This is a genomic window from Syntrophales bacterium (genome assembly GCA_023228425.1).
GTDB lineage: Bacteria > Desulfobacterota > Syntrophia > Syntrophales > UBA2210 > MLS-D.
In genome coordinates this window covers 1-57,552 of record JALOBE010000016.1, presented here as the reverse complement: position 1 = coordinate 57,552, position 57,552 = coordinate 1, and the positions used below count along the sequence as shown (strand labels likewise).

The window sequence follows — 57,552 nt, the reverse complement described above, 5'->3', positions numbered from 1 at the left end:
GGTACGGAGGTAATTTTCGGCGACAACGGGTATGTTGAATACGCCGGTCCCGTTGGGTCCCTGAAGCTGTCGGTGATCAGATCGACGGAGCCTTCCGCGGGCGGCGACGACGTGATCGTCACGGGTGCCGGCGAGAAGCACATTGTGGGCGGGTTCGGGTCCGACATCATAACGGCCGGTGCGGGGAACCACGTGGTTTTCGGCGACCACGGCCGCGTTCGGTATGACACGGACGGTGCTCCGAAGGTTCTCGAGACGACGGACACGGCGGAGCATCCCGAGTACGGCGGCGACGATGAGATAACCCTGGGCAGCGGTGACGGGGTGATTTTCGGCGGCATGGGCGATGACGTGATCACCACGGGCGACGGCACGGAGGTGATTTTCGGCGACAACGGGTATGTGGAGTTTGCCGGTCCCGTTGGGTCCCTGAAGCTGTCGGTGATCAGGTCGACGGAGCCTTCCGCGGGCGGCGACGACGTGATCGTCACGGGCAACGGCGAGAAGTACATCATCGGCGGTCCCGGAGCCGATCTGATCGGTTCCGGAAACGGCAACGACGTTCTCTTCGGTGACCACGGTGTCGTCGTCTACGATGCCGCCGGCAGACCGTCCCTCGTGTACACCATAGAACCCGCCACCGGTGGTGACGACGAGGTACGAACGACCGGCGGGACCAATATCCTGATCGGCGGCGCCGGTTCCGACAGCCTCTATGGCGGTTCAGGCCGGGATGCCATATTCGGGGACTGTGGACAGGTAACCCTCGTAAACGGTCAGTGGGAAATGCTTACGACCACTCATATTTTCATCGGCGATGACGATTTCCTGTCAGGTGGGCCCGGCAACGACATCATGATGGGGGGCGCCGGGAATGACATTTTTGTGGGAAATCTTTCCGAGGATATCATGATAGGTTCCTACGGACGGGTGACCTTTGTACCTTCGCTCTACCAGGTGATCACCATCGAAAGGCTGGACAGCATCGATCTGGTTTCCAATGTCATGACGGAGCTGTATTCCCGAGAGTATGTGGAAGAGGTTTTTGATGGCGCGGTCTACAGAGACGAAGATTCAGCGGAAGAAGGATGGTACCTCGGAACCGGAGCCGGCGGCTGGGAAGTCGGTGCCGCGGGAGTGAACCTGGCTGACCACGACGGCAGTTATGACCTGACCGGTATGTCTCATGAGCCCCGTCCACCGCATCACCATGGTTCCATCTCCGAGGGGCAGACACCCGCGGGTGTAGAGGAGGATACCGTCGAGGCCGGCGCCGAGGACGGTTCGGAGGATCAGACCGCTGTCGAGGATGTCGGAGGTCATGAGAACGGCACGGGCAGTGGGGAAGAACCGGGGGACGCCGATGCGGCGCCGCTGGAGGGAGCCGACTACGAAGAGAGTGCCGGAGAAGATTCCGGCCGGGACGAGTACGATGAAGATGACGGGACAGATGGGGTTCAGTCCGGTATCGGCGCGACAATTGCCGGAATCATGGGCTGGAAGGTACTCTCAGGCACAACACCTGCCAGGACCGCTATCATCGATCGTGAGTCGTTCAGGGAACTGGCGGCCCGCCAGGAAAAGAGGCGCTTCAAACGCTGGAGGAGCGTGGGATTGTAATGAAGGATAAATCCGGGTGGAGTGGTCATGGAGACGGATGTGAAGGAACTGTTCCGCCGGGGGCATGGCACTCATGACACCATCGGTCCCCAGACGGGTCCGCGTCCTGGATACCCGGATTATAGAAACACGGGAAGAAATTTCCCTTGTTTTTGGATCTGCTCACAGTGATTCTGCCGCGGGCCGGGAGATTCTCATCGATTCGGCGACCCAGGTGATCCTGACCCCCGCGGCGGCAAAGCGGCTGTCTCAAGTGATACATGATGTGCTGTCGCGGCACGAATCGCGTTACGGTGTCATCAGCCTGCCTTCAAGGAGGGGGTCACGGAACGTTCCGTCCCTGGGCAATGTGCCGCGCCTCGGCCCTGCGGAAGCGATATCCGGTACGGGCCGTCTTATAAGCCTTGTGGACGCCCTCGGCATTCATTACGGGATCGAGCATTCCTTCAAAATTTCTCCCGGAACCATTCGGGGAGACCGGCTTCTCCTGGGACTGAACAGGAACGATATTCGCGGCGATGCGGCGGAGGAAATGATGCGGTTGTGCCGCGATCTCGACATGCCTCACCGGTTCCGGAAGATATACCGCGAACATTTTGATCAATCAAACGTTGTGCTCTTCGGATACGAGGGTGATGAAAAGCGGGAAACATACAAGGCCTACCTCGAGTTCGGCGGTATGTTCGAGAAATCGGCCCGGGACTTTCCCGAGGTTCCGGAATCCTTTCTTCTCCACCTGGGGTTCAAGTGGGACGCGGCAGACAATCGAAAGGCGACCCTGGCCCGCTACACCTGCTATCCCTCCCTGTCGGGGGAGGGTATTTTGAATCGTGTGCGCCGGCGATTCTATCCCGGTCAGGAAGGGGGAGCCTTCGACATCCTGCGGGCCATCGTGGACAAGGCCGCAGGGGCCATGAATCCTCAAGAGTTCCTTTATCTTGAGGTCTCGGAGGAGAATAATCCCCGATCGTCCTATGACATCAACATGTACCTGGCGAACCTCACCCTCGAGGAACTCTATCCGTTGCTTCGCGACGCCTGCCGTTCCTGGAAAATCCCCCCGGAATCATTTCACCGTCTCTACGATCCCATGAAACAGAGAATTTTCGGCCACGTCTCGGGCGGTCTGGATCGGGAAGGAAGGGAATTTCTGACCTTCTATTACGGCGTGGCCGGAAGTTCGCGGTAACCGGGAATGTCCATGCCGGCCCGTCGAGTCGATCTGCGAACCTACCTGGTGATTTCCCTGTGGTTCGGTTGCAACAACGATTGCGTACTCTGCATGCTGAAGGGATTCAAAGACACCCTTCCACCGATAGGGTTCGAGCGTTTCCGGGAGGTGGTTCTCGGTGTGCGGGAACGCCGGCTGTATGAAAACCTGATCCTGTCGGGCGCCGAGGTGACCACCTTCGATGAACTGTTTCGTTATGTCGAATTCGCCGCCTCCCTGGGCTGGTTCAAGACAATCCAGATACAGACGAACGGCAGGCGGCTCGCCGACCCCCGGTACCTGCGGCGGCTCGTGGACTGCGGTGTCAACGAGTTTTTTGTCAGCATTCACGGGACAGAGGATGTCCATGACAGTATTACGCGCCGGAGGGGATCCTATCGCGAAACCATGAAGGGCCTGCGGAACCTGGCCGCCCACGACGTGAACGTGATCAGCAATTCCGTGTTGACATCGGCGAACGAGGGTGCCATGGAAACTCTCATGGCGGTTCTTTCGGCGGAGACGATAAGCGAGTTTCACCTGTGGAATTATTTTCCCATGCGGCAGGACGACCGGAGCGGCCTGGTGATGGATTGCGGGAGTGTCACATCCCTGGTACCCCGATTGAGGGACATGCTGGGTCCCGAGGCGCGCCCGCTGGTGCTGAAGGCCTTCCCGCACTGCCTGCCCGCGCCGGCGGGAGTCGTCTTCGACAGCCGGTTTCCTGTGACGGTGCTGCCCGGGGCATTCTGGGAGGAGTTTGAAAAAAGCGCTTTCGGTTCCTGTCCGTACCGCGGACAGTGCGCCGACCGTTCCTGTTGGGGGCTTTCCAAAGCCTACATGGCGGCTTTCGGCGATGAACGGGAGCGGCTCCGGCCGGTTCCGATACCTTCAGAAAGGTAAACGGGCCATGCATTCCTTCGATCTTGAATACGCCCGGGAGGATGATGTTCTCTACAATTATTGTCTCTGGGAATACCGCCCCGCCCTTTCACCGGCGGGCAGACTTCGTTCCGTCAATCTGCTGCGACATTCCTTCCACTACCTGGGTGCGGATCCCGCCATGTACGACCTGGTGGACGCCCTGCGCTGGGAGATCGGCATGGGAAACACCGTGTGGGGAGTGAAGAAAACCGGAGACCGCATGGGATGGGAATATTATTTTTATGACTACCGGCGCCGTGACCGGGAGCGGTCCCTGTCGCGGGTGCTCCATGTCATGAGCCCCTGGGTGCGGTCGTCCGTCGTGCCCGATGAGAATCTGCACTATTTCATGTTTTCCCTCGACGTGGACGACGAACTGCTACGGGGCGAACGGGACCTTGACTGCGCCCATATCTATATCGGCAATCCCGGCAGTGCCGTCTCGTCGGGAATCTGTTACGCCCGGACCGCGGACGGCATGAGACTGGAGAATTTTTATTTTTTCTTTCATCCCGCCGGCCGGATGGAGGAAATCGTCGGGAAGGTCTCCTGTTCAGCCCAGATAGACGGGACCCGCATTCCCCTGGACGACATTATCCGTCCCGAACTTCGCGATTGTCACACCATCTGCTGTGCCAACAAGCAGCGAAGCGACTGCATCTATTTTTCCGGCATAACCATCGACCAGTTTCTTTTTTTCCTTCAGTGGATGGAGTATCCCCGGCCGCTGGTCTCCTTCGTCCGGGACTCCTATTCCCTGCTCGATCATCTTCGCTTTGACGTGGGATTTGATTACCGCATGGAGGAGGGCGAACTGGTCATACTCAAGAGCGGTTATTATGGAACGTTCTGAAGGTTTTGTCCCGCCCGGTGTCCGCCTGAAACACAATCGCGAACGAGGCCGGTCAGCCCTTTCAGTGCCGGTCGGAACCAAGCAGCCGTGTTATTTCTTTCGCGGCCCGGTCGGCCTGGGTGCGGGGATCATCGCGACCGTCTATGATGATGTCCGCGCCGGGGCGAACCCTTTCATGCAGGATTTCCATGATGGGCCGGATCATGGCAGGGTACGTGTCCAGGTATCGCTTGAGCCACTCAAGGCCGTGCCGGCCGTGTCCCCCGGTCAGGAAACCTTCCGTGTATTCCCGCATTTTGCGGGCCAGGGCAACATCGGGGGGAATGTCAATCCATACCAGCAGGTCGATCAGGGGGGATGTGTGCCGATGTTCCCTGCCCAGGGGCATTTCGAAAATAATATAGTCTTCCGCCCTGGTTGTTTCTCCGGAGAGGGGGTCGGTTATGGATATGCCGCGTTTGAGCGCGGACAGGTCGCTCACCAGGTCAGGAAGGACAAAGGCATTGAAGTCGGCCCCTTCGGATATCCACCGGATAACATCATTCGGAGCTTGTCGTGATGCCCGTTCGTAGCTGTCATAGTGAAGAATGGAAGCGTTTCCCAGGACCGCCGCGATTCCCCCGGCGAGCGTCGTTTTTCCGCTTCCGATGGGGCCCGAAACGGCAATTATGTGCCCCATGCAACCTCCTTCCACAGGAACGGACGATGTTGATGGCGCAGTATACCGGTTGCCGGGGAAAAACTCAATCGGGAATGACACGGCCGGTGCAGCAGACTTGCACTTGCACCATTTTCATGCTTGACGAATTCGTAGAAGTCCGAAAAACGTCTGATAGAGGACGGCTTTGTAAAAAGCTCCTTGAGGCACAGCGCGCACATCCTTGAGGAATGATGCGAGACCTTAAAAAAACTATCGATTGTGTCACTTCGAACGTTCCCCTGTCATTTCGAAGGCATGTGAGAAGTCTCAAAGATCCCTCGCTTTGCTCGGGACATGGATTTCTCGTCGCTTGCGCTCCTCGAAATGACGGACCTTAAGGCGCTCCTCGGACACAATCGAGACGCTCCTCGAAACGACAAGGAGAGGTTTGAATACCAGCCATTTTTGTCATTTCGACCGTAGGGAGAAATCTTTCACTAACGGCCATCATCAGGATTTCTCGTCGCTCCGCTCCTCGAAATGACGGATATTAAGGCGCTCCGCGAAATGACGGATCTTAAGGCGCTCCTCGAAATGACACAATGAAAGGTCTCGATGCGTACTATGCGGTACGCCGCAGTGACGAAGGCCGGAGCGCAACCAGGCATCCGGACTTCTACGTAACATAGGCGTACGTATATGAAATCATTAAGTACACAATTCCGGAGATGGGGGCGTTGCCTTCACCGATGTCAGTTCGGTCTCCTTCTCCGGGTTCGCCGGCGCGTCCATGCTCGACGATGCCCGCTTACGGGCACGTCAGTTGTATGATACAGGACCGCCGGAGGCGGACTGGGGCGTTTTTTACGAGGACGTCATACTTTAGCGGTTACAGCATGTGTGGGGGATCGTACAATGGAGAAAACAGCAGATACAGCCGGCAGCGTTGACAGGGAGTTCGATTTTCTCTGTGTGGACGATTTCATGAGGCACATGTTCGATGCCGGGGCACTGGCGACGGCCTTCGAGACGGGACTGGTGGATATGCTCTGCCGGGAGGGTGAAACGACGGCGCAAACCCTGCTGGAACAGCTGGGTCTGGACGGCAGGGGAGGGGATTTTCTGCTTGACCTGCTTGCCTCCTCCGGGGTGATCCGGGAGGAACGGGGCACCCTTTCCCTCACCGACCGCTTTGTCGACGCGCTGCGGTTTCGAGACCTGATGGAACTGAGACTGACCCTGTCCAATTTCGCCGCCCATGATTTTCTGGACTTTTTTTCCGATCTGGTGACCTCCCCGGAGCGGTTCATGTCGAAGGCGCGCTTTCATCGACTCTTTGCCTATGACCGGGGTTCCGGTTTCACAGAGGAAGACCTCGCCATGACGAAACGATGGATGCACATTACCACGGTTCTGACCAGGTACGAGGCCCGGGCCTGCCTGAAGTATTATGATTTCAGCCGGCACAAAAACGTTCTGGACGTGGGAGGAAACAGCGGCGAGCTTGCCCTGCGGCTCTGTCGCGCGCACCCCGATCTTCGAGCCACCGTCCTGGATCTCTCCCTGGTCTGTCGCGTAGGGAGGGAACACATCGCCGGGCAACCCGAGGAGGCAAGAATCGTATTCCGGAATGGGAATGCCCTGACGGACGACTTCCCCGGTGGACACGACCTGGTGATTTTTAAGTCCATGCTTCATGACTGGCCCGACCACGTTGCCCGGGACCTCATGAGAAAGGCAGCCGGTTCCCTGGAGCCGGGGGGCGCCATGGTACTCTTCGAACGTGCCGCACCGGTTCCGAATACCGGTGTTCCCGCCCATTCCGTGCTTCCCTTCCTCATTTTTTTTCACAGCTACCGGGCACCCGAATTCTATGGCAGTGTCCTGAGAGACCTTGGATTTTCAGACATTCAAAGTACAATAATTACCCTGGAAATGCCTTTTCTTCTCGTGACGGGTCGTCGGGGCGACGGAAAATGAACCCTGTATGCCGGATCAGGCAAAACTGATCGTCCGTGCTGTTAAAAGCACCGTTTTATGAAGGGTTTCATTGACACAAACCCCGTGATGATATACATAACGGCAACAGCAAAGAAGGATTTTCTCGACTATTTTTTATTCCGGGAGGACAGAATACATGACGGCACAAAAAAAAGACAACGATCTGGCGAAAGAAGTAACCGGGACCGGCGCTGATGACATGAAGACCACCATAAAGTGGGACGTGGCGAAGATGAATACCAGCTATGCCAACGTGTGTAATGTGTCAAGCACCCGCGAGGAATTTACCATCCTCTTCGGCATCAACAAGACCTGGAACCCTGAACAGCGGGAGCTGACGGTTGACATGAGCGATCGGGTCATCCTCAATCCTTTTGCCGCAAAGCGCATGGCACTGCTTCTTTCAAATGTTATTCGCCAGTATGAGGATCGCTATGGAGAGATAAGCATTGAAACAGGTGAGACGCATCCCGCGGGCGGGAGGAATGCCTGATTTTCATGCCGGTTTTCCCGGTGTTTTCCGGCTGGTGACGATCAGGCGGTTTTGTAGACTTCCAGGACCGGAACGCGCCGGGAGCGGGTAGTACCCATGGAATCCTATGCCGACGGGCAGGAACACGAATCGGGCACAACAGGAATGCACTGGGCGGGACTGGAGGGTTCGGAAGACCGGGAAACCTTTCTTTCGTCGTGGCTTGCCATTCAATGCTCATCCGTTCATGGTTGTGTCAGCGGAGTTCTCGTTCTGGCCGATTCCGGTAGGCAGGGATACCTGCCGGTTGCTTCCTGGCCCGAGAGCGGTGGAGGAGACGGTGAGCGCCTGGCCGATGTGCTGGAACAGTCGCTTGCCGAAAAAGAGGCGATGTTCGTCGAGTTGGCCCCTTCAGGCGAGTCATCCCGCTACGGCCTTGCCTATCCCGTCATTGCCGACGGAGAATGCCTCGGAGCCGTTGCCGTTGAAGTGGCGGTCGCAAAGGAAGACCTGCTCCGCCAGGCCATGGAGAGCCTCAAGTGGGGCGCGATCTGGATCGAAAACTACCACCGTCAACGTCGAAACCGGGATGACGGTGATGCCCTCGGTCGCCTGAAAGCGGCCATTGATATTCTGGCCGGAGTTCTGGCGGAGGATCACTTCGACGGGGCGGCCATGGCGTTCGTCACGGCCCTTTCAACGAGGCTGTCCTGCGATCGTGTCAGCCTCGGCCTTATAAAGAAGAAATACGCCCGCGTCGAAGCGCTATCCCATTCAGCGGTCGTGGGGAGCAAAATGAACCTGCTCCGGGCGATCGGTGCCGCCATGGATGAAGCGGTCAGCCAGCGGGCGGAAATTACCTGTCCACCTCTTCCCGGCTCTTCAACCTTCGTCATTCGTGACCACGAACAGCTGGCACAGAAACACGGCAGCCGGGCCGTCATGACCGTCCCGCTGTTCGCCAAAGGACGCTACTACGGGGCACTGACCCTGGAACGGCAGAAAGATAATCCCTTCAGTGAGGACGAACGTGCCTATGTGAAGAGTGTAGTCGCCCTCTCCGGTCCCGCCCTTGAAAACAAGCATCATCAGGATCGCCCCGTCATTTACAGTGTGATTGGTTCCCTGAAACGACAGGCCGCCAGGTTCTTCGGTGCCGGATATACGGGTCGCAAGGCGGCGTTGATTGCCGTCGTACTCCTGGCGGCGGTTCTGTCCTTCGCCGGAGGAGACTATCGAATCACCGCGGATACCGTGCTTGAAGGAGCCGTTCAACGATCCATCGTGGCTCCTTTCGATGGATTTATCCGCGAGGCACCGGCCCGGGCCGGCGACGTGGTCGGTCTCGATGAGCTTCTGTGCTCTCTTGATGACAGGGATCTTCGACTGGAACGGCTTCAATGGCTGGGCAGGCAGAACCAGTACCAGCGTCAGCTCCAGGAAGCAATCGCCCAGCGTAACCGTGCTGAAGCGAATGTGATCAGGGCACAGCTCGACCAGGCCCTGGCCCAGCTGGAGCTGGCGGAAAGCAAGCTTGATCGAGTCGCCATCCGGGCACCCTTCGACGGCATCGTTTTAAGCGGCGATCTCAGCCAGCGCCTGGGGGGGGCCGTCCGCCAGGGGGAGGAACTGTTCCAGATCGCCCCGCTCGATGCCTACCGGGTTATATTGAAGGTTGATGAATCCGACATAGCCGATGTAGAGGAAGGTCAGGGGGGCGTCCTGGTCCTGTCAGCGCTTCCGGCGGAAAAATATGCCTTTACGGTGGAAAAAATCACGCCGCTTACCACTGCGGGGGAAGGGAAGAATTATTTTCGCGTAGAAGCCACCCTTGATCGGATATCGCCCGCTCTCAGGCCGGGTATGGAAGGGGTTGGAAAAATACAGGTCGATCAGCGGCTGTATGTCGTCATCTGGATGCGGCCTGTCATTGAGTGGTTCCGGCTGAAGCTCTGGTCCTGGTGGCCCTGAAAAACGGTAATCGTCGATGTCTGAAAAGAATCTCTACAGCAGCTCCTGGTACCGCGTGGCGGGACTCAGGCCCGTTCTCAGAAGTCACGCGGAGATCCATCGCCACATTTTCAGGAGCCATGTCTGGTATGTCCTCCAGGATCATTCCTCGGGCCGCTTTCACCGTTTTACCCGGGAGACATATTATCTCATCGGTCTCATGGACGGTACCAGGACGCTCCAGGAGATATGGGAGGCGGCCTGTCGTCACCTGGGTGATGACATGCCCACACAGGAAGAAGTCATCACGCTCCTTTCGAAACTGAATCAGGCCGATGTGCTTCAGTCGGATATAACGCCTGACATCGACAACATCCAGCATCGAAGTCGCCAGGATAAAAAGAAAAAATTCTGGAGCCGGGTTCGTTCCCCCGTGGCGATCCGAATTCCCATTTTTGATCCGGACCGGTTTCTGGAGCGGACCAGGAATCTCGCGGCCCCCTTTTTCAGTCTTCCCGCGGCCCTCGTCTGGCTGGCCGTGGTGATCACGGCGGCGGTGCTTGCCTTCATGCACTGGGACGGGCTGACCACGAATCTGGCCGATCGTGTTCTGGCACTGGAAAACCTTCTTTTCCTGTGGCTCATCTATCCGGCCGTGAAGACGGTCCACGAGTTTTCCCATGCCTGGGCGGTGAAGCACTGGGGCGGTGAAGTTCATGAAATGGGTATCATGTTTCTCGTTTTTGTTCCCGTGCCCTACCTTGACGCGTCGACGGCATCGGCTTTTAAAGACAGGAAACGAAGAATGGTCGTCGGCTTCATCGGCATTGCCGCGGAGATGTTCATAGCCGCGCTGGCCATGATCCTCTGGGTCAATCTCGATCCAGGCGCCCTGCGGGCGCTGGCATTCAATGTCATCATCATCGCCGGTGTCTCCACCATTTTCTTTAACGGAAATCCCCTGCTTCGTTTCGATGCCTACTACGTACTGGCCGATTACCTGGAAATTCCAAACCTGGGATCCCGTTCGAATCGCTACATCGGATACCTGGCCCAGCGGTACCTGGTCAGAAACGACGAGGCACGGTTCACCCCGGCCGATCGACGGGAGGCCGTGTGGCTTGTCGTTTACGGCATCGCCTCCTTTGCCTACCGGATTTTCATCAGTATCAGGATAGCCCTTTTCGTGTCGGGTAAATTCTTTTTCATTGGTGTTCTCATTGCCCTCTGGGCCATGATCGGCCTGATACTGATGCCTTTTTTCAGGATGATCAAAGCGATTGTATCCGATTCGGAACTCTATAAGCGGCGCTCACGAATCCTGGCCTGGGCTCTGGGATGTGCCGGACTGGTCCTGTTCCTGGTTTTTATTCTTCGCGTTCCCTCCACGACCATGGCCCAGGGAGTTCTGTGGCCCGGAGAGCAGTCACAGGTGCGAGTTGAGACGGAGGGAACCGTCCGTGAAATCCTGACACTGCCCGGCAGCAAGGTGACAAGGGGGCAGGCCCTTCTGGTTCTGGAAAATCCCGATGTGGACATCGGCGTGAAGCTTCTCGAGGCGAGGCTGAGGGAATATCAGTCCCGCCACCTCATCGCTCTTGTTACCAGCCGGACTGAAGAACGGATCCTTCAGGAGGAAATAGCCCTCGTCGAAAGTGAACTGGAACTCGCGCGGGAACGGTGTGACGCCCTGGTGGTGAGCAGTCCCTCTGACGGTTACTTCATTCTTCCCCAGGCGGACGATCTGCCCGGCCGTTTCGTCCGACGGGGAGACGCCCTGGGATACGTGGTTGACTATGGGGCGGTCTTCGTTCTTGTTCCCGTCACGCAGGCCCAGGTGGGCACCATTCGGCATACCGTCCGTTCCGTCCTCGCCCGGCCGTCCGATCAGGTGTGTCGACGAATCTCGGCACGACTGATCAGGGAAGTGCCTGCGGCTTCTACCGTCCTGCCGACCCTTGCCTTTGCGCTGGAGGGCGGCGGTTCATTCGCCCTCGATCCCCGTGAAAGCGATACCAGCCGCTCCTTTGAGCCATTGTTTTATTTTGAGATCGCCCTGGAGGAGCGGATCGAAGACCGTCTCGGCTCACGGGTGTACCTGAGATTCGAGCATGAGGCGGAAACCCTTGCTTCCCAGTGGTATCGGACGTTGCGGCGCGTGTTTATGAAGACTTTCAGCATATGACGAACTTGGGCGGAGCAGCCGAAACCATAGGCATATAACGGCTCCGCGATGAGTCAGCTTGTCCCCCGGAAGAGAGTATCCCGGAGGAATCAGACCGGAAGGATCGGCATGTTCGCAAAGGTTTCCAGCTGGCCCAGGGCGGATCATTTCGCCCGTCCGGAACGGAAGGAAGGACGCAGGACTTTCCTTGACCGTCTGGCCTGGGAAATTGCGGGCTATGGAGTGCGGCCCTGGAGTTCCCGGCCGGGAAGACTGAAAAAAATCGTCGATCACGTGGAACGGGCCGCCGTCGACCTGGACAGGCTATCCGATGATGATCTGCGTCGCAGGAGTGAGTCCCTGCGGCACCGGCTCCGGGTGGAGGGCTTCTCGCTTTCCCTGGCGGGCGCATCCTTTGCCCTGGTCAGGGAGGCCGCATGGAGAGTTCTCGGGATGAGACATTTTGACTGCCAGCTCATGGGAGGCTACGCGATGCTGCGGGGTTTGCTGGCGGAAATGGAGACGGGTGAAGGAAAAACACTGGTGGCGACCCTTCCGGCGGTCACGGTCGCCCTGGCGGGCATCCCCGTGCATATCATTACCGTCAACGATTATCTGACGGACCGGGACGCCCGGCTCATGGGAGACGTCTACCGCTTTTTCGATCTTTCCGTGGGTTGCGTCATACATGAGAAGACGCCGGTCCAGCGTCGGGAAGCCTATGGCTGTGACATCACCTACTGCACGAACAAGGAGGTGGTTTTCGACTATCTCAGGGATCGAATAGTCCTGGGCGATACCTTCGGTGAACTGAAGCTCCACGCGGAACGCCTGTCCCGCCGGAACGGCAGAAGCGATCAGCTGATGCTTCGAGGTTTGCATTATGCTATCGTGGACGAGGCGGACAGCGTTCTGGTCGACGAAGCCCGGACGCCGCTTATCATTTCCCGAAGCGAGTCTTCGAAGGATGAAGAACGATCCATGAAACAGGCCCTCGAACTGACGAAAGACCTGGTCGAGAACGTTCACTACACCCTCCGTTACGAGGCCGATCAGGGACTGAGGGCGGTCATGGTAACCGACCGGGGCCGTGAAGAGGTCCAGCGGATCACAGCGGACATGGGAACGGTCTGGCAGAGTCCCGTCAGGCGTGAAGAACTGGTTCGCAAGGCCTTGACGGCTCTCTTCCTGTACCGCCGGGACGAGCATTACCTGGTGAGCGATGGGACTGTTCAGATCATCGATGAGTTCACCGGACGGGTGATGCCCGACCGTTCCTGGGAGGGGGGACTTCACCAGCTTATCGAGATAAAGGAAGGATGCGAGGTAACGGGGCAGAGGGAAACGGTGGCCCGTATAAGCTATCAGCGCTTTTTCAGGCGTTACCTGAAGCTCTCGGGAATGACGGGAACGGCCCGGGAGGTCCGCCGGGAGCTCTGGTCCATTTACGGCCTGCCGGTGGTGGCCATACCGACCAACCGGCCGCTGAGGAGAAAGATCCTCCGCGATGAAATCTTCCGGGGCCTCGATGAGAAGTATGAACATGTGACACGCCGCGTGGAAGAACTTCACCGCCGCAACCTTCCGGTACTGATAGGAACCCGGACCGTTGCCGCTTCGGAACACCTGAGCCTTATGCTTGATGACCGGGGGATTCCTCACCAGGTTCTCAACGCGAAACAGGACAGGGAGGAGGCGCTCATCGTGGCCGGTGCCGGTAAGCCGGGTCGGGTGACCATAGCCACGAACATGGCGGGCCGGGGCACGGATATCAAGCTCGCTTCCGGAGTGGCGGAACGGGGGGGGTTACAGGTCCTCATGACGGAACGCCACGAGGCGGGCCGTATTGATCGCCAGCTCGCGGGACGGTGCGGCCGGCAGGGAGATCCCGGAATGTGCGAAGTTTTTGTTTCACTTGAAGACCCTCTCCTCAGAGATGGATATCGCGGAATCACGGGCAGGATGGTCGCGGGGCTCAGCCGGGGAGGATCGGACCTGTGGAAGCCTCTGGGCAGGCATGCGCTGAAAAAGGCCCAGCGACGGGTGGAACGGGTTCACGCGGGAGTTCGCAAACGCCTGCTCCGGTACGATGAAGAGCGGAGCGATACCTTGTCGTTTTCCGGAAGGAGCGAGTAGAGGCATGAGAAAAGCAGTGGTCATCGGTTGGTGTATTGCGGCCTTGCTGTCAGCGGCAGGCGGCCCCGCCTGGTCCGGTGAAGGGGACGATCTCTTCCACCGGGGAATCATAGAACCCAGCGAGGTGATCGAGGTCAGCAGCCAGGTTCCGGGCATCATCGAAAGCGTTGCCGTTGAGCGGGGGGAGCGGATTCGGGGAGGCCAGACGCTGGCCGTTCTCAAGTCGGGAGTGGAGACGGCCCAGGTCGAACTGGCCCGTGCCCGTCTCGATTTCGGCAAGAGGCGGGTTCTGCGGAACGAGGAATTGTATCAGAAACAGATGATCTCTATTCATGAAAAGGACGAGATGGAAACGGAGGTGCGCATCATGGAGCTTCAGCTTCAGGAGGCGCTCGAACGGCTCAAACTGCGCACCATCGTGAGTCCCGTGACAGGAACCGTTGTAGAACGGCATCTTGGGCCCGGCGAGTATATCGGCGAAGGGTCAATCATGCGCATCGCCCGGATCAACCCGCTCAATGTTGAAGTGGTGGTACCCGTCGATCTCTACGGTACCATAGCAAAAGGCATGAAGGCGGAGGTACGCCCCGAGCTCCCCCTGAGGGGGGTCTTCCAGGGCACGGTAGTGATCGTAGACGAGGTCATCGACGCCGCGAGCGGAACCTTCGGCGTCCGCGTGGAACTTTCCAACCCCGATCATCGTTTGCCCGCGGGCCTTAACTGCACGGTAAGGTTTCAATGAGAGCCCTCTGAAAAACTATCGGTTGTGTCATTTCGACCACTTCAGAATGGCCATGGTGTCGAGACGGCGCACTGCATGCATCATTCCCGTCATTTCTTTCGGTTGATTGTGCTGCGTCGTCCCTACCAGGCCGACCTCTTTGCCGACCCCGGAGTACGCTACGAAGCCATTGCCACGAACCGCGGATTTTGGGAGTTGACAGCGTGTAAAAACTTAGCTATTAAATAAATAAACATATGAATTTTGTTATGCGGCATAGTCAACTTTATGATGTTTGAAGTAGCTTCTAGATGAGCGTTTTCATGAATGAACGGGTTTTCTTTTCCAAATCTTCCCGGTTGCGGACTGGCTCCCCTGAGTGAATTTTGTTCTTGAGATTTCCGTTCAAGTGTTCATCCGAATTGAGCTCCGACGAATAGGATGGAAGATGAAAAACTTCAATCTGTTCGTGATGATCTTCCAACCATTGTCTGCCTTCTAGGTTATGATGAACACGAAGATTATCCAGAATCAAAAAGGCCTTGCGACCGGTATCTTTCGTCAGACGGGTCATGAACTTCATCAAAAGCCTGGAGTTCATGGGGTCCCGATGCATCATGAACCGAACCTTTCCGTCCTTGGTGATGGCCGAGATCATGCTGACATGGTTCTTCTCGGCAACCAATCGGACCCCCGGTGTCTGCCCTTTCGGAGCAAATCCCCTGACCCGGTTGGCCTCTATTTTACAATAAAAACAATGAATTGCAGGTGAAGCCGGAATCATCTGCGGAAGAGTTCCACCACTCACATTTTTAATTCAAGGAGGAGTTATTATGAAAAAACGATTTGTCCAACCTGTCTGGAGGCTGTGGATTGGTGTTGTAGCCTGCGTCCTGATACTTTCCATTGCGCAGGTCGCCTGGGCGGTCAAGGGTAACCCCAACGCCAAGCTGGGCGAGCCATCGAAACCGCAGTACGAGGTTATTGTTGATTATGACGTGGAAATCGCCTTGCGTGACGGCACCATCGTCAAGGCCGACGTGCACCGACCCAAAGCCGACGGCATGTTTCCGGCTCTGATGGAAGGCACGCCGTACGGCAAAAAATCATCTTCGGAAATGGCCAAGGGGACCCATGACTTTTTCGTGCCCCGAGGCTATGTTGCAGTGACTTGGGAATCCCGGGGACGACTCAATTCCGGTGGTGTTTTCATCCCCCATGCCCAAGAGCAGGATGACTGTTATGACGTGGTGGAATGGATGGCCAAACAACCTTGGAGCAACGGCAAGGTCGCACCCATCGGTATTTCATACATGGGTCAGGTTCAATTCAACGCCTCTATCGCCCAGCCCCCGCATCTGGTTTGCGCAGTGCCGGGTTTGACCGCCGCCGATCTCTGGCGTGAATGGTATTATCGCGGAGGAGCCATGGAATATGTCTTTATCGCTTCTTGGTCTTCCACCACCCTAGGGCCGGATTTGGCCAAGCGCAACCTATCTGCCGAGGCCGCCAAGGAATGGATGGACAGCATGGCCTTGGTTCAAGCCGACAAGGTGTCCGCCTATTCCGTGATTCCGGCGGTCAATTTTGAACTCAGTCAAATCGGAAACGTGAATCTGCTCAAAGAATGGGCCGAGAACCCGACCGATGGGGTTTATTGGTGGAAAATCAACCCGAGATCCTATTACCGGGAAATCAAGGTGCCGATGATGCACATGGGTGGTTGGTATGATATCTTCCAGCCCGGTTCCTATGTATCTTTCAAAGAAATCCAGGATAAGGGGGCGAACGAACTGGCTCGAGATAATCAGCGCCTGATCATGGGTCCGTGGCACCATCTGGCGCCGGTCAGCACAAAACAGGGCATTCTCGATTTCGCGCCCGGCTTGAGCGTCGACGATTATCACACCACCCGACTGGAATTCCTGGATTACTGGATGAAAGATATCCAACATGAAACCTTCTCGACGGATGCTCCGGTCAAGATCTTTGTCACCGGCGAAAATGTTTGGCGCACGGAAAAGGAGTGGCCCCTGGCTCGAACCCAGTATACCAAGTTCTATCTTGGCGATGGCACCAGCGGGACGATCAAATCTCTCAACGACGGCACTCTTTCCACTCAGGCCCCCACCAAGGATGCCAAGTCGCAATCCTATGTTTATGATCCTGAAAATCCCACGCCTACCCGAGGGGGCAACACCCTGTATCTGTTCCCTTACGGCCCGGATGGCTCGGCCAACGCCGCGGCGGAAGACCAACGTCCCGTGGATATGAAGAGCCTGACTTTCACTACGAGTCCCCTGAAAAAGGACATGGAAGTCACAGGACCGGTCAAGGCACTCATCTACGCCGCTTCTTCGGCGGTTGACACCGACTGGGTGGTGCGTGTTTCCGACGTAGCCCCGGACGGCATGGCCATCAACATAGTGGACGGTATTCAGCGAGCCCGTTTTCGTGAATCCGGCCTTCGCCCCACGCTGATCGAACCGGGGAAGATCTATGCCTATGAAATAGATCTGTGGGCCACCAGCCATGTCTTTAAGGCGGGACATTGCATCCGGGTCACCATCAACAGCAGCAGTTTCCCCCGTTGGAGTCGCAACATGAACGTGGCTGAATTGCCGGAACAGGCCACGGAATGGGTCAAGGCCACCAATACCATCTACCTTGATCCGGCGCATCCGTCTCATGTAACGTTACCGGTCATTCCCCGCTAATCGGGATTTCCAGCCGGTTTGTGACATGAACGATTGAGAAAATTACTTTATTTGAGGTTATGACTATGAAGAAGATCTTTGTCTACCTGATAATCGGCCTGCTGGCCTTGGGCGCAGCCGGTGCGTCCAAGGCCGAGGATAGTACCTCCGCATTTCCCAAACTTAAGCCGCCGGTGCTGCTTACTTCCCTAGGCCAGGCCGCCGATGTGCATACCATGAGCGTTTTGGCCAAGAGGGCCAAGGCGGCCGTGGACTACAAGACCCTGGCCACTCCGGAAGACGCGGCCGAGGCCAAGACTATCATCGTCAATGTGGGTGTCAGCCTGAAGGGTTTTGGCTCGGCCGGCGTGAACCTGGATACCGAAACGGTCCGGGCCAAGGCGATCTTCAAGACGGCCAAGGAACACGGGATCCCAGTCATTTTGACTCACATCGGCGGGGAAGAACGTCGAGACGATATGAGCAACCTGCTGCTGAAGGTCGCCATGCCCCTGGCGGACGCTTATATTGTCTATGACGGCGGCAATAAGGATGGCTATTTCACCAAGGCTGCCGGCGACAAGCCCATCATATTGCTCGACAAAACCATGGAGATGATCGAAGTGCTCTCGAAGCTGAGCCCAGACAGCTAAAAAATCGGCCAAACCGGCGTCTGACTTCCGCCGGTTTGGCCGAGACCAAAACTTGTCATGTGCCCGCCCAAACTCCCTGACGCCTAGTCATACAGGGGCATCATTGTAAGCACGCTAAAAATATCAAAAGGACTTTCCTCATGTTCACTGTCTCCAGTCACTCTCACGCCGCCGGCATGTATACCACCGCGGGAATCGCCTTGGCGACCATGGCAATAAGCTATCTCGTGATCACCCTGCTGGGGAAGAGGTTCAAGCAAAATATTCCCATCGCCATTAATCTTTTTGTTTCGGTGGCCATAAGCGCCGTTGTTACCGGTTTCGGTTTCCCTTTCCGTCACCTGTTTGAAGGACCTGTCTGGTACATTTATATTAACCTGGTAATATTTTGTGGCATGATCTTTCTGACCGTGATGAAGCGGTCTGGAAATCTGGATTGTATCACGTGGGATATCTTAACCACATTCCGGAACAGGCCGGTGATCCTGTTTATTTTGCTGACCGTGATGGTCTTTTTCCCCGGCATGTTCACCGGGGTGGGTACAGCTGCCGTTCTGAGCACTGGCGTGTTCGCCGCCGCAATCCTCCGCATTGTGGGCGTGCCCCGCGCACAGAACGGGGCGATCATTGCCATGCTCAGTACACTGGGAGCCGCCGCGCCGCCGGTGAACATCCCTGCGCTCATTATCGCCAGCGGCATCAACATGCCGTATGAAGGTTTCGGCACCATACTTTGGGTGTTGACTATTCCCCTAGGATTGTTCAGTATTTTCTTCATCGGCTACCGTTATTTCAAAGCGCCTTCTATCGAGACTATCGAAGCAGAGCTGCCCCGACCTGAACGCAAGAATTTCATCATGCCCTATATCCCGATACTGGTAGTGGCGGTAATTTTTATAGCAATCCGAGTTTTCCCCGGCAAGTTTCCGGACATCGTCACTCCCATGGTCTTCATGGTAGGCAGTATCGTGGGCCTGTTTACCGGGAAAAAGGTAGCTTATGTGGACGCGAGCAAAGAAGCGGTGGGGGGCGGAGTGTTCCACACCGTCGCCCTGCTCTTTGTCGTGGGAACGGTGGTGCAAATCACCACGTTGACAGGCGCCAAGGGGCTGACCGTGTTGGGTGCTCTGACTCTCGGCGCCGTCGCTCCGGCCCTGATGTATATCGCCATGGGCATCAGCCTGCCGTTGCTGGGCGGAGTACTCACTCACCTGGGGGCTGCCGTGATTCTGGGTATTCCCTTCACCTTGGCGCTCCTCACACAGAATGTCATCGTGGTGGTAGCCGCAGCTTCCATCCTTTGCGTGCTGGCGCAAATTGTTCCTCCTTCAGCAGTGGGCGGGTATTTTGCGCAGGATGTGGTGCAGGAGCCGAGATATGGCGCAATTTTGAAATACTGTCTCGTGCCCACGCTGGTAAGCATCGGCTTCGCGATTGTCGCTCTGGTTTTTGCCAACCAGTTTGCCAGGCTCTTTGTTCCGTATTAACTCGAAAGGAGTGACCATTATGTCAACGTATCTGTGGATTATGGGTGCCTACACCGTACTCACAGCCTATATTTTATATCTGGTGATTTCCAACATGTTCCAATCCAAGAACATCTGGGATCAGATCCTCGCGCTCTTAGTCATTGTGCCCTTTGCCTTGCGGCTTATCCTTATAAAGTGATGAGAGTGGGCAATTATGAGAATCAATACTAAAAAATCCGCTTGGATTATACTCGGCATCACCGTTATCATCTGCGTAGCGTTGTCCATGAATTATGTGTCCATGTGGCATGATGACCTGATCATACCCGGCCGTGGGGTCACGCAAACAAAGTGGCTGAGTGACTATGTGCCTGCCCTGAAAGGTACCAAAGGGGATACACGGGTTTTCATCCTTGAGGGGGAAACCCCTGGTGCGACCATTATGCTGCTCACCGGGATTCACGCGGACGAGCCTGCGGGCTGGATGACCGGTATCGTTCTGATTGAAAATGCTGTAGTCGAAACGGGGAAACTGGTGGTGATTCCTCAGGCCAACAACAGTGGATTTACACACAACTACCCGCAGGAAGCGCATCCCCAGCATCTTACCTTTGCCCTGCCTGACGGCAGCAAGCGCGTGTTTCGCCATGGCTCGCGGACAAGCAATTCCATCAACCACTGGCCGGATCCGGAGGTGTTCATCCAATACCCGTCCAAACAAAAACTTTCGGGGGACGAAATACGCAATCTGAACCGGGCCTATCCGGGCCGTCTGAACGGCACCTTTACCGAACGAATCGCGTACGCCATCCGCCATGTACTGGAGACGGAAGAGGTGCACCTAGTCATTGATTTACACGAAGCCCAGCCGGAATACCCCTTCATCAATGCCATCGGTGCGCATCCGCGGGCGCAGGACCTTGCCTCCATGGCCTCCCTGGGCATGCAGGCGCAGGGCCTTGATCTGAGTATCGAAGCCTCCCCTGAGAAATTTCGCGGATTGAGCTACAGGGAACTGGGCGATCATACCAAGGCCAAGGCCGTTCTCATGGAAACCTGCAATCCGTCTCAGGGGAAGATTCGCGGCATCACGGATGAAGCACTGATTATCGAAGGTATTGACGCATTTTATGTGGCGGCGTCTAAATTGGGACGAACCTTCGTGCCGTTTGATGAAAAGGGTTGGCCCCTGAAGCGTCGCATGGGGCGGAACCTGGCCGCCTTCATGGAATTGGCTTTGGCTCTTACCGATGAAGAAGGAACCAGTTTCGTCATCCACAATGTTCCCACCAACGAGGAAATCAATGCCAAGGGCGTCGAGGTGTACCTGAACAAGGATGCGGAAAATAAGGCCGCAGCTATGTAACGTCACAATAGTTCGACGGGACCGTCAAATATCAATATCGCCGCGAAAAATTCAGCGCTTTTTGTGGCAATCAGGCCGGGTAGTATGGGATGGCTCAACTCCTGAACTCCCCGGTTTTCAGGAAGTGAACCATGCTGTTCCTCGCCTGCATTTTGCTTGTGCTGATCCCTTTGATCTTGGAAAAACTCCTGATTTCCCGATGGCAGCGGTGCGTACCCTTGCGCATTCATGTGCATGGCACGCGCGGCAAAAGTACGGTCACCCGCATTCTGGCATCCCTGCTGCGCGAAGCGGGGCATGTGGTTTTGTCCAAAACTACCGGCGATAGGCCGGAATACGAGTTTCCGGACGCCAGCACACGACCTGTGCGGAGGGTGGGGCCGGCTCGTATTCAAGAGCACGTCAAAATCCTGCGCCTGGCGGCCCGCTTGAAGGCCACAGCCGTTGTTGTGGAGGGAATGGCACTGCAGGATGAGACCCTTGCCGTATCAGAAAAAATGTTGCAGGCAACCCACGCAGTGATCACCAATGTACGGCCCGATCATTCGGAGACCATGGGACAAGGCAGGGCAAACGTGGCCCGGGCACTAAGCTTTATGCTTCCCCCGGGTCGGCCGGTCTTCACCGCGCGAGAGGATGGGGTCGAAGAAGTTTGCCGACATGCCCGCAATTTGAATTGCGACTGCCATGTGGTGGAATCTGAAATGGTAGGCTCGGGAACACCACGGCAAGAAAACGGAAATGCCCCGATGTTAGAACAGCCCTTGCAATTAGCACTGGCCGTGGCCGAGCACTTGCACGGGCAAGTGCCTGTGATCGAAAATCAACGCTCATCGGCACGATGCGGTCTGTGCCATGATACTGCACCGTCGCCCGTATCCCTCCTCGACATTGCGGGAGTCCGCGTGATCTGGCTGGACCTTTTCTCCGTCAATGACGTGGATTCCTCGCGCCTGCTTCTTGATGCGCTATGGAACAATCTTCCCACGCCGGCTTGGTTCGTAGCCATCCTGGCAACCAGGCAGGATAGACCCATGCGGACGGCAGTTTTCATGGACTGGCTTCAACATGAACCGCGCTTCGATTTGCTGGCCCCCACCGGTTCACACGCATGGGCAGCTTGGTGCCGGTCACCGGCCCGGAGCCTATTCCTTCCCAATCCCCTTTGCGAGCCCTATGCGCTTCTTCACAAACTTGCTCAAGAGCGTCAAAAAGGCGGCCGTCAGGCGGCTCATCCGATGGTTTTGGTGGGCTTGGGCAACAGCCATGGTTACGGGGAACGTTGGCGAGCCATGATATCGCAGGCGAGGGAAACTTCTCATGTTAGTTAATGCCATCGCTATCGGCCTTGTGCTGAGCTTTTTTCTCTTCGAACTGACTGGGCTCGTGGGCGGAGGATTGGTGGCACCGGGATACTTCGCCCTATACTGGGATCAGCCCTTCATGATCGGGTATAATCTGGTGCTTGCTTTGGTTACCATGATACTATTGCGCGTGGTGGCCTGTTTTACCCTTCTGTATGGACGGAGGCGTTTCATCCTTAGCATATTACTGGGCTTCTTCCTGCAATGGACCGCTGGTGCTTTGTTCATGGGGCTGGAACTTGCCCAGGGGCGTATCGATGCCTTGGGTTATATTATTCCCGGCCTGGTGGCGCACGAGATGGACAGACAGGGCATCGGCCTCACATTGTTAGCGTTGCTGCTGCTTTCAACCATGGTCCGCCTTTTACTCCATGCCTTTGGCCTGGTGCGGCCCTTTTAGGGTGATGAAATGTGCCCTCGCGCGGGGAAAATAAGCGCTTTATGGTCAAGTCTGCCATATGCGCCGCGATTGACAAAACCCATGAGGAGAACACTGCTCGTGCTCGCGGCGCTTCTGCTGGTGGTGGTACAGTCTCTCGAATATGGCCGGACACCTCGCCTGGAAGCGGAGCAAGAAAATCAAATTCGCGCCGCAGAGCGCATGCTGAAAGGCATGATGAGTATCCGGGATTCCCGGTTGGCCTTGGGGATAGGGGTGGATTTAGCGATCGATCCCAACGGAACCGGACTTATCGGCGAGGAATACACAGATCTAACCACCTCCCAGGGGTCGTTGCGGGCCAAGCGGACATCCCTCAATCCCCAATTCGCGGGGCTGGCGCTGTCCCTGATGCGTCGGGCGGGCGTGCAGAAGGGTGATAAAGTGGCCCTTTGTCTTTCCGGTTCTTTTCCTGCTCTCAATATCGCCGTTTTGGCGGCGTGTGAAGAATTGGATGTGAATCCGTTTATCATCAGTTCGGTCGGGGCTTCTTCCTTTGGAGCCAACATACCGGGGCTGACGTGGCTGGATATGGAACGCCTTCTTTTTGAGCAGGGGCATATCAGCCACCGTTCTTCCTTTGTCTCGCTAGGAGGCATCGTGGAAACGGAAGGCGGCATCGATGGTACGGGTATCGAACAGGGCATGCAGGCTGTTCGCAAACATGGGGCTATCTATCTGGATGAAGGTCATCGAGGCAAGCTTTTAGCTGATATCGAGCGGCGTGAAGCGTTGTATCTTGCTGGAGGACGCCCGGCGGTTTTTGTAAACGTCGGGGGCGCCATCACATCCTTGGGCTGGGTCGCGCAGGCAGCACGCCTGGAAAATGGACTATTACGGAAAGTGCCTGCTTGTCAAAGCCCCCAACGAGGGATCATATTCAGAATGATGGAACAGGGTGTGCCAGTCATTCATTTCCTGAATATCGAAAGTCTGGCGACTCGCAACCTCTTGCCGTTGGCTCCCGTGCCGTTGCCCCCCATCGAAAACATGGATCGAAAGGCGGAATTGGAGCGGAGAACTTGGTTGCAAGTCGTCACACTGGGACTATGGCTGTTGATAGCTGCGTGGCTTTCATCTATAAATCCGGGCGCAAATGAACTATAGTTCCAATCTCTCCCTCCATCAGACCGATCCGGACGGGTAATCTTAAGAGTTCTTCTCAGTTCTTGCAGCCCGTCGCCCTTTGACGAGGCCGCTCCAGTGGATCACACACATTCTTTTTTCCATCTTCGGAACGGTAAAGGATTAGGGAGGCATCTATGTCTCAAATAAGCAGGCCTAGTCATCTCTCTATTTTGATTGCGGCAATGATCGGATTGGGCATCTTTTTTTTAGGAGAAAGCCTCAATGCCGCTGAGCAACGAAGTCGGGAACCCATCTCTCTTGGTGCATCCTTGGACTCGCTTCATCTGACGGGCATGAGCAGAGCGGCTTGCTGCCTGACAAGATGCTTCGATTTCCGGCTGTAGCTCTGACGCAACGCAATGCCCCGTTTCTGAGCCGCCCTCACCAGACGCTCCCGGGCACGATCGTACAACCGCGCGTCGGTAGGAAAGCGAATGTCCTTCTCCTGAACGGTGGTATCCACATTGATGGGGGCAAGCTGGGATGGCTTCACTGCCTTCAGTTTCAACCCCGCATCGATGGTCTCTTTCAGCAACTCCTCAGCGCCCGCTTCTCCAATACGACCGCGCCACCGGGTCATGCTCGAGGGATCTATGGGAAAGACGTGCTGAAAAAACTTCATGCCGCTCAGGTACTGCCGGCAGGGGTTCTCAACCCGCCCCGCCGCGTCAGGGGCGTCGTCACGTATCGCTAACACTTTCTTTTTGGCGGCCTGCGCTTGTCCTGCCAGCGCACCCTGAGCCAGTTCTTTAGATATGGACTTGGCAAATCTTCCTGGATAAAACGCTCAATCACGCCGCGCTTGTAATTCATGATGCGGTAGATGCCGAAGTCCAGATCAGCGGCGTCGAATTGAAAAAGTTCTTTAAGAAGTCCCTGAAATTTCTGAATGTTGTCCATTTTTACCTCGTGCGAAATTGGTCCAAAAACGGGGAGAGGTTGAGAATCTTGTACGGTCTCTGCCCCGCTTTTTCGAGAAGGTTCTTTTGGCTCTCTCAAATGTGGTGCCAAGAACTATTTGGGGACACCTATGTCCACGAAATAGAAGAACTATTTTTGCAGGTGTTAAACTCCACGTAAAGTCTATGGCAAAAATAGAAAGGGATTGCAAGGTGTTTTTAAGAATCCTGGAGGGACCTCCCAGCGTCGACACTTTTGTAATGCGAAACAGCATGCAACCATAGAACTGGCTCATCTTCTCGGTGAATGCGGGGGGCATACGGTCCTGATTGGTGGCTGGGTGCCGGAATTGCTGCTCTCAGGGAGTACGAGCCTCCCTGTGGGCAGTATGGATATTGATCTCGCACTCGATCACCGGCGGATTGAGGCGGCCGGGTACAAAATGATCAGGGAACTTCTTCTGGACAGAGGGTAGCATGGCACCATGCCGGGTGACCGGACAGGAGTCAACAGAGGCCATAGGAGGCGCGGGGAAACAAACCCGGCGAAACGGAAAAAACCGGGAAAGACGTACCCCGCCGAAGGGCCGAACACAGAGAAGGGAAGGACCTCCATGAGCTCCCATGACACGATGAATCCGTATGGAGGAGTGGACATGGGGCGCGTCCTGGAACCGTTCGACCCGAATGATCCACTGCCCGGCTACGGTTCGGTAATCTCTGTGAACCGCCCGGTGCGGACCCGCATGCCGGGTGGTGTGGGGGCTGGGAGGGCTCATCCCCCCGGCTACCCGATCAGGTCTCATTCAGGTGTTTGAGTGCACAGCTTCTGCATGGAGTTTCAAGCCAAGAGCGGCAACAACCTTGAGTATTGTATCAAACCCAGGTGTGCGTTCTCCTGAAAGGGCTTTGTAAAGGCTTTCACGAGACAAACCTGCATCCCGCGCCACTTGTGTCATTCCCTTGGCACGTGCAATATCTCCCAAGGCTTTAGCAATAAATGCGGCGTCGCCATTCGCCTCCTCTAAACAGGCTTCAAGGTATGCCGCCATTTCCTCTGGAGTGCGGAGGTGTTCCGCCACATCATATTTGTTGGTTTTTGTCTTAGCCATAGTTTTCTCCTGTAAATTGCGAGACAGACGCAAGGCGGTTCTGATGTCCTTCGACTGACTCTTTTTTTCGCCGTCGGCCAAATCGATCCATTTGCCAAAACCTTCTGTTTTATGAATTTCAATCACGGTATCATTGTAGCTGGTAGGCTACATTTGTCGAGTGATTTGTTAAATTCTGTTGACATTTCCCTTGCCTTGGTTTGAAAAAGGTCTACCATCGTATGTCATTCCATGAAAGTAATCATGTTTAACCAAGAAAAGGAGAAATCACGCCAATGGCCACAAATCTGCTGGAATTGACCACAGACATTGTTGTCGCCCATGTTTCAACGACGGAGCTTTCATCAGAGGAGCTGCTCAATGAAATCATGATGGTCTATGCGACCCTCCGGGCCCTGGAAAGAGACGATGTCATGGAGGAACCCGTGGCATCACTCAAAAAGAAGGGAAGAAAATCAAAGGAGGACACCGAGCAGGTTGCAGCGCCTGTCGTGGAAGAGCCCGTTCAAGAGGAACCTGTCGTTGAACCTGAGGCGCCGGTTCTTTCCTATGAAGAGGCCTTCCAGGAGGACACGATCGGCTGCATGATTTGTGGGAAAACGGGGATGAAGACCCTCAAGAAGCACCTGGCGGTCGCCCATCAGATGAAACCGGTTGAGTACAAGCGGAAATTCAAGATTCCTAGGGGTATCGACCTGGTTGCCCCCAGTTACGCCGCCGCTCGTCGCCAGATGGCCATTGACAGGGGATTGTCGGAGAAACTGGCTGCTGCGCGGGTGGCGAAAAAGGCGGAATAGACGGTACCGTTCAGGTGGGTTCGGTTCTCAGGCACTTCCGCCGGTTACTACTGATGTTATGAAGTTCTGTTTGGCAGAATCCATCCTCTTGGCTTCCTCCGGGGGGATGGCGTTCCTCTTCTGATCAAGACGGTTTGCGATCTTTTTTCCTTTCCCTATTCCTCCTCGATTCCCATGTCGCCAGTCAACCTTGAAGCGTTTGGCTTCCCCGGCCGGCTTCGACTGATATTCTCGTTTGATTTCGTCCTCCAACTGGTGTGCGAGAATATCCTGCACATCGATCGAAGTGCCGCAGTTGGGGCATTTGATTCTCGTGGTGGCGTTCATTGGGATGACCTCCTTCTGGTCTCAACCGGTCAGTGATTCTCGGTGAATATTCTTTTGATCACGCCCTGGCGTGATGTTCACTCATGATCCTCTTCCCCCGACGACATGCTTCTCGCCAAGGTCCGCCCGATCTCCGTGTTCATGAATGCTTCGTCGGGCACAATACCCACACGACCCAGGTCAAGCCGGTCGGCATCCCAGCATGCCGCTATGTGAATGTTTCCCGTGTGCTTCACATGCACGTGATCGCTTATGCCTCGACAAGGTATTGAAAGAGCTCGTCTGAAAGATTCCCGAAATCAGCTTCGACGTCCCCGTAACAAGTAAAAATAGCGTAACATCTTAAAATAATTTATAAATCACGTATTTTCCCCTTGACATCTTTTCTGTAAAGAGTATGAGTCATGGTACATCTTAATAAGATAGGTGCTGATGCCATGATTTATGCCCGCGATCACAAAACGTCCTGCTCGATCGACCCGTGGGACTACCCGGGACCCAAACGGCGCAGACTTTCGGACAGCTCCCGGGCCGGTCTCTTCCGGGAGCATATCCTTTCCGAGCTGTCCGTTCACAAGATCGCCTCCTGCTACACGGAGGGATTCGGGAGACTGGCCAAAGAGATCTATGCCGCCCCTGGTGCGTTGATCCTCCAACAGATGCACGATTTGACGGATGATGAGACCGTTCCGGTTTTCCTTCAATCTCCAACGGTACTATGCCCCGGACATTCCCGACGAGTCGGACGAGGCGAAGTATCTGTGCGCCAAGACCCTGTGGACCCTTCGTCATCTTGTTGCCCAAAAACGCCGCATGACTTGTTACGAGGACGTTAGTCTTTCAATACGTTAAAAAAGGGGGGGCTGTTCCCCCGGAGAGGTTTTTCATGAAACAGTTCTTTCAGCCTGATTCAGTAGCCCTTATAGGGGCCAGTGGTCGTGACGGTTCCCTGGGCTCACACCTGATGGGGAATCTCCTTTCCGGTTACAGGGGGGCACTCTATCCCGTCAACCAGAACTATTCCGATATTCAGGGAGTTCCCTGCTATCCCTCGGTTGAATCGATTCCCGGCCCTGTTGACCTGGCCATTATCATCATTCCCGCCCCGGCGGTTCCCGCCGCGCTTGAGGCCTGCGTGAGAAAGGGGATAGGCCGGGTCATCATACAGAGCGCCGGTTTTTCCGAAGTTGGGCCGGCGGGCGAGGCCCTTCAGGAGACGTGCCTCTCCATTGCCCGTGACTTTCAGCAGATGATCGAGCTCACTCGGGCCCTTGCCATGATTCCCCACACTCCTGCCCACTGCCGTACGGCAGTGATTACCTTCAGCGGCGGGGCCGGTATTCTGTCCTGTGACCTGCTGGAGGAGCAGGGATTAAAAATCGCGGAATTTTCACCTGAAACGATGGAGCGCCTTGAACGGGTTTTCCCGCACTGGATGCCGGTGTCAAACCCGGTGGACCTGTTTCCGGCCTTCGGCACGCGGGGTCCGCTTCAGGCCTACCGCGAGACCTTCGACGCCATCGTCGGGGATCCTGCCGTGGATGCCATATTTATGCACTTCATCGTGGGATTCTACGGGCAGTTCGGCTCTATGGCCGAACTGAAAGAGGCCGCGGAACAGGAAGGGAAATCGCTGGTTCTGTGGGTTATAGGCCGCCGGGAAGGAGCCCGTCTGCTGCGTCGGGAATCGGAGAAAAATGGTATCCCCGCCCACGGAGAGGTGTCGCGGGCCGTAGAATGCCTTGCCGCGGCCTCACGGTATGAACCGCGCGGCACACGGCTGAAGGCTGGTCCCGGATAAGCCTGTCCCGCGGGAAGCCGTTCCGGAACCGCCCCGAGGCTGGATGATCGGCGAAAGCTGTGGTATCGTTGACCCATTACGGAAGGATTCCCGAGATCGGACCAAGAGAGGTAATCACATGACGACCAGATGGAATGGAGCGCCGACGGACGGGATGTCCCGTTTCTACGACAGCGATCCCGATTTCAGAAGGCCGGTTCTCGACATTCCTGCGGAAAAAGGAGAACGCATTTTCAAGCGACTGCGCTTTCTGTACGGCACCAGGAGGGCACGTCGGGCGATGCCGGAACTCCTGAGGATCCTCAAGGTTCACCATGCCCACAAGCATGAAGAGTGGGCCGAAGCGGAGAAAGCCTTTGATCCTGCTGAACGTTTCAGCGAGCGGGACATGATTCTCATTACCTATGGCGACATGGTTCGCACGGAGAAGCGTTCTCCTCTTGCGGCACTGGGCAATTTTCTGATGACCCTTCGCCGGAGAGCTCCTGTTTTCAACACCATACACATCCTCCCCTTTTTCCCCTATTCTTCGGACCGCGGTTTTTCCGTTATCGATTATCGGATTGTCGATCCCGCCCTGGGTTCCTGGATGGATATCGAACGCATCGGGACCTGCTTTCGACTGATGTTTGATGGTGTCTTCAACCACGCTTCATCAAAAAGCGTCCCCTTCAAGGAGATGTTCAGTGGAAACCCCGATTTCCAGGATTTTGCCGTAACCTTTACATCCAAGGAGGAACTCACGCCGGAGCAGCGGAAGCTCTTAAGGCGTCCCCGAACCAGCGATATCCTTACGCAGTTTCATTCCATTGACGGGCCGCTCTGGGCATGGACGACGTTTTCTCCGGACCAGATTGATCTTAATTACCGGAATCCCAAGGTACTCCTGAGAGTTATCGAGACATTACTGCTCTATGTCCGCCAGGGGGCGGACCTGATCCGGCTCGACGCCGTGACATACCTGTGGTGGGAATCGGGAAGCTCCGGGGCGAACCTCAAGCAGACCCATCAAATAATCAAGCTCTTTCGCGATGTCCTGGATCTTGTGGCTCCTCGCGTGGCTCTGGTGACGGAAACGAACGTTCCCTATGAAGAGAACATTTCTTATTTCGGTGACGGCGACGATGAATCACAGATGGTCTACAATTTTTCACTGCCCCCCCTGGTCCTCCACGCGTTTTATCGGAGGGATGCGAGCACGCTCACCCGGTGGGCCGAAACCATACGTTATCCTTCGAGTACAACCACCTATCTCAATATCCTCGATACTCATGACGGGGTCGGATTGCCCGGAATACAGGGTATTCTGTCCGATGAAGAAGTAGAATTCCTTATATCGCGGGCGCGGCAGCACGGCGCATTTATTTCCTACCGGGGTTCCGGTGAGGCCGACAGGGAGCCCTATGAGATCAACTCGACCTGGTACAGTGCCCTCAACATGGACAACGTTAACGAAGAACGTCTCTTCCAGGTGAGGCGCTTTGTGGCTTCCCGCAGCATAGCCCTGGCGCTGAAGGGTGTTCCCGGGATATATCTGCACGGACTCATCGGAAGCAGGAGCGATATCCAGCTCGCCCTTCGAACCAGGTCAAAGAGGGATGTCAACCGCGCCATGATAGATGAAGCCCTCCTGGAACGGAGTCTTGTCGATCCCGGTTCGAAAATGTACCAGATAAACGATCATCTCGGCCGGCTCCTGGAGATACGGGTTCGTCATCGGGCCTTCCATCCAAACGGCGATCAGAGGATTCTGTCGCTGTCCCCGGATGTGTTCGCCCTGGTACGGACATCTCCCGGGGGCGGGCAGCACATATTGGCCATCACCAGTGTGACCGACCGGAAGAGCAGGCTGGAGATTCCCTGTGACCAGCTTGGTTTCGCCGATCCCCAGTGGTATGACCTGGTGGCCGGCCGGGGTCTGCTGGTACGGGACGACACGCTCGTGGTCGATCTGCAGCCCTATGATGTGCTGTGGCTGACCCCCTTCAGCGAAATCGAGCAGAGAATCGAATCTGCCGGGATGGTGCCGGATCATTCAGCGTAAGCACCGGGGCAGGAGCGCGGTATTCCGTTGTCGCTGCAGGCGGGTTCCCGGCGACGGGTCGTGAAGGAGCCCGGAACGGAGCCGGCCGTTGTACCGGGCACAGTGAAAAGCCGGATCATTGATTGTGTCATCAAGGGGTCAGTGCAGGGGCATCACTTCGCCTATAGCGGGGACTCTGACGGATCCCGGCAGGCCTTCAGCGGCCCACACCGCCTGTGCCTCCTCGGTCCACCGGTCATCACTCCATCCCCACCCGGGGTTTCCCGCTCCATCTTCGTGGCCGCTCATGTGAACCGGGAAAGTCTGCCGGGGCCTCATGGCCGCTGCGTATTTCCTGACAGTCCGAAAGGACAGGTGTCCCGTGCCGTGTCCTTGAACCTTCTCGGTATCCCAGTCAAAACAATCAATGAAAAGGTAGTCGGCATCAGAGACGAGGGCCGCCGCTCGTTCCTGTTCCGCTGATTCGGGCGAGACAATCCAGTCGTTGAAGCCGTCGGCGTCCCAGAGTACGACCGCCTTTTTCGCATGTGTTTCAATGACGAAGGAAGCGGAGCAGAAAAGCTTTTTTTTGAAGTCCGCCGGATTGATATCAGCCGTCCTGTGAGAGACGGTCACGGGCGTTATCCGCAGATCGGGTACTTCAATGGGAAGGGCGTCGAGGACAGAACCCGGAGGTGACGCCTCGGCAGTGTGCTGTGGAAACAGGTGCCGGTACCACTCATAGGAGTGGTTCTTCTGTATCCATTGGGCAGTTCCATTGCGGCACCAGGTGGGTATTTTCTTGAATTTAACTCCCTGTCGAAAGGCCGTCCGCCGGGCCGATTCACCGAGCCTGTTCAAATCCAGGGTGTGGTCGGGATGCCAGTGAGTCAAGAGAAGCCAGTCAAGCCTGGCGTCAACGGGGTCGAAATTGTTGCACAGGCTCGTGTTGACTCCCATTCCCACATCGATGAGGGCGTGCCAGGCTACGCGCCGCGTTTTTCTGTCTCTACCGACAATGGAAAGGGACGTGTTCGCGTCGGGCCCGCTCCGGCGACAGCGCTCGCAGGGGCAGCCGAATTCTCGGAGAAAGGCATGCCCCACTCCATTCACGACGAGAGAATACTCCAGCGCCATTGATAGAAGCCCCCCTCTCTTCGAAGATGAATAAAATGTTCAGCATAGATTCATGGTCGTTGCAAGGTAAAAGTCCGGTCCCGCGGGGCGGCATTCCCGGGCGCTCACGGCCGCGGCCATTTGTGCTTTGACAGGCGCGCCTCTTCGATGTATGCCCTGTATCGGCGCAAACATCGGCTGGATGACTGCTACTACAATCGCGGAGGTATGTCCTATGGAACGTGTCACATGGATCCTTAACGAAAACACCGCCATCCTGACCATGAACAGCGGTGAAAACCGCCTGAACCTGCCCTTTTTCGACGATATGTTCAAGGCCCTTGACGATATAGAGAACACGACAGATGCCACAGCGCTGGTGATCGCGTCGTCGGATTCAAAAATCTGGTGCAACGGCATGGATCTCGAATGGCTGATTCCCGCCATAGCGGCACAGGACCCTGACGTGAATCTGTTCATGAAAACTCAGGACCAGCTCTTTCGCCGCATTACGTTTTATCCCATGATCACCGTGGCCGCTGTGACGGGCCACGCCTTCGCCGCCGGGGCAATCCTCGCCTGTGCCTGTGATTTCCGCTATATGCGATCAGATCGGGGATTCCTCTGCTTCCCCGAAGTGGACCTGCATATACCCTTCCTTCCCTACATGGATGCTCTGATCCGGCGGGCCCTTCCCATGCATGTTGTCCTCGAGGCGGAACTGACGGGTTACCGTTTCCCGGCAACGGAACTTGAGCGTCATGGGATCATACGGAAGGCGTGCGCGTCAGCGGAAGAAACGGTGCAGGAGGCTGTAAGCTGGGCACAATCCCTGAACAAGAAAAGGGGTATCGTGACGGCCATGAAGAATGTGATGAACGTCGAAATCAAACGGCTCTTTGATACCACTTCCCCCATCACGATAGAAGACCTCTCCATTATATGACCCGGTTCACGGAACAATCCCCGGGTACTTACGGAGACCTTTCATTTTGTCATTTCGAGGAGTGTCTTAAGGTCCGTCATTTCGAGGAGCGAAGCGACGAGAAATCCCTGTCCCGGGCACAGCGAGGGATCTTGCAGACTTCTCACATGCGTTCGAAGTGACAGGGGAACGTTCGAAGTGGCGGGGGAGCGTTCGAAGTGACGGGGGAGAGGTCGAAATGACACAAGCGATAGTTTTTCAGGTCTCTTGCGGGATCCCGGGGATTGGGGTGTCGTCTTCGGTTTTCTTTTCTATCGGGGGGGAGGCATCTTCCCGGCAAGGACCTTCCGCGGTTTCGATCCTTCCGAGGGTCCCACGATTCCTTCGGCCTCCATTCTTTCAATAATCCGGGCCGCACGGTTGTAGCCGATTTTCAGGTATCGCTGGACAAGCGATATTGAAGCCTGCCCCAGGTCGGTAACCAGTTCGACGGCCTCGTCGTAGCGCTCATCGAAATCATCACTTCCTCCGGAGGCCTCATCCCGCGTGTCAGGGGTATACTGCACTATCGATTGGTTATAGTCCGGCACCCCCTGTTTCTTGAGGAAGGTTACGATATTTTTTATTTCCTTGTCGGATACGAAGGCCCCATGGATTCGCCTCATGGCGGACGTTCCGGGTGGGACGAAGAGCATGTCACCGGCGCCCAGCAGTTTTTCCGCGCCCAGTTGATCGAGAATGGTCCGTGAATCCACTTTCGATGATACCTGGAAGGATATGCGGGTGGGGAAATTTGCCTTGATGATCCCCGTAATGACATCCACGGAGGGGCGCTGGGTTGCCAGTATGAGGTGTATTCCGGCGGCCCGCGCCATCTGGGCGAGCCGTGCCAGCGATGACTCCACGTTCCTCTGGGCTGCCATCATCAGGTCCGCCAGCTCGTCGATAACAATGACGATGTAGGGCAGTTTTTCCAGGGTGTCCGTTCCCGCTTCGGCAGCGGCCGGTGATTCCTGTGCGGAGGTTTCTTTTCTGATCGATTCCGCCTCGATGGCTCGCTTTTCCACGACGCGGTTGTACTTTTCAATGCTCTTGGCCCCGTCACGGCTTATAAGTTCATAGCGGCGCTCCATCTCTTCTATGGACCACTTGAGGACCTGGGCGGCCTTTTTCGGGTTTACCACCACGGGGTGAAGCAGGTGCGGGACGCCTTCGTAGGCGGACAGCTCCAGGCGCTTGGGGTCGATCAGGAGAAATTTTACATCTTCCGGCCGTGCCTTGAACAGAATGCTGCAGATCATCGCGTTGAGCGACACGCTCTTCCCGGAGCCCGTGGTGCCCGCTATGAGAAGATGGGGCATTCTGGCAAGATCCGCTACCACGGGATTCCCCACGATATCCTGGCCGAGGGCGACGGGTAGCTTGAATTTCGATCCCAGGAACGTATCGGTGTCGAGGACTTCTCTCAGGAACACACTCTTCCGTTCCTGGTTGGGTATTTCTATGCCCACCGCCGCTTTTCCCGGAATGGGCGCGATGATCCTCACGCTCCGTGCTTTCATCGCCAGGGCAAGGTCGTCCGCCAGGTTGGTGATCCGATTGATTTTTACCCCCGGGGCCGGTTCCAGTTCATACATGGTGATCACCGGTCCCGGGCGTATTTCGACAACCTTTCCGTCCACACCGAAGTCGGCGAGCTTCTTTTCCAGAAGCCGGCCGTTCATGACGAGGCTTTCTTTCTGTATTGTCCTGTCTTCCTTTTCCACCCTGTCGAGAAGCGTGATCGGTGGAAGCTCAGCCTGTCCCGGTTCATCGAGGAAAGGGAAGACAGACTGTTCGACGGTTTTTTTGGCCGGGGTCTCCGTCCCGGGCCCTTCCGCCACAATGGCCGGCGCGCTCTTTGCCGGAGCCTTTTTTTTCGGTCGGTCCTCTTTCTTTTTTCTTTTTGCCCGCTTTATTCTTACCAGGATGAACGATCCCGTGGTCGATGCGATCTGAACAAGCAGACGCCGCACCCTGACCCCCAGGGCAACCAGTGAAATATCAAAGGTTATTATAATGGACACAAGCAAAACAACGATCAAAAACAGGAGAGTTCCCGTTGAATTGAGATAAAGCTGGAGCACCTCCGAAGAGAACCGTCCCAGCAATCCCCCCGCTTCGGCCTGAAAGAACCTGAAGGAAGGGTGGCGGGCGCTGATGAAAGAGCCGGATGAGAAAAGGATACCAAGGAAGCCGATTATTCTGAAAGGATCAACACGCCGCAGGGTTCCCAGCAGGAAATGTATCGCGAGAACGACCAGCCCCAGGGGTACGAGGTGGGCCGTCACGCCCAGCACGCGAGCCAGGCTGTCAGCCACGTAGGACCCGACAACTCCTCCGAGGTTCTGAATTTTCATGTCCCCGGAGGCGTACCTGGTAAAAGAGGGGTCTCCGGGGTTGTATGAAAAAAGCGACACAACGAGGAACAGGGCCACCGCCAGGAGCAGTATGGCCGTTACTTCCCGCCACCGTTTATGGTTTCCTGCCTTCTTTTTCATGACAACCGGTTCACATAATCACCGCTGCAAATAAAGAAAACGCAACGGCCCAGCAATAGTAAGCGAAGTATCGCAAGGTACGCCGGGACACCATGAACATGAGAAGTCTGATGGTAAGGAATCCTGTCAGCGCCGCTGTCACCGTCCCGACACAATACACAAGCATCGTGTGCAAGGGTACCATCGTCGCGTGTCTCATTTCCAGAACGGTGGCTCCTATGACGGCCGGTATGGCCATCAGAAAGGAGAACCGTGCCGCCGTTTCACCCCTCAACCCCAGGAATATTCCCGCTGTAATAGTGGAACCCGACCTCGATATTCCCGGAACGAGGGCACAGGCCTGCACCAGGCCTATAATCAGGGCGTCTGATACCTTCAGTTCCCCCGTGCCGCGATATCCCTGACGCACACGGTCGGAAAGATACAGAAGTGTTCCCGTCACCACCAGCATGAAGGCCACAGTTCGCACCGATTCAAAGAGAGTGTAGATATAGTCTCTGAAAGCCAGGCCTATGGAGCCGGTCACGAAGGTCGCCACAATGATGTAGAGGGCGAGCCTTCGCCCCGCCTCGGGAGAAAGATCGGTTTCCCCGGGCGTTCCCGTCACGGGGCGCCAACGCACAGGAAGACAGGCCCGCAGTATCCCCAGCAGGTCATGCCGGAAATATATCAGGACTGCCACAATGGTTCCGAAATGAAGCATGGCATCGAAAAGGACGCCGGGTTGTTCAAAATTTTTGATGAAGCTCTGGGCTATGACCAGGTGACCGGAGCTGCTTACAGGGAGAAACTCGGTTAAGCCCTGAATAATACCCAATCCTATGCTTTCCTGGATACTCAAAAAAGCCGCTCTCCATGATCTCCCGGGTCACCGGCCGCCTGAGAACCCTTCAGGCGAGCCTTGACGATTTGTAATTGATAATACGAATGAAGTCAACTCATATATCCCCCGGGAAACACAGTGGCCGCATGCATTCCCAACCCCTTGAAGCACAGAGCCGCCCCCGCGGGACAATTGATTTGCCAAGCCACGGAAAGATTGTTATAGTCCCACTGCTCGAAATCCATATCAAAGGAGGTTCTATGGTCAACAAGGTAATTCTGGTAGGTCGGCTGGGGGCGGATCCGGAAATCCGCTACACGCAAGATGGAACCATGGTGACGACTCTGAATGTCGCTACCAATGAACAGTGGAAGGACAAGGATGGTGAGAAGCAACAGAAAACCGAGTGGCACCGGGTTGTAACGTTCAGGAAACTGGCGGAAATATGCGGTAATTACTTGTCAAAGGGGAGCCTTGTCTACATCGAGGGCCGCATACAGACCCGATCATGGGACGACAAGGACGGCAACAAGCGCTACACCACCGAAGTGGTTGCTTCCACCATGCAGATGCTGGACAGGAAGGGCCAGGGAGCCGACCGGGTCGATGACGGCGTGAAGGCCGGCGTTGAATTGGGCGGGCGTGATACCCGTGAAGACGACGTTCCCTTTTAATGGTTACGTATCCTTGTCCTCGATTTTCTCCTTCTTTTCTGCTTCCGGTATGTCGCGCTGGTCCTGAACGGATGTCTTAAAATTCCGAATTCCCTTTCCGATCGCGCCTCCGATTTCGGGGAGTTTTCCCGCTCCGAATATGATCAGAATTATCACGAGGATAATTAATAATTCCGGCATCCCTATTCCAAACATGTCCTGTCACCTCGTACCGTAATGTAACGTACTTCTCCTGGAATCGCTCTGCGTGCCCGCAGCCCCCCTGTTCATCAACTGAAGCCCTGTAAAAACGATGGAAGGGGCGGGAGATGACGTCCCTCCCATCGTTTTTCGACTTTTACGAAGCCGTCAAGATAAACTGATAGAACAATATCATGCCTGAGTCAATCAGGTTTTAACGGTTGAGGTTTATCCCCGGGGAGTTTTATGGATACCACTTCTCCAGAGCGTCCCAATCTGCCGAGTGAGGAGCCCTGGAAAAAAATCTCGGCCCCCCCGGCATTGCCGACGATAATATCGAAACGGCTCTCCGCCCTTCTCGTAATCATGCTTCCTGCCTTAAGGTACAGCTGTTCAGAAGGTTCGTTGTCTTTCTTGATCCGGAGCCAGGTCAATTCGGTGGCCCGAATTTCAAGGACCAGTTCGTCCGATATCGTTTCGACGCCCGCGGTCGGGATGTCCGGTGCTGCCTTCCCGGCGTCCGGCAACGCGAGGGAGGAAGGAACTTCTTCTTTCCGGTCATCCTCCATCGGTTCCGCCTGCGTCAGGCGTTCCGGAGGTTCATCGGTGCCCGTCTCCGCCGGAAGGGACGGGTCCCCGGGCCTGTCGGCCAAACGTTCCTTGTTGACGTTCGGGACTTCATCAGCCGGGGTCGGTAGTTCTTTCGTTTCAGACATCGGCGCCCGCTTCACGGGGTACCAGGCCGACTGGCTTCCGCAGTAATAATATGCCGCCAGGGAGACGACGGCGACCACGATGACGGTAAGGGCCACGCGGGGCAAGGCAGATCGCCGGTGCCGTCTTTTTTTCAGGTGATCGTACTTTTTTTCCGGCGGTTGAATTCCGCGACAATAATCTTCATAGCGTTCAATGAGTGTGGTGCTGTCAATATTGAGCGCCCGGGCGTAGGACCTGAGAAAGGCCTTGGTGTATACCGGTTCGGGAAGCTTTGAAAAATCGCAGCCCTCCAGTGCCTGAATCATCTGGGGGCTTACCCGTGTCGCCTCGACTACCTGTCTGAAACTGATGCCCCTTGATTCACGGATTTCCTTGAGCCCGAAAATCGACTGCCTTTGTTGCTGAACTGACTGGCTATCGGTCATGATGATCTTGCAAAAAGTCGAAAAACGTCCGACAGAGAACGGATTTGCACAAAGCTCTTTGAGGCACGGCACGCACATCCTGTGGAATGAGGCGTACTTTGAGGTATGCCGCAATGAGGAAAGCCGGAGCGCAATCGAGCATCCCGCTATAGCGCAGGAGGTTATATCTCCGGTACCGTTTTACGAAGCCGTCGGTCATGTCTGGTTCTTTATGCGCGATCCGTCAGTACCGTATGAATTTACCACAGGAAAATAACACTAAAAACAGTTGGAATCAATAGAAAACATCTCGTGTTTTTTCACCGGTGATGATACATAGAGAGATTACAGGAAGAACGGGGCGCGATGCCCATTCAGTAGGCGTGGTGAGTGTGATGAAGAACCTGAGAGAATTTGCAACAGTAGCGGCCAGGGAAGCGGGAGCCCTGCTCAAGAATCGTTTCGGCCTGAGCCATTCCATCACCTTCAAGGGTGACATCGATATTGTGACCGAGGCGGACAGGCTTTCTGAAAATCTGTTGGTCGCAGGAATCAGAGAAACATATCCCGATCACGGCATCCTTTCGGAAGAGTCGCCGGCTATAGAGGGTGGATCAGACGTTCGGTGGATCATCGACCCTCTCGATGGAACGACCAATTATGCCCATGGGTTCCCCTTTTTCTGTGTATCTATCGCCCTTGAGCGGAAGGGGGAGACAGTGCTGGGTGTTATTTACGATCCTCTCCTTGACGAGCTGTTCCTTGCAGAGAAGAATGGGGGAGCGTTTCTGAACGGCAGCCCCATCGCCGTTTCCGACACCCGTGATCTTTCAAACAGCCTCCTGGCAACGGGATTTCCTTACGACATCCGCGTCAATCCGGATAACAATCTCGGAACATTCAACAGGATGGCACTTCGTGCCAGGGCGATACGCCGGGCGGGCTCGGCGGCCCTTGACCTGGCATATCTTGCGGCAGGCCGTTTCGACGGTTACTGGGAATTAAGGCTTAAGCCCTGGGACAGGGCCGCGGGTGCCCTGATGGTTACCGAAGCAGGAGGTGTCGTCAGCGATCTGGCGGGTGAGGAACACACTTTGGTCTCGGAGGCCATAGTGGCCTCCAACGGATTAATACACGCGGGCATGTTGGATGTTCTTGCCGAGAACCCGGACGGGAGCAGGGATCCTTCGAACAACCCGTTCAGAACAGCCTGAGGAGGCACTCCATGGGACTATCAGTCAAGCTCTATTCATTAAGTACCTGCGGCCACTGCAAAGCTGTGAAACATCTGCTCGACGAACTTGGGATTCAGTATGAATACACTGATGTGGATCTGCTGGAAACGGAAGACAGGGCGTCAGCCGTCGCGGAGGTCAAGCGGATCAACCCCCGCTCTTCCTTTCCGACACTGATAATCGGGGATCGGGTTGTTGTGGGAAACAGGGAACAGGAAATACGGGAGGCGCTGGGTCTATGAAAACGGCAGCGGAGCTGTACGACATGCTCAAGCCGATACAGGAGAAGAAGGGATACTATTTCAACAGGGATACGGGTTTGGTGATGAAACTTCTCCAGGGGCTTCTGCTGAACCGTGAACGATACGGCTACATGTCCTGCCCCTGCAGACTGGCTTCAGGTTCCCGCGATAACGACAGTGATATTATCTGCCCCTGCGTCTATCGGGAAGCGGATGTCCGGGAGTACGGAAGCTGCTACTGTGCCCTGTACGTGTCGGCGGAATGGAATGAGGGGCTTCCGGACCACGTGTACGTACCTGAGCGAAGGCCCGCTGACAGAACGCTGCCTGCCTGAGATTCCGAATCACGGCGATCATGTGGTCCTGTATAGGTTTGTGCTGTCTGTACCGGACGGGTCCGGAGGAAGGTGATGCGGGATGAGGTCGCAGCGGATATTTGGGTGAAGGTGTTACCGCCCCGGCGTGTCGTTGTCGAGACCCAGTTTGTTCATTTTAGAATGAAGGGTGTTCCTGTTGATTCCCAGAAAGAGAGCCGCTGTTTTCTTGACGTTTTGCGACCGTTCCAGCGCTATGCGGATCAGAGCGCGTTCGACCATGGACATGACTTCTTCGTAGAGGGCGCTGTTGTCCCGACACGTGGAGCCGAGGATGGTGACGACCTCTTCGAGCCTTTGTTCTATGATGTTCTCAACGGTTGGACACTGCGGTGTCGCGGTCTGGTTCCTGTGAATGCTCATGGTGATTGAACCTGTCCCTTCGTCTGTTTCGGTATCTGTGTCCAGGGAAATTGCCGGCCGTCCGCCGGCTCTCGTCTACGGCCGCGTTGTTCGTTTTCCGTTGTTCCGGCAACAGGGCGATGTCTTCGAACCGGAGGGGCGGGAGACCGGGGTTTCCCGCTGAATCGTCATTGAGTCACTTTATACCACATGATCAGCAGCACCAGTCCGGAGGCAAGCCAGAGAAGAATGATATCAGAAATTCTCCGGACGGAAAGGGTTGCGAGCTTCCTGGCTGCCGGTTCTATTTTTTCATTGTCCGTTCGTTCGAATACAGAGGATACCAACTTTGAAAAATCCGACAGATTATTTGAAATGACGTGGAATCCCTTTGTTGACGACAGGAGCAGATAGGCTTTTTTTCTGAGCACCATGGCGTCTATGTTGGTGATCTCATCCCACGCGATGTCCCGTGTCCTCATGAACCGCCTGATGACGATGCCCTTCGCGCTGACCAGGGCTTTACGGGACAGCGAGTCGATGAGCAGGCAGATGAGGATAACCAGGATGACCGTGAGAGAGACTTTCTCCATTGGCTTCCCGCCACCTGAAAACACGATGAGGGTGAGAACGAAAACGAGGATCGTGATGACCGCCAGGGGCAGCAAAAACATTTTCCGGATTCCGTAGATTCCCATCGCTTCATCATGGTGCCCCGTCATGCCTGTTGTTCCTCGACTCTCAGAAACGTCCCGCTTTTCCCCCCACTTTTCTTTACAAGCCTGATCGCGCCGATGACCATTTCACGGTCCGCTGATTTACACATGTCGTATATGGTCAGCGCCGCCGCGGCAACGGCGGTCATGGCTTCCATTTCCACCCCTGTTCTGCCGATAGTTTTTGCGGTAGCTTCAATGAGGATTTCACCGGCTGTCTCGTTGCCGGAAAAGGAAAGATCGATGCTGGTCAGTTCCAGCGGGTGGCACAAAGGAATGATGTGACTTGTTTTTTTTGCTGCCATGATGCCGGCAATCTTCGCCGTTCCAAGAACATCGCCCTTCGCGACACCGCCGGCCATGATGGCCCGTGACGTTTCGGGTTTCATGCGAACAACTCCCCGGGCGACCGCCTCGCGCGACGTTTCAGCCTTAGCCGAGACATCGACCATTCTGGCCGCGCCGTCTTTGTCAAGATGGGAGAATTGCGTCATAGTCACAGTACCACGGGATATAAACCGGCATCGGAAAGAGGGATCGAATGTAGCATAGCGATATCGGCCCGTCAAGACGATTCCCGGAGGCGATCGCGGTCGGGGACAGGGGGTTTATAAAACAGGTGATTCCAGGCGAATCAGCTCCGACGAGACGGGCTCTCCGTAAAAAAGCTCCGCCAGCCGGTCGAAGCGTTCACAGTGATCGGTTGTTTGAAACATCCTGGTACCCTGCCGGGACAGCCGTCGTTCAATATCCCCGTGGCGTTTCAGGTAATCTTCGAGTTTTTCCGCGACCACCGGTCCCTGTTCGATTATAGAAATCCCGGATGGAATGTGGCGTCTCAGCGTTTTCATGAGGACAGGATAATGGGTGCAGGCGAGGAGAACGGCATCAAGAGCCGCGGTTTTTTCAAGCAACAGGGCGATATAGGAGGATACCGCGACGTCGGCGCTTTTCCAGTCCTGTTCCCCCGCTTCCACGATAGGTACCAGGACGGGACAGGCCTGCTGGGCGATTTCGACGGCCGGGTCGAGTTTGTGGATTTCTGTTCTATAGGCCCCGGAGGAAACGACGCCTTCCGTCGCGAGAATTCCCACCCGCCGGTACTGTCGTTCGACGATGATCTCCGCGGAAGGCCTGACAACGCCGAGAACCCTCCGGTCGGGCCAGGCCGTGGGCAGATACTCCTGCTGAATTCTTCTGAGGGCGCCGGCCGATGCCGTATTGCAGGCCACAATGACCAGAGGACACCCCCGCTGGAAAAGATGGGCCATGGCCTGACGCGTGAATTCAAAAACCAGTTCGGATGAACGGGTTCCATAGGGAACGCGGGCGTTGTCTCCGAGATAGAAGTAGTCGTAGGAGGGGAGCAGAGAGACGACGCTTCTCATGATGGTGAGTCCGCCGAAACCGGAATCGAAAAACCCGATCATGTCCTTGGGGTGCTCCTTGGATGTGATTGTGAGATATATCAATCTAGCAGTTTTTGAAGCGCGGGGACAACAAAAAAACCGCCACGCCACAATGACGACCTCGTACAAAGCGCCTCAGCCGGTCTCCGGCGGGCCTGCATCATAACACTAACGTGCCGTATGCGGGCATCGTTGGGCATGGATGGCCGGCAAAACCGGAAGTTGTGGAAAATCTTCAAAAAAGAGCCACGGAACTCGGCTTTACACCGGTCAAGATAACACTCCCATCTCCGGAATTGTGCGTTGCATGATTTCATATCCTTACGCCTATGGTACGCAGAAGTCGAAAAACGCCCGATGCCGCGAACGATACTGTTGGCAACAATACTCTTGCCTTAACCACTCCCGTTTCGTACAATACAATTCTTCATCCCGACTGCGGGCAGTCTTTCCGCCACCGCTGCAGTTTCCGAAACCCGTTACACTTCACGACACATACAGGTTGTATCAGAGGACATCGGCATGATCGTCAAGGTGTTGACCGGAACCATCATCGGCATAGACTCCCATCCTGTCGAGGTGGAAATAGACACGGCCCTGGGGCTTCCGCAGTTTTCAACCGTGGGATTACCTGACACGGCGGTCAGAGAGAGCAGGGACCGGGTGAAATCGGCCGTCAGAAACTCGGGCTACTCCTTTCCGCGGCATAAGGTTACCGTTAATCTGGCCCCGGCAGACATCCGGAAAGAAGGGACCTCCTTCGATCTTCCCATCGCCGTGGGCATCCTCGCCGCGGAAGGCATTGTCGAAAGAGAACGATTACAGGAGTATCTTTTCATCGGGGAGTTGTCTCTCGACGGAAGCGTCAAGGAGGTGTGCGGGGCCCTGTCGGCGGCCCTCCAGGCGAAAGAAACGGGACTCCGGGGTATCGTGCTGCCCCGGCGTAACGCCCGCGAGGCGGCCTTGGTGGATTCCATCGAGGTTATTGCCGCGGACTATCTTTGCGAAGTGGTCGACTTTCTCAATGGAGCCGGATCGATCGCGCCCGTGGAAGCCGACATCCGTGATCTCTATTGCAGGAGCCTCGGTCATGAGTTCGATTTCAGCGACGTGAGCGGTCAGGCTCAGGCAAAGCGCGCCATGGAAGTGGCCGCCGCCGGATCCCATAATATTCTCATGATCGGTGCCGCCGGATCGGGAAAATCAATGCTTGCCCGGCGTCTGCCGACGATTCTTCCGGATCCGACCTTCGAAGAATCGGTGGAAACCACGAAGATACATTCTGTTGCCGGCATTCTGGACAGGGATGATCTCCTCCTGGTAACACGGCCCTTTCGGGCTCCCCATCATTCCATATCAGAAGCCGGCCTGGTAGGGGGAGGTACGATCCCCCGTCCGGGTGAGATCAGCCTGGCCCACAACGGGGTCCTTTTTCTCGACGAAATGGCCGAGTTCAGGCGAAACACCCTGGAGGTTCTGAGGCAGCCCCTCGAGGATGGAAGGGTCACGATCAGCCGTTCATCGGCCACAGCGACCTATCCGGCGCGGTTCATGCTCGTGGCGGCCATGAATCCCTGCCCCTGTGGTTACCTGAGCGATCCCCGTCACGTCTGCAGATGTACGCCTCTGCGGGTCCGTCACTACCGTTCAAAATTGTCGGGTCCCCTGCTGGACAGGATTGACATTCACGTGGACGTTCCCTCGCTGCGCTACAGCGACCTGGCTCGAGTCGTCCCGGGAGAATCATCGGCACAGATAAAAGAGCGGGTCGATGAAGCCCGGCGTATTCAGAAGGAGCGTTTCGGTGACGGCACATCCTGCAATGCCCGCATGACGGTCCGGGACATGAGAGACTATTGTCGCGTTGACGGGCGAGGACGGGCCTTGATCGAAATGGCCATGGACACGCTGGGATTGAGCGCCCGGGGCTACACAAAAATTCTCAAAGTTGCCAGGACTATTGCCGACCTCGCGGGAGAAACCACAATCGAGGCCCATCACCTTTCCGAGGCCATTCAGTACAGAACGCTTGATCGAACGGTTATTTAGTGCTAAAAAACCAAGGCTGCGGTCCTGACAGCTTTCGAGGCTTTCCATGCCCGACGAGATACCGGGCAACTGAAAAAGGAGAGGAAAAGCGCCAATGGCAATGACTATCACCATGCGTCCCGCTGCACCGGGGTTGATGAAAACAAAACCTGCCGACGAATCGTCCCTCGGATTCGGAAAAATATTCACCGACCACATGTTTGTCATGCACTACGCGACGGGTGTGGGGTGGCATGACGCATCGATAGTACCCTACGGTCCCTTCACTCTCGATCCGGCCTCCATGTGCTTCCATTACGGGCAGGAAATTTTCGAAGGCATGAAAGCCTACCGGGGAAAGGACGGGAGCATTTATCTCTTTCGGCCCATGGAAAATGTAAAGAGGATGAACGTCTCTGCCGAACGTCTCTGTATGCCTCCGGTCGATCCCGATATCTTCATGGAGGCTCTGCGTGAGCTGGTTCTCCTGGAGAAGGACTGGATTCCCGGGGGGCGGGGCACATCGCTGTATATCAGGCCCACCATGATCGCCACGGAAGTCGCCCTGGGCGTTCACGCCGCGAATGCCTACATATTCTATATTATTCTCTGTCCCGTGGGCGCCTATTACCCCGAGGGGTTCAGTCCCACGAAAATTTACGTGAGCGACACCTGCGTGAGGGCCTGTCCCGGAGGCGTCGGGTACTGCAAGGCGGCCGGAAATTACGCGGCAAGCCTCTATGCCGGCCAAGAGGCGAGCGAGAAGGGATACACCCAGGTTCTCTGGCTCGATGCCCTGACCCGTTCACGTCCCGAAGAGGTGGGGACGAGCAACATTTTCTTCGTTCTGGGCGATACCCTGGTGACGCCCCCCCTGTCGGGGAGTATTCTTCCCGGTGTGACGCGCGACTCAATCCTGCAACTTGCCCGTTCCTGGGGCGTGGCCGTGGAGGAGCGCCAGGTGTCCATGGACGAACTCATGGAAGCTCTGTCCGGGGGAATGCTGAAAGAGGTTTTCGCGTCGGGAACGGCGGCCGTTGTCTCTCCCGTGGGGTTGATATGCTACAAGGGAGCAGAATATTCCATCAACGGCGGCTCCGCCGGTCCTCTGACGGTGAAGCTCTATGATACGATTCTCGGCATTCAGTATGGTGAAGGGGAGGACCCCTTCCGATGGCGGGTCAGGATAGGGCCCTAGGTTTCAGCAATGATGGTGGATTCGTGAAATGGTACCGGGCTTCCTCTGCACCGGAGCCGGATGCCTGATTGCGCTCCCTCCTTCGTCACTGCGGCGTACCGTACAGTACGCATCGAGACCTTTCATTGTGTCATTTCGAGGAGCGAAGCGACGAGAAATCCTGATGATTGCCGTTAGTGAAAGATTTCTCCCTACGGTCGAAATGACAAAAATGGCTGGTATTCAATAAAGCTCTCCTTGTCATTTCGAGGAGCGTCTTAAGGTCCGTCATTTCGAGGAGCGAAGCGACGAGAAATCCCTGTCCCGGGCAAAGCGAGGGATCTTTCAGACTTCTCACATGCGTTCGAAGTGACGGAAGAACGTTCGAAGTGACAGGGGAACGTTCGAAGTGACCTTTAAAAATGTCATTTCGAGGAGCGTCTTAAGGTCCGTCATTTCGAGGAGCGAAGCGACGAGAAATCTTTCCTTGATATCGAAATGACACAATCGATAGTTTTTTAAGGTCTCGCATCATTCCTTAAGGATGTGCGCGCCGTGCCTCAGGGAGCTTTTTACAAAGCCGTTCTCTGTCAGATGTTTTTCGACATGTTACGAGGGCGTCAATGATGATTGCGAGATTACTGGCATCGATGCTGGCGGCGATGCTGATTCATGCGTCGCCGGGCCAGGCGGCAGCGTCCCCGGAAGACCTCGATCTCGGCGAGGTGGTGGCGAAAGTCCAGGATCGCTACGATGGCATTGAAGATATTCAGGCAGCCTTTGTTCACTGTATCCCCGTGGATCTCACGGGTACGACCATTGTTGAAAAAGGCATGTTCTACTTCAGGAAGCCCGTGAATCTGCGCTGGGAGTACAGCGATCCGCCGGGCAAGTTGATGGTGATCGATCCCGAGGTTCTGTGGTTTTACCTGCCCGAGGAAAACATGCTCTACCGCCAGAAAACCCGGTCGGCCCTGGAATCGCAGCCCGCGGCCCGGTTTCTCACGGGTCTTCAGCACATGGACCGCGATTTTCATGTATCCCTTGCCGACCCGTCACGGGACAGTGAAGGAAACTACCTCCTCGAGTTGAAGCCGAGGGGACCATCGGCAGGCTTCGAAAGCCTTGTCCTGTCGATCGACGGCGGTACTTTCCTGCTGTCAGGCTATACCCTGACCGACATGTACGGGACGACAAACCGATATTCTTTCACCAATCTTTCAATAAACGGGGGGCTTCCCGACGGGCTGTTCCATTTCGACCCGCCGCCCGGAGTTCCTGTTGAAACCCTGCAGTGAAGGGAGTCCCGCCTTTGTCGGGGCACGAACCTGACGCTAGCGGTTTCGGAAAAAAAACAACACCAGCGAAATCAAAATGCTGATGACCACACAGGTTGCGAGGGGGAAATACACGGTTCCGTAACGGCCTTTGAACAGGATGTCCCCGGGCAGTCTTCCGATCCAGGGGATTTTCCCGCCGTATGCCGACAGGACGCCGATGACGGCGACAACCAGGCCGAGGGTAATGAGCAGTTTTCCATAGGGTGTAAGGTCCATGGCGCCTCCGATCAGATCCTCGTTACAACACCCCCCGCCTTCCCGCCGGTGACACACTCCAGGAACATCTCTCCCAGGATGCTTGACTCGGCCACCACTCTTCGCCATTGCTTGATGCGCGTCGACGGGTCTCCGGCAAAAATCCTGAAATCACGGCGGTCGGGAATTCGTCCCTCCGGCAGCCGCTCGACGAACTCCTTCGTGGGAGAGACCACCAGCAGGTTCGCGGTCCATGATTCCGGCAGCGAACGCCAGGGGGTGTACCGATCGAGCCAGGCGGGAATCTGCCGTTCCTGGTGGTGAAAAAGAAGAACCACGTCCTTGTTGTTCTTCGCGTAGTCCATGTTTCCGTGATAATCGACCAGCCCTCCGTCTCTGTAGACACCGTGGGGGGCTCCGTAAATGTTCCTGACGCCCGATACCGCCAGAGGTACCGCTGATGACGCGAGGAGGGCCGGCTTGAAATTGGCCTCGTTCAGGGGAATCGAAGTCCCGGTGAAATCCGGTTTCAGACAGAAGGGGGGAGGGGTATATCCGCTGTAGAACACGGTGGGGTCGAAAAACAATGACAGCAGAGAAGAGCTCGCAATGTTGAGAATGCCGGCGGCAAGAATTCCCGATGCCTGGAACAGCCTGGTTTCTGACGAAGTCACATGCCTGGCCAGGGCTGTTGTTATGGCGATGCGAAAGGTGCTGTGTGCCAGGGCGGAGTGCAGCGCGTCATCCTCGACAAAACTGTCAATGACGTCGGCGAGGGCCTTCCGGATACTCGTCGGGGTATCCTCGCGGGTGAAGGTCATCCGGATGTAGGAGTCAATCAGGTGCTCATAGGCTGCCACAGACTCGGGCTGAACCCATGCGGCAAAGCGCAGGGCACCGGCCGAAGATCCGGCAAGCGTGACGGGGTGGCGGGTTCCCAGGACCCCGGCCTTCAGGAGTGCCAGGTCAAAACCACTGGCCAGGAACCACCGGGGGCCCACGGCCGGCCCCACCACGGTGGAAACATGGTCAAACGTCAGCTCGCCGTCGCGTATCATCTCGTAGATGTTTGAACCGGCACGAATGGTAAGGTCCCGCATATTTTCTTTCAATCCTTTGAATCCCGGCGGCCTCGAAAAAGTCACAATCAAGCATCCGGCACCATTTTACGAATCTTGACAGGTAGGTTCATATACTATACAGTTCGCTATCTCAATGAAAAAGGCCTGTTCGAGAGCATCGGCCCTTCAAAAAACCTGCCGCGAGGATGGGTATGTCAAATATATCGGGACCAGTCATGGAGCTTGCGTCTGACGCGAAAAAGGCCGCCCGGGTCATTGCGTCGCTTTCTTCGGAAACCAAGAACAGGGCACTGATCGCCATGGCCGAGAGGCTCATCGAGGCAATGCCCCGTCTTATCGCTGAAAACGGGAAAGACCTGGGAAAAGCCCGGGAAGCAGGCCTGTCGGATCCCATGATCGACAGGCTGCGCCTGACGGAAGAATCCATCGACGCCATGGCGGTGGGACTGCGGGAAGTGGCGGCACTGCCCGATCCCGTTGGTGTTGTAACCTCCATGTGGAAGCGGCCGAACGGGCTCCAGGTGGGTCGCATGCGGATTCCCCTGGGTGTGATCGGCATCATCTACGAATCCCGGCCCAACGTCACCGCCGACGCGGCGGCCCTCTGCCTGAAATCGGGTAACAGCGTCATTCTTCGGGGAGGATCCGAGGCTTTTCATTCAAATTGCGCCATAACGGCCATACTCCAGGAGGCCTTGAAATCCACCGGAATTCCCGTGACGGCCGTTCAGACCCTGCCGACCACGGACCGATCCGCCGTTGAGGAGCTTCTGACGCTGGAAGACTACATTGATCTGATCATTCCCCGGGGCGGAGAAGACCTCATCAGGACCGTGGTTCGCCTTTCGCGGATACCGGTGATCAAGCACTACAAGGGTGTCTGTCATGTCTTTGTGGACGCCGCCGCCGATCCCGAAATGGCCGTCGACATCTGCCTCAACGCGAAGGTCCAGCGGCCCGGCGTCTGCAACGCCATGGAAACACTCCTTGTACACCGCGATATCGCGCAGTCCTTTCTTCCGAGAGTGGCGGAGAAACTGCACGCGGCCGGAGTCGTCCTTCGGGGCTGCGACAGGACCAGGACGATCCTTCCGGGTATCGAGGAGGCCACGGAAGAGGACTGGTATGAAGAGTATCTCGATCTTATCCTGGCTGTGAGGGTGGTGGATGACCTGGACATGGCCATGGACCATATCGCGTCCTACGGATCGCTTCACACGGAGTCTATCGTCACGGGCGATTATCAGAACGCCCGGCGTTTCGTCAATGAGGTCAATTCTTCAACGGTGCTGGCAAACGCCTCGACGCGATTCAGCGACGGCTTTCAACTGGGTCTCGGGGCGGAAATCGGCATCAGCACCACAAAGCTTCACGCCTTTGGACCCATGGGGCTTGAGGAGCTGACGACAACAAAATTCATCATCTACGGTGACGGACAACTGAGATCATGAAGGTGGGCCTTTTCGGCGGAAGTTTCGACCCGATTCACCTGGGACACTTGAGGTGCGCCGAAGAGCTTGTAGAACTGCTTGACCTCGATAAAATGATATTCATACCGGCGGCCCGGCAACCCCTCAAGGAGGAGCGATCCCTCCTCTCCTTCCACCATCGCGCCGCCATGGTGAGAATCGCCATCGCCGGCAATCCTTCCTTTGCCCTGTCTGAACGGGAGTACCGGCGGGAAGGTCCGTCCTATTCCATTGACACGGTGCGGGAGTTCGTCCGGGAGTATCCCGATGGAACGGAGTTCTGCTTCATCATGGGACAGGATGCCTTTCAGGACATAACCTGCTGGAAAGACTGGCGCGATCTGCTCCAGTGCTACAGTATCATCGTCATGACCCGGCCCGGCTCCGAAGAAAAAACCCTTCGGGACGTGCTGCCCGCCGACGATCGAGCCGATTTCTCCTATGACGCCGCCGATGAGTGTTACCGCGGGAACCGCGGCGGGGCCGTCTGCTTCAGGCGTCTCACCCTTCTGGACATATCGTCCACGGACATCAGGAGACGGTGTGCCGCCCGACGGTCGATCCGGTATCTCCTGCCCGACGGGGTTATGAGCTATATCGAATCCGGAGGATTGTACCGGTAACCCTTCAGGGACCGGCAAGGACGGGACGCAGAAACGTACCCGTGAGGGATTCGGGAGCACTCCGGATTTCCTCGGGGGTTCCCGAGGCAACGATGGCCCCTCCTCCCTGGCCTCCTTCGGGGCCCATGTCGATTATGTGATCGGCGCACTTGATGACGTCGAGATTGTGTTCTATCACTACCACCGTGTTCCCCCGGTCGACCAGTCTCTGGAGCACCGCCAGGAGCTTCTCGATATCGGCGATATGAAGCCCGATCGTGGGTTCGTCAAGAACATAAAGCGTACTGCGTGAGTTGCGCTTTGCCAGTTCGCGGGACAGTTTGATCCTCTGGGCCTCCCCTCCGGAAAGGGTTGTCGCCGACTGGCCGAGCCTGACGTAGCCGAGGCCCACCTGGGCGAGCAGCTTGAGTTTTGACCTGATGCGGGGGATGGCGTCGAAAAAATCCAATGCCTGGTCCACGGTCATGTCCAGGATATCGGCGATACTCTTCCCGCGGTACAGGATGTCCAGCGTATCCCTGTTGAAGCGCTTTCCACCGCAGACATCACAGGTTACATACACATCAGCCAGAAAGTGCATCTCGATCCGGGTCAGGCCGTCGCCCCGGCAGGCTTCGCAGCGGCCTCCCTTCACGTTGAAACTGAAGCGCCCCGGTTTGTAGCCCCGGGCATTCGATTCCGGAAGGCGACTGAAAAGTTCCCGGATGGGGGTAAAAACACCTGTGTAGGTTGCCGGGTTTGAGCGGGGCGTTCTGCCGATGGGCTGCTGATCCATCATGATGGTCCGCTCGATGCCGCCCGTATCGGCGAGGCGGGAAATCCTGCCCGTTCGGATCTTTTCCTTGTTCAGGCGGTTTCTCAAAACTTTGTAGAGTGTTTCGATCACCAGGGTGCTTTTGCCGGAACCGGAGACCCCGGTGACACAGGTGAACAGACCGCAGGGAATCACTATGTCGATTTTTCTGAGGTTGTTTTCTTCAGCTCCCTCGATGCGGATGAATCGATCCGGCAGGGACCGTCGTCTGTCCGGCAGAGGGATGAAAAGCTCGCCCGAAAGATATCTGCCCGTGAGAGATGTTCGCGATAAGCGGGCTTCTTCCGGCGTTCCCTGGAAGACGACATCGCCGCCTTCCAGGCCCGCGCCGGGCCCCATGTCTATGATGTGGTCCGAGGCGTTCATGACGGTGGCGTCATGCTCGACCACGAGGATGGTATTGCCCATGTCCCGCAGCCGCTTCAGCGTGTCCAGGAGACGGAGATTATCGCGGGGGTGGAGCCCTATGGTGGGTTCGTCAAGTACGTACAGGACTCCCACCAGTCCCGAACCTATCTGTGTGGCGAGCCGTATGCGCTGCCATTCACCGCCCGAGAGAGTTCCGGACGACCTGGCGAGGTTCAGGTAATCCATGCCCACATCCATGAGAAACCGCAATCGGGCTATGATTTCCTTGAGAATCGGTCCGGCTATGAGGGCCTGCTGTCCCCGAAGATCAAGGGATTCCATGAATTCCATGCATCTGCGGATCGATAGCAGGCAGACCTGGTAGATATTCATGCCCCCCACCAGGACGGAGAGGCTTTCCTGCTTCAGGCGGGCCCCTCCACAGGTGGGGCAATCGGTGACGTTCATGTACCGGGCGAAGTCGATCCGGGCATCCCGGGAGTCCGATTCGCGGTACCGCCGGTCCAGTGTCGGAATGACCCCTTCAAACGTCCTGCGGTAAAAATGCCTCCTTCCCTTCCGGTCGAAGTAGAATTCGATTGCTTCGTCGCCCGACCCGTAGAGAATGACATTCTGTATTGCTTCGGAAAGGCGGTTGAAAGGCCGGTTGACGTCGATGCCGTAGTGGGCGGAGAGTGCTTCCAGCATCTGGTAGAAGTACAGGGAGGTTCTCTTTTCCCAGGGCACGATGGCCCCTTCCCGGATGGAAAGGCCGGGGTCAGGTATGACCAGGTCGACGTCGAAAAAGAATTTCGTACCCAGGCCGTCACAGTCCGGGCAGGCCCCGTAGGGGGTGTTGAAGGAGAACACCCGGGGGGCAATTTCCGGAACGCTTATGCCGCAGACGTCGCAGGCGTAATGCTCGCTGAAGAGGAGATCGTCACGGTCGTCACCGTCGAAGGCCATCCGGACGACGCCTCCTGAAAGCCCCAGGGCCGTTTCCAGGGAGTCCCTGAGCCGTTTCCTCATCCCTTCCCGGACCACCAGACGGTCTACGACAACATCGATGTCATGCCGTTTGTTTTTGTCGAGGGCAATCTCATCGGAAAGATCGCGGAGGGTGCCGTCCAGGCGGACACGGGAGAATCCCTCCCTTCTCAGGCGCTCCAGTTCCCTGTGGAACTCCCCCTTTTTCCCCCGGACGAGCGGAGCGAGCACCTGCAGCCGGGTCGCCTCCGGCAGGGCCGTGACCTGCTCTATCATCATCTCAATTGTTTGTGACCGGATTTCACGACCGCACCGGGGGCAATGGGGAACACCCACGCGGGCGAAGAGGAGCCTCAGATAATCGTAGGTCTCCGTAACGGTTCCCACGGTGGATCGCGGGTTATGGCTTGCCGAACGCTGTTCTATGGCAATGGCCGGAGAAAGGCCCTCGATGGACTCCACGTCGGGCTTGTCCATCCGGCCGATAAACTGACGGGCGTAGGTGGACAGGGATTCCACGTATCGGCGCTGGCCCTCGGCGTAGATAGTATCGAATGCAAGGGAGGACTTCCCCGATCCACTGACCCCGGTGATTACCACCAGGTTGTCCCGGGGAATATGCAGGTCGATATTTTTAAGGTTATGCTGACAGGCCCCACGGACCACGATAGAATTCATTGTTTAAGACGAACGTTCCTTTTGATGGTTTTTCTTCAAGACCCGGCAAGAGGCTGGAATCATCCCCTATAACCGTACGTCGACGTAGGATTTTTCCTTCAGGTCTTCAAGCCATTCCTGGAACCGTTCTTCCATTCGTTTTTCGCCGATGGTGTCAATGATTTCCTGACGCACTTCCTCGAGCGGCTTCAGTCCTGATCCCCGCTTGTCCAGAACCCTGATGATATGAAATCCTGCGGGCGATTCGATGACGCCGCTTACCTCACCCCTGCCGAGAGCAAAGGCCACGCTTTCCACCTCCGGCAGGATCGTGCCCTTTTCTATGAAGCCCATGTCTCCGCCCGTGCGTGCCCGGGCACCCTGCGCGTACTGCCTGGCCAGGGTATCGAAGCTTTCTCCCCCCCCCGCCATGAGTTGCTCGTGTATAGCCTCGGCACGGGCCTTGAGCTCCTCCCTGGCGTCGTCGTCGCTCCCCCGGGGTACCTCCGTAAATATCTGCTGGATTCTCACCGCTCCCTTCCCTTCGTACAGGTCGCGGTGTTCTCTGTAGTAGGCGCCGATATCCTCTTCGCTGATGTGGACTTTCGCCCTGATTTCCCGGCCGATGAGCCGTGCCTTCATGATGTCGCGCCGCACCGATTCCCGGTATTCCTCAAAGCTTGAGTTCTCCCGGGAAAGCTCTGTAAGGAGGTCCCGTCTGGTCATGGCGCTTTCGGTGAGCGTCTCTTCGATATAGGAGTCCACGTCATCGTCCCGCACCACGATATTGAGCCGTTCAGCCTCCTGCTTCATGAGAAGCTCCCGGATCATGCGGTCGAGAATGAGGCGCCTGCCTTCCTGCATGACGCTCTCATCCTCCCTCGTTCGGGGATCCGCTTCGATCCGCTGAAGAAAGGGGGCGAAATGCCTGTTGAGCTCTTCCAGCGTAATGATGTCATTATTTACCACCGCCACAACCCGGTCCGTGTGGGCATAAAGCGGTGAGACAAGAAGGATCAACAGGGCTACGAGGAGAAAGCCTCCTACAGTACTGCTTGATTTCATTATTTATCTCCAGCGTGATGTGTCCTGTCGAAGGTAACAGAAGCACAATCTTTATTCAATAAAAAACATGGCCGTTCCCGGCGCAGGCGAAGATTCAGGGAACACTGCCTTCCGTAAGAAGGGATATAAGCTTCTCCGCTTCCCCCATGCGCCCGTCGTCATCGAGGCCGGGGATCGAGATGGAAAGACGGGAATCTGCCGTGAAACGCATGTCATCGCGGCGGCTCCTGGCGAGTTCGAGGATCGTCTCCGGAGGAACGGGGGTGTCCTTCGAGAAGGCTATGGTCAGGTACCTGCCGTCATAGCCGAGTTCAAGAGCCCTGATTGCCCTGAGGCGGATCCTGATGGAGATGAGACGAAGCAGGTTCTTCACGGCCCGGGGCACCGGCCCGTAACGATCGGCCAGTTCTTCCCGCAGCTCGGACAATTCCTCAGTCGATGCCGCCATGGAGGCCTTCTTGTAGATGACCAGACGGTTGTGGGTGTCCGTGACGTACTCGTCGGGGATGAAGGCGGGTATTCCCAGGCGTATCTCCGGTTGGGCCGATCGATCTTCACGTTTTTCCCCCCGGAGCTCCATGATCGCCTTTTCCATCATCTCCGTATAGAGTTCGTACCCCACGGCAGACACGTGCCCCGACTGGGACACGCCCAGGATATTACCGGCTCCCCGTATTTCCAGATCGTGGGCGGCCACCTTGAATCCCGATCCGGGAGTGGTAAACTCCTGGGCCACGCGAAGGCGCTTCCGGGCGTCCTTGGTAAGCACGGCCCCTCGGGGGATGAGCAGGTAAGCGGCGGCGCTTTCCCGGGACCGCCCCACACGGCCGCGGAGCTGGTAGAGCTGTGACAGGCCGAACCGGTCGGCCCGGTTGATTATAATGGTATTGACCGTCGGCATGTCCACGCCTGAGCCGACGATGGTCGTACAGACCAGGACATCAACGGCACGGTTGAGAAAACCGATCATGACGTCCTCGAGTTCCCCCGTCTTCATCCGGCCGTGGGCCACGGCGACCCCGGCATCCGGGACAATACGCCGTATCGTCCGGGCGATTCCCTCGATGGACCGGATCCGATCGTGGATGAAAAAAACCTGTCCCCCCCGTTCCAGTTCCTCGGTGATGGCGTCCCGAATCAGATCTTCATCGAATTCGGCCACGTACACCCGCACGGCCTGGCGTCCCTCGGGCGGGGTGTCGATTGTCGACAGGTCCCGCAGGCCGACCAGCGAAAGCTGGAGGGTTCGCGGGATCGGCGTCGCCGTCAGCGTCAGTACATCCACGCGGGTTCTCAACTTTTTGAGTTTCTCCTTGTGGGTGACGCCGAAGCGCTGTTCCTCGTCGATAATGACCAGCCCGAGATTTCGAAATGACACGTCTTTCTGCAAGAGCCGGTGAGTGCCGATGACAATATCCACCAGCCCCTTGTTGATGTCCTCCACGATGGCCGCCTGCTCCTTCCTTGTCCTGAAACGGTTGAGGACCTCCACGCGCACGGGCCAGTCGGCAAAACGGGCCCTGAACGTACGGAAGTGCTGTTCCGCCAGGATTGTGGTGGGAACCAGCAGGGCCACCTGGGTTCCGTCCATGGCGGCCCTGAAAGAAGCTCTCAAGGCCGCCTCTGTCTTGCCGAACCCCGCGTCGCCGCAGACGAGACGGTCCATGGGTTTCGGGTCCGTCATGTCCTGGTTGATATCGTCGATGGTCCGGGCCTGGTCGGGTGTCTCTTCGTGTTCGAAGGATGCGGCGAATTCGTCAAAGATTTGTTCATTCATGGAGAAGCTGTGCCCCTCCGTTATCTCCCGGGCGGCATAGAGCGCCACCAGGTCCTCGGCGATCTTTCGCACCGATTCCCCGACCCGTTTTTTGACCGTTTCCCAGGAAGTACCTCCCAGGCGGTCCGTGGGAGGGGTAAAGCCGTCGGGACCCACGTAACGCTGAATCTGGTCGAGGCGGTCCACGGGAAGGTACAACTTGTCGCCGCCCTGATACTCGAGGAGAATGAAATCGCTGTCGATTCCCGCCGCTGACAGCCGCTCGAGACCTCGGTACAGTCCGATTCCATGATCCATGTGAACGATGGAGTCGCCTTCCTTCAACTCACCGAAGGATTTCAGGAAATACCCTTCCCGCGAGAAAGCTCTCCTGCGTCGCCGTATTTTTTTTCCGAAAAGATCCTCCTGACACACACAGGAAAGCTTCAGGGGACCGTACAGGAATCCCTCCGAGATCCTGCCGGCCTTCAGCAGGAGCGTTCCGATACCGCTGAACCGCTCCAGGTCGGACGGGAAGGGCCGCCGCGATTCTTCCACCGGAAGGCCGTAGCTTTCGAAAAGATGGCTGACGCGGGGAATGTCGTCTTCGGCACAGAGAAAGACCGTCAGGATGCCTTCCTTCATCCGGGTTCGCACCTGCTCGGCGAAGGAGGTCAGGGGGCCACCGTCGGTGTCATCCTTTATCACTGTCGGGTTGATGCCGCTTTGCGGTTCCGTGGAAAAGACGAACCGCCGGTCTTCCCGACGATCCTGAAATTCGTCGAACAGGAGATGCCGCAGCCCCACGGATCGTCGTCTCACCTGATCCAGAGAGGCGAAGAGCGAATTCCTGTCGAGATAGAACCGCTCTTCCTCGAGAGCTTTTCCGATAAAGCCTTCGATCCGGTCGTTCATGGCGTGTTCCGTAGCCTCGATGCCTGCGCGATCCAGGAAGGCCATGACACCCTTTCCCGGAAGATAATCGACGATGGTTTCCGGTCCGTCACCACCGATTTCCCCTGATGGGGTTTCATCGTAGAAGAGAGGGAGGAACTGCGCGGCCGCGGCCGGCAGGATGCCGTTTTCAATGAAGTCCGCCAGAGCGTCCCGGCGGGCTTTCGGAAGGTCAAGCCCGGCGGCCCGGATTCTCAAGTTATGAAGCGCCCGTGCCTTCGATTCCCCTGTGATGACTATTTCTCCGGCCGGGGCCAGGATGAAGGAGGATACTTCTTTGAGGGACCGTTGCGTTTCAGGGTTGAATTGCCGGATCGATTCAATATCGTCACCAAAAAACTCGATTCTCACGGGGCTGTCCTCGGCGGGCGAGTATATATCGGCAATGAATCCCCGCAGGCTGAATTCGCCGGGCTCTTCGACGAGAGAAACCCGCTGGTATCCTCCGGCGATGAGCTTTTCCTCCAGCCTTTCCCGCTCACGGCGGTCTCCGGGAGAGATCATTTCCAGGTAGTCACCCAGCACCTCCATGGGCATGACCCGTTGAAGGAGAGCCTCCGTGGAGGCAACGACCACCATGGGTTTTCCAGCCAGA

At 56.4% G+C, this 57,552-nt stretch carries 51 protein-coding genes and 1 pseudogene; 31 read left to right on the top strand and 21 right to left on the bottom strand.

What is annotated here, in order from left to right:
* The 4 genes from M0Q23_07430 to M0Q23_07415 form a co-directional block, all read left to right on the top strand.
* On the top strand, positions 1-1,620 hold a 1,620-nt coding region (locus M0Q23_07430), incomplete at its 5' end, for a hypothetical protein (protein ID MCK9528455.1).
* Positions 1,621-1,693: 73 nt separating this feature from the next.
* Positions 1,694-2,809 carry a DUF3467 domain-containing protein gene (locus M0Q23_07425; GenBank protein MCK9528454.1) on the top strand — a complete coding sequence of 372 codons (1,116 nt, stop codon included), beginning with the start codon at positions 1,694-1,696 and terminating at the stop codon, positions 2,807-2,809.
* A gap of 12 nt (positions 2,810-2,821) precedes the next feature.
* Complete coding sequence (locus M0Q23_07420) at positions 2,822-3,733, top strand: radical SAM protein (protein MCK9528453.1); 912 nt, start codon at positions 2,822-2,824, stop codon at positions 3,731-3,733.
* Between the two features lie 7 nt (positions 3,734-3,740).
* The gene (locus M0Q23_07415) at positions 3,741-4,607 is read left to right on the top strand and encodes a hypothetical protein (GenBank protein ID MCK9528452.1); all 867 of its coding nucleotides are present in this window, start codon (positions 3,741-3,743) and stop codon (positions 4,605-4,607) included.
* A 61-nt stretch (positions 4,608-4,668) separates the two neighbouring features.
* Here M0Q23_07415 and M0Q23_07410 read toward each other — a convergent pair whose 3' ends face one another.
* Positions 4,669-5,286, bottom strand: coding sequence for a hypothetical protein (locus M0Q23_07410; protein ID MCK9528451.1), 618 nt, complete (start codon positions 5,284-5,286; stop codon positions 4,669-4,671).
* 876 nt (positions 5,287-6,162) lie between these two features.
* On the opposite strand from M0Q23_07410, the gene M0Q23_07405 reads away from it, so the two are divergent.
* The 6 genes from M0Q23_07405 (at position 6,163) to M0Q23_07380 (ending at position 14,712) form a co-directional block, all read left to right on the top strand.
* Positions 6,163-7,227 (top strand): methyltransferase domain-containing protein, encoded by a 1,065-nt coding sequence (locus M0Q23_07405; protein MCK9528450.1) that lies wholly within the window; start codon positions 6,163-6,165, stop codon positions 7,225-7,227.
* Between the two features lie 157 nt (positions 7,228-7,384).
* Positions 7,385-7,741, top strand: a complete 357-nt coding sequence (locus M0Q23_07400) for a DUF3467 domain-containing protein (GenBank protein ID MCK9528449.1) — start codon at positions 7,385-7,387, stop codon at positions 7,739-7,741.
* Between the two features lie 96 nt (positions 7,742-7,837).
* Positions 7,838-9,691 carry an HlyD family efflux transporter periplasmic adaptor subunit gene (locus M0Q23_07395; protein ID MCK9528448.1) on the top strand — a complete coding sequence of 618 codons (1,854 nt, stop codon included), beginning with the start codon at positions 7,838-7,840 and terminating at the stop codon, positions 9,689-9,691.
* Positions 9,692-9,707: 16 nt separating this feature from the next.
* Positions 9,708-11,855: a hypothetical protein gene (locus M0Q23_07390; protein MCK9528447.1), complete on the top strand. Its 2,148-nt coding sequence runs from the start codon at positions 9,708-9,710 to the stop codon at positions 11,853-11,855.
* Between the two features lie 108 nt (positions 11,856-11,963).
* Positions 11,964-13,970 carry a preprotein translocase subunit SecA gene (locus M0Q23_07385; GenBank protein MCK9528446.1) on the top strand — a complete coding sequence of 669 codons (2,007 nt, stop codon included), beginning with the start codon at positions 11,964-11,966 and terminating at the stop codon, positions 13,968-13,970.
* A gap of 4 nt (positions 13,971-13,974) precedes the next feature.
* Positions 13,975-14,712 carry an efflux RND transporter periplasmic adaptor subunit gene (locus M0Q23_07380; GenBank protein ID MCK9528445.1) on the top strand — a complete coding sequence of 246 codons (738 nt, stop codon included), beginning with the start codon at positions 13,975-13,977 and terminating at the stop codon, positions 14,710-14,712.
* 286 nt (positions 14,713-14,998) lie between these two features.
* Here M0Q23_07380 and M0Q23_07375 read toward each other — a convergent pair whose 3' ends face one another.
* Positions 14,999-15,475 carry a transposase gene (locus M0Q23_07375; protein ID MCK9528444.1) on the bottom strand — a complete coding sequence of 159 codons (477 nt, stop codon included), beginning with the start codon at positions 15,473-15,475 and terminating at the stop codon, positions 14,999-15,001.
* Positions 15,476-15,524: 49 nt separating this feature from the next.
* On the opposite strand from M0Q23_07375, the gene M0Q23_07370 reads away from it, so the two are divergent.
* The 8 genes from M0Q23_07370 (at position 15,525) to pgsW (ending at position 23,785) form a co-directional block, all read left to right on the top strand.
* Positions 15,525-17,408: a CocE/NonD family hydrolase gene (locus tag M0Q23_07370; GenBank protein MCK9528443.1), complete on the top strand. Its 1,884-nt coding sequence runs from the start codon at positions 15,525-15,527 to the stop codon at positions 17,406-17,408.
* A gap of 65 nt (positions 17,409-17,473) precedes the next feature.
* Complete coding sequence (locus tag M0Q23_07365) at positions 17,474-18,040, top strand: DUF6305 family protein (GenBank protein MCK9528442.1); 567 nt, start codon at positions 17,474-17,476, stop codon at positions 18,038-18,040.
* 140 nt (positions 18,041-18,180) lie between these two features.
* Complete coding sequence (locus tag M0Q23_07360) at positions 18,181-19,527, top strand: hypothetical protein (GenBank protein MCK9528441.1); 1,347 nt, start codon at positions 18,181-18,183, stop codon at positions 19,525-19,527.
* 19 nt (positions 19,528-19,546) lie between these two features.
* Positions 19,547-19,708, top strand: coding sequence for a hypothetical protein (locus M0Q23_07355; protein ID MCK9528440.1), 162 nt, complete (start codon positions 19,547-19,549; stop codon positions 19,706-19,708).
* 15 nt (positions 19,709-19,723) lie between these two features.
* The gene (locus M0Q23_07350) at positions 19,724-20,875 is read left to right on the top strand and encodes a succinylglutamate desuccinylase/aspartoacylase family protein (protein MCK9528439.1); all 1,152 of its coding nucleotides are present in this window, start codon (positions 19,724-19,726) and stop codon (positions 20,873-20,875) included.
* A 131-nt stretch (positions 20,876-21,006) separates the two neighbouring features.
* Positions 21,007-22,206 carry a Mur ligase family protein gene (locus M0Q23_07345; protein MCK9528438.1) on the top strand — a complete coding sequence of 400 codons (1,200 nt, stop codon included), beginning with the start codon at positions 21,007-21,009 and terminating at the stop codon, positions 22,204-22,206.
* Positions 22,196-22,639 (top strand): poly-gamma-glutamate biosynthesis protein PgsC, encoded by a 444-nt coding sequence (pgsC, locus tag M0Q23_07340; protein ID MCK9528437.1) that lies wholly within the window; start codon positions 22,196-22,198, stop codon positions 22,637-22,639. Before M0Q23_07345 ends, pgsC begins: the two co-directional genes overlap by 11 nt.
* A gap of 99 nt (positions 22,640-22,738) precedes the next feature.
* A complete protein-coding gene (gene pgsW, locus M0Q23_07335) occupies positions 22,739-23,785 on the top strand; it encodes a poly-gamma-glutamate system protein (protein MCK9528436.1) in 1,047 nt (348 codons plus the stop codon).
* 296 nt (positions 23,786-24,081) lie between these two features.
* Here pgsW and M0Q23_07330 read toward each other — a convergent pair.
* The 3 genes and pseudogenes from M0Q23_07330 to M0Q23_07320 form a co-directional block, all read right to left on the bottom strand.
* Positions 24,082-24,458, bottom strand: a pseudogene (locus tag M0Q23_07330) (IS5/IS1182 family transposase).
* A 38-nt stretch (positions 24,459-24,496) separates the two neighbouring features.
* Positions 24,497-24,706, bottom strand: coding sequence for a hypothetical protein (locus M0Q23_07325; GenBank protein MCK9528435.1), 210 nt, complete (start codon positions 24,704-24,706; stop codon positions 24,497-24,499).
* A gap of 805 nt (positions 24,707-25,511) precedes the next feature.
* Positions 25,512-25,757: a putative addiction module antidote protein gene (locus tag M0Q23_07320; protein MCK9528434.1), complete on the bottom strand. Its 246-nt coding sequence runs from the start codon at positions 25,755-25,757 to the stop codon at positions 25,512-25,514.
* 335 nt (positions 25,758-26,092) lie between these two features.
* Between M0Q23_07320 and M0Q23_07315 the strand changes: the two genes are divergently transcribed.
* The gene (locus M0Q23_07315; protein ID MCK9528433.1) at positions 26,093-26,614 is read left to right on the top strand and encodes a MucR family transcriptional regulator; all 522 of its coding nucleotides are present in this window, start codon (positions 26,093-26,095) and stop codon (positions 26,612-26,614) included.
* A gap of 27 nt (positions 26,615-26,641) precedes the next feature.
* Here M0Q23_07315 and M0Q23_07310 read toward each other — a convergent pair whose 3' ends face one another.
* Together M0Q23_07310 and M0Q23_07305 are read right to left on the bottom strand one after the other, a co-directional pair.
* A complete protein-coding gene (locus tag M0Q23_07310) occupies positions 26,642-26,941 on the bottom strand; it encodes a hypothetical protein (GenBank protein ID MCK9528432.1) in 300 nt (99 codons plus the stop codon).
* A gap of 77 nt (positions 26,942-27,018) precedes the next feature.
* Complete coding sequence (locus M0Q23_07305) at positions 27,019-27,183, bottom strand: hypothetical protein (GenBank protein ID MCK9528431.1); 165 nt, start codon at positions 27,181-27,183, stop codon at positions 27,019-27,021.
* Between the two features lie 644 nt (positions 27,184-27,827).
* Here M0Q23_07305 and M0Q23_07300 point away from each other — a divergent pair.
* Together M0Q23_07300 and M0Q23_07295 are read left to right on the top strand one after the other, a co-directional pair.
* The gene (locus M0Q23_07300; GenBank protein ID MCK9528430.1) at positions 27,828-28,742 is read left to right on the top strand and encodes a CoA-binding protein; all 915 of its coding nucleotides are present in this window, start codon (positions 27,828-27,830) and stop codon (positions 28,740-28,742) included.
* Positions 28,743-28,860: 118 nt separating this feature from the next.
* Positions 28,861-30,786, top strand: a complete 1,926-nt coding sequence (locus tag M0Q23_07295; GenBank protein MCK9528429.1) for an alpha-amylase family glycosyl hydrolase — start codon at positions 28,861-28,863, stop codon at positions 30,784-30,786.
* A 138-nt stretch (positions 30,787-30,924) separates the two neighbouring features.
* On the opposite strand, the gene M0Q23_07290 is transcribed toward M0Q23_07295, so the two are convergent.
* The gene (locus tag M0Q23_07290; protein ID MCK9528428.1) at positions 30,925-31,902 is read right to left on the bottom strand and encodes an MBL fold metallo-hydrolase; all 978 of its coding nucleotides are present in this window, start codon (positions 31,900-31,902) and stop codon (positions 30,925-30,927) included.
* A gap of 214 nt (positions 31,903-32,116) precedes the next feature.
* On the opposite strand from M0Q23_07290, the gene M0Q23_07285 reads away from it, so the two are divergent.
* The gene (locus tag M0Q23_07285) at positions 32,117-32,827 is read left to right on the top strand and encodes an enoyl-CoA hydratase/isomerase family protein (protein MCK9528427.1); all 711 of its coding nucleotides are present in this window, start codon (positions 32,117-32,119) and stop codon (positions 32,825-32,827) included.
* A 290-nt stretch (positions 32,828-33,117) separates the two neighbouring features.
* Here M0Q23_07285 and M0Q23_07280 read toward each other — a convergent pair whose 3' ends face one another.
* Complete coding sequence (locus M0Q23_07280; GenBank protein MCK9528426.1) at positions 33,118-35,346, bottom strand: DNA translocase FtsK 4TM domain-containing protein; 2,229 nt, start codon at positions 35,344-35,346, stop codon at positions 33,118-33,120.
* Positions 35,347-35,356: 10 nt separating this feature from the next.
* Positions 35,357-36,163, bottom strand: a complete 807-nt coding sequence (locus tag M0Q23_07275; protein MCK9528425.1) for an undecaprenyl-diphosphate phosphatase — start codon at positions 36,161-36,163, stop codon at positions 35,357-35,359.
* A 266-nt stretch (positions 36,164-36,429) separates the two neighbouring features.
* Between M0Q23_07275 and M0Q23_07270 the strand changes: the two genes are divergently transcribed.
* Positions 36,430-36,843, top strand: a complete 414-nt coding sequence (locus M0Q23_07270; GenBank protein MCK9528424.1) for a single-stranded DNA-binding protein — start codon at positions 36,430-36,432, stop codon at positions 36,841-36,843.
* 3 nt (positions 36,844-36,846) lie between these two features.
* Here the strand turns inward: M0Q23_07270 and tatA are convergent, their stop codons facing one another.
* Positions 36,847-37,038 (bottom strand): twin-arginine translocase TatA/TatE family subunit, encoded by a 192-nt coding sequence (gene tatA / locus M0Q23_07265; protein ID MCK9528423.1) that lies wholly within the window; start codon positions 37,036-37,038, stop codon positions 36,847-36,849.
* 188 nt (positions 37,039-37,226) lie between these two features.
* On the bottom strand, positions 37,227-38,165 hold the full coding sequence (locus tag M0Q23_07260) for a DUF4115 domain-containing protein (GenBank protein MCK9528422.1): 939 nt from the start codon (positions 38,163-38,165) through the stop codon (positions 37,227-37,229).
* A 374-nt stretch (positions 38,166-38,539) separates the two neighbouring features.
* Between M0Q23_07260 and M0Q23_07255 the strand changes: the two genes are divergently transcribed.
* Genes M0Q23_07255 through M0Q23_07245 form a run of 3 tightly spaced genes read left to right on the top strand, consistent with a single transcriptional unit; the run spans position 38,540 to position 39,956 of the window.
* Entirely contained in the window at positions 38,540-39,358 is an 819-nt protein-coding gene (locus M0Q23_07255) for an inositol monophosphatase (GenBank protein MCK9528421.1), read from the top strand.
* A gap of 11 nt (positions 39,359-39,369) precedes the next feature.
* Positions 39,370-39,621: a glutaredoxin family protein gene (locus M0Q23_07250; protein ID MCK9528420.1), complete on the top strand. Its 252-nt coding sequence runs from the start codon at positions 39,370-39,372 to the stop codon at positions 39,619-39,621.
* Positions 39,618-39,956, top strand: coding sequence for a ferredoxin:thioredoxin reductase (locus M0Q23_07245; protein ID MCK9528419.1), 339 nt, complete (start codon positions 39,618-39,620; stop codon positions 39,954-39,956). Before M0Q23_07250 ends, M0Q23_07245 begins: the two co-directional genes overlap by 4 nt.
* A gap of 114 nt (positions 39,957-40,070) precedes the next feature.
* On the opposite strand, the gene M0Q23_07240 is transcribed toward M0Q23_07245, so the two are convergent.
* The 4 genes from M0Q23_07240 to murI form a co-directional block, all read right to left on the bottom strand.
* Positions 40,071-40,358 carry a hypothetical protein gene (locus M0Q23_07240; protein MCK9528418.1) on the bottom strand — a complete coding sequence of 96 codons (288 nt, stop codon included), beginning with the start codon at positions 40,356-40,358 and terminating at the stop codon, positions 40,071-40,073.
* A 167-nt stretch (positions 40,359-40,525) separates the two neighbouring features.
* Entirely contained in the window at positions 40,526-41,059 is a 534-nt protein-coding gene (locus M0Q23_07235) for a hypothetical protein (GenBank protein ID MCK9528417.1), read from the bottom strand.
* The gene (gene moaC / locus M0Q23_07230) at positions 41,056-41,547 is read right to left on the bottom strand and encodes a cyclic pyranopterin monophosphate synthase MoaC (protein ID MCK9528416.1); all 492 of its coding nucleotides are present in this window, start codon (positions 41,545-41,547) and stop codon (positions 41,056-41,058) included. Before moaC ends, M0Q23_07235 begins: the two co-directional genes overlap by 4 nt.
* Positions 41,548-41,661: 114 nt before the next feature.
* Complete coding sequence (murI, locus tag M0Q23_07225) at positions 41,662-42,483, bottom strand: glutamate racemase (protein MCK9528415.1); 822 nt, start codon at positions 42,481-42,483, stop codon at positions 41,662-41,664.
* Positions 42,484-42,984: 501 nt separating this feature from the next.
* On the opposite strand from murI, the gene M0Q23_07220 reads away from it, so the two are divergent.
* The 3 genes from M0Q23_07220 (at position 42,985) to M0Q23_07210 (ending at position 46,965) form a co-directional block, all read left to right on the top strand.
* Positions 42,985-44,511: a YifB family Mg chelatase-like AAA ATPase gene (locus tag M0Q23_07220; GenBank protein ID MCK9528414.1), complete on the top strand. Its 1,527-nt coding sequence runs from the start codon at positions 42,985-42,987 to the stop codon at positions 44,509-44,511.
* 94 nt (positions 44,512-44,605) lie between these two features.
* Positions 44,606-45,688: a branched-chain amino acid aminotransferase gene (locus tag M0Q23_07215; protein ID MCK9528413.1), complete on the top strand. Its 1,083-nt coding sequence runs from the start codon at positions 44,606-44,608 to the stop codon at positions 45,686-45,688.
* A gap of 605 nt (positions 45,689-46,293) precedes the next feature.
* Complete coding sequence (locus tag M0Q23_07210) at positions 46,294-46,965, top strand: outer membrane lipoprotein carrier protein LolA (GenBank protein MCK9528412.1); 672 nt, start codon at positions 46,294-46,296, stop codon at positions 46,963-46,965.
* A 36-nt stretch (positions 46,966-47,001) separates the two neighbouring features.
* On the opposite strand, the gene M0Q23_07205 is transcribed toward M0Q23_07210, so the two are convergent.
* Positions 47,002-47,223 carry a DUF2905 domain-containing protein gene (locus M0Q23_07205; protein MCK9528411.1) on the bottom strand — a complete coding sequence of 74 codons (222 nt, stop codon included), beginning with the start codon at positions 47,221-47,223 and terminating at the stop codon, positions 47,002-47,004.
* A gap of 11 nt (positions 47,224-47,234) precedes the next feature.
* A complete protein-coding gene (locus tag M0Q23_07200) occupies positions 47,235-48,314 on the bottom strand; it encodes a hypothetical protein (GenBank protein MCK9528410.1) in 1,080 nt (359 codons plus the stop codon).
* 161 nt (positions 48,315-48,475) lie between these two features.
* Here M0Q23_07200 and M0Q23_07195 point away from each other — a divergent pair, with 161 nt between their 5' ends.
* Together M0Q23_07195 and nadD are read left to right on the top strand one after the other, a co-directional pair.
* On the top strand, positions 48,476-49,735 hold the full coding sequence (locus M0Q23_07195) for a glutamate-5-semialdehyde dehydrogenase (GenBank protein MCK9528409.1): 1,260 nt from the start codon (positions 48,476-48,478) through the stop codon (positions 49,733-49,735).
* Entirely contained in the window at positions 49,732-50,376 is a 645-nt protein-coding gene (gene nadD, locus M0Q23_07190) for a nicotinate-nucleotide adenylyltransferase (protein MCK9528408.1), read from the top strand. Before M0Q23_07195 ends, nadD begins: the two co-directional genes overlap by 4 nt.
* 4 nt (positions 50,377-50,380) lie before the next feature.
* On the opposite strand, the gene uvrA is transcribed toward nadD, so the two are convergent.
* The 3 genes from uvrA to mfd all read right to left on the bottom strand — a co-directional run.
* Complete coding sequence (gene uvrA, locus M0Q23_07185) at positions 50,381-53,203, bottom strand: excinuclease ABC subunit UvrA (GenBank protein ID MCK9528407.1); 2,823 nt, start codon at positions 53,201-53,203, stop codon at positions 50,381-50,383.
* 66 nt (positions 53,204-53,269) lie between these two features.
* Positions 53,270-54,247, bottom strand: coding sequence for a peptidylprolyl isomerase (locus M0Q23_07180; GenBank protein ID MCK9528406.1), 978 nt, complete (start codon positions 54,245-54,247; stop codon positions 53,270-53,272).
* 94 nt (positions 54,248-54,341) lie between these two features.
* On the bottom strand, positions 54,342-57,552 hold a 3,211-nt coding region (mfd, locus tag M0Q23_07175), incomplete at its 5' end, for a transcription-repair coupling factor (protein MCK9528405.1).

Bases quoted from the DNA above. Each gene is read 5' to 3' on its own strand.
- M0Q23_07380 (MCK9528445.1), top strand. From the start codon at position 13,975: ATGAGAAAAGCAGTGGTCATCGGTTGGTGTATTGCGGCCTTGCTGTCA.
- moaC (MCK9528416.1), bottom strand. From the start codon at position 41,547: ATGACGCAATTCTCCCATCTTGACAAAGACGGCGCGGCCAGAATGGTC.
- M0Q23_07280 (MCK9528426.1), bottom strand. From the start codon at position 35,346: ATGAAAAAGAAGGCAGGAAACCATAAACGGTGGCGGGAAGTAACGGCC.
- M0Q23_07350 (MCK9528439.1), top strand. From the start codon at position 19,724: ATGAGAATCAATACTAAAAAATCCGCTTGGATTATACTCGGCATCACC.
- M0Q23_07295 (MCK9528429.1), top strand. From the start codon at position 28,861: ATGACGACCAGATGGAATGGAGCGCCGACGGACGGGATGTCCCGTTTC.
- M0Q23_07240 (MCK9528418.1), bottom strand. From the start codon at position 40,358: ATGAGCATTCACAGGAACCAGACCGCGACACCGCAGTGTCCAACCGTT.
- M0Q23_07220 (MCK9528414.1), top strand. From the start codon at position 42,985: ATGATCGTCAAGGTGTTGACCGGAACCATCATCGGCATAGACTCCCAT.
- M0Q23_07210 (MCK9528412.1), top strand. From the start codon at position 46,294: ATGATTGCGAGATTACTGGCATCGATGCTGGCGGCGATGCTGATTCAT.
- M0Q23_07320 (MCK9528434.1), bottom strand. From the start codon at position 25,757: ATGGCGGCATACCTTGAAGCCTGTTTAGAGGAGGCGAATGGCGACGCC.
- M0Q23_07245 (MCK9528419.1), top strand. From the start codon at position 39,618: ATGAAAACGGCAGCGGAGCTGTACGACATGCTCAAGCCGATACAGGAG.
- M0Q23_07270 (MCK9528424.1), top strand. From the start codon at position 36,430: ATGGTCAACAAGGTAATTCTGGTAGGTCGGCTGGGGGCGGATCCGGAA.
- M0Q23_07405 (MCK9528450.1), top strand. From the start codon at position 6,163: ATGGAGAAAACAGCAGATACAGCCGGCAGCGTTGACAGGGAGTTCGAT.
- M0Q23_07360 (MCK9528441.1), top strand. From the start codon at position 18,181: ATGTTCACTGTCTCCAGTCACTCTCACGCCGCCGGCATGTATACCACC.
- M0Q23_07385 (MCK9528446.1), top strand. From the start codon at position 11,964: ATGTTCGCAAAGGTTTCCAGCTGGCCCAGGGCGGATCATTTCGCCCGT.
- M0Q23_07425 (MCK9528454.1), top strand. From the start codon at position 1,694: ATGACACCATCGGTCCCCAGACGGGTCCGCGTCCTGGATACCCGGATT.
- M0Q23_07310 (MCK9528432.1), bottom strand. From the start codon at position 26,941: ATGAACGCCACCACGAGAATCAAATGCCCCAACTGCGGCACTTCGATC.
- M0Q23_07420 (MCK9528453.1), top strand. From the start codon at position 2,822: ATGCCGGCCCGTCGAGTCGATCTGCGAACCTACCTGGTGATTTCCCTG.
- nadD (MCK9528408.1), top strand. From the start codon at position 49,732: ATGAAGGTGGGCCTTTTCGGCGGAAGTTTCGACCCGATTCACCTGGGA.
- uvrA (MCK9528407.1), bottom strand. From the start codon at position 53,203: ATGAATTCTATCGTGGTCCGTGGGGCCTGTCAGCATAACCTTAAAAAT.
- pgsC (MCK9528437.1), top strand. From the start codon at position 22,196: ATGTTAGTTAATGCCATCGCTATCGGCCTTGTGCTGAGCTTTTTTCTC.
- murI (MCK9528415.1), bottom strand. From the start codon at position 42,483: ATGATCGGGTTTTTCGATTCCGGTTTCGGCGGACTCACCATCATGAGA.
- M0Q23_07195 (MCK9528409.1), top strand. From the start codon at position 48,476: ATGTCAAATATATCGGGACCAGTCATGGAGCTTGCGTCTGACGCGAAA.
- M0Q23_07285 (MCK9528427.1), top strand. From the start codon at position 32,117: ATGGAACGTGTCACATGGATCCTTAACGAAAACACCGCCATCCTGACC.
- M0Q23_07400 (MCK9528449.1), top strand. From the start codon at position 7,385: ATGACGGCACAAAAAAAAGACAACGATCTGGCGAAAGAAGTAACCGGG.
- M0Q23_07395 (MCK9528448.1), top strand. From the start codon at position 7,838: ATGGAATCCTATGCCGACGGGCAGGAACACGAATCGGGCACAACAGGA.
- M0Q23_07345 (MCK9528438.1), top strand. From the start codon at position 21,007: ATGCTGTTCCTCGCCTGCATTTTGCTTGTGCTGATCCCTTTGATCTTG.
- M0Q23_07415 (MCK9528452.1), top strand. From the start codon at position 3,741: ATGCATTCCTTCGATCTTGAATACGCCCGGGAGGATGATGTTCTCTAC.
- M0Q23_07365 (MCK9528442.1), top strand. From the start codon at position 17,474: ATGAAGAAGATCTTTGTCTACCTGATAATCGGCCTGCTGGCCTTGGGC.
- M0Q23_07290 (MCK9528428.1), bottom strand. From the start codon at position 31,902: ATGGCGCTGGAGTATTCTCTCGTCGTGAATGGAGTGGGGCATGCCTTT.
- M0Q23_07215 (MCK9528413.1), top strand. From the start codon at position 44,606: ATGGCAATGACTATCACCATGCGTCCCGCTGCACCGGGGTTGATGAAA.
- M0Q23_07300 (MCK9528430.1), top strand. From the start codon at position 27,828: ATGAAACAGTTCTTTCAGCCTGATTCAGTAGCCCTTATAGGGGCCAGT.
- M0Q23_07315 (MCK9528433.1), top strand. From the start codon at position 26,093: ATGGCCACAAATCTGCTGGAATTGACCACAGACATTGTTGTCGCCCAT.
- M0Q23_07375 (MCK9528444.1), bottom strand. From the start codon at position 15,475: ATGATTCCGGCTTCACCTGCAATTCATTGTTTTTATTGTAAAATAGAG.
- M0Q23_07180 (MCK9528406.1), bottom strand. From the start codon at position 54,247: ATGAAATCAAGCAGTACTGTAGGAGGCTTTCTCCTCGTAGCCCTGTTG.
- M0Q23_07235 (MCK9528417.1), bottom strand. From the start codon at position 41,059: ATGACGGGGCACCATGATGAAGCGATGGGAATCTACGGAATCCGGAAA.
- M0Q23_07355 (MCK9528440.1), top strand. From the start codon at position 19,547: ATGTCAACGTATCTGTGGATTATGGGTGCCTACACCGTACTCACAGCC.
- M0Q23_07255 (MCK9528421.1), top strand. From the start codon at position 38,540: ATGAAGAACCTGAGAGAATTTGCAACAGTAGCGGCCAGGGAAGCGGGA.
- M0Q23_07410 (MCK9528451.1), bottom strand. From the start codon at position 5,286: ATGGGGCACATAATTGCCGTTTCGGGCCCCATCGGAAGCGGAAAAACG.
- tatA (MCK9528423.1), bottom strand. From the start codon at position 37,038: ATGTTTGGAATAGGGATGCCGGAATTATTAATTATCCTCGTGATAATT.
- M0Q23_07260 (MCK9528422.1), bottom strand. From the start codon at position 38,165: ATGACCGATAGCCAGTCAGTTCAGCAACAAAGGCAGTCGATTTTCGGG.
- M0Q23_07325 (MCK9528435.1), bottom strand. From the start codon at position 24,706: ATGGACAACATTCAGAAATTTCAGGGACTTCTTAAAGAACTTTTTCAA.
- M0Q23_07390 (MCK9528447.1), top strand. From the start codon at position 9,708: ATGTCTGAAAAGAATCTCTACAGCAGCTCCTGGTACCGCGTGGCGGGA.
- M0Q23_07250 (MCK9528420.1), top strand. From the start codon at position 39,370: ATGGGACTATCAGTCAAGCTCTATTCATTAAGTACCTGCGGCCACTGC.
- M0Q23_07205 (MCK9528411.1), bottom strand. From the start codon at position 47,223: ATGGACCTTACACCCTATGGAAAACTGCTCATTACCCTCGGCCTGGTT.
- M0Q23_07370 (MCK9528443.1), top strand. From the start codon at position 15,525: ATGAAAAAACGATTTGTCCAACCTGTCTGGAGGCTGTGGATTGGTGTT.